Origin of the sequence: uncultured Ruthenibacterium sp., from assembly GCF_963558415.1 — a bacterium.
Classification (GTDB): Bacteria; Bacillota; Clostridia; order Oscillospirales; family Ruminococcaceae; genus Ruthenibacterium.
Window position 1 is genome coordinate 1 of the sequence record NZ_CAUWGY010000018.1, and the last position, 43,193, is coordinate 43,193.

Genomic DNA, 43,193 nt, shown 5'->3' on the forward strand with positions numbered 1-43,193 from the left:
CGCCGGTCTGGCTGCCGCGAAAGCCGCACACCAAGCAGGCCTTTCCAGCATTTTGATTTTGGAGCGGGATAAGGAATTGGGCGGCATTCTGAACCAGTGCATTCACAATGGGTTTGGTCTGCACCGGTTTAAAGAGGAATTGACTGGCCCCGAATATGCAGGCAGATATTTGGAAATGCTGGAAGGTACCGGAGTCCAGACAAAGCTGGATACAATGGTCCTGCAAGTGACACCGGACAGGCGAGTTTGCTGTATTAACCCACAGGACGGATACCGGGAATATAAAGCCAAAAGCGTTGTGCTGGCGATGGGGTGTCGGGAACGGACTCGGGGTGCCATTGCACTGCCGGGAGCACGGTGTGCGGGAATATTCACGGCAGGTGCGGCCCAGCGTTTCCTCAACATGGAAGGCTACATGGTCGGTCGGCGAGTGGTTATTTTAGGTTCTGGTGACATCGGTCTTATTATGGCGCGCCGCATGACATTGGAAGGTGCAAAAGTGTTGGCCTGTGTAGAGGTCATGCCTCATCCGGGTGGATTGACCCGCAATATTGTGCAGTGTCTGGAAGATTTCGACATTCCCTTATATTTGTCCCATACCATCACGGACATTCGTGGCAGCGAGCGTGTAGAACAGGTGACCGTGGCACAGGTGGACAAAAACCGGGTGCCGATACCGGGAACCGAACTGGTGTTTGACTGCGACACTGTGCTGCTCAGTGTGGGCCTGATCCCGGAAAACGAACTGACCCGTCAGGCTGGGGCACAGATGGATGGGCGCACTGGCGGTGCACAGGTCTGGGAGAATATGGAGACCAGCATTCCGGGCGTATTTGCCTGTGGAAATGTGGTCCATGTACACGATTTGGTGGATTTTGTATCCGCTGAAAGTGAGCGCGCTGGCCAGGCTGCTGCAGCGTTTGTCCACGGCGACATCTGTCAGGACGGTCCGGTGCTCCTGTTGCAAACAGGAGAAGGAGTACGTTATACGGTACCTCAAAAACTGCGTTTGGGCGGAGTGGAAAAAAATGCACAGGTGTATTTCCGCGTTACGCAGTCGTATGGAGCTTCGATGGTGCAGGTGAAGAGCGGTACCGAGGTGCTCGCTCAGTTCCGGCGCGAGCGTATGGCACCCGGCGAGATGGAGCGAATCGCACTGCCGCGGGTCCTGCTGGACAAAGCCGATCCGGATATGCCGCTGGTAGTGCAAGTGCAGGAGGGAAAAACATGAGAGAAGTGACTTGCATTGTGTGCCCGAAAGGGTGTCGGCTCAAAGTGGATGAGGAAAACGACTGGGCGGTCACTGGAAACGGCTGTCCCCGGGGCGCTGTCTATGGAAAGACAGAGTGTACTGCACCTACGAGAGTCGTCACATCGACGGTGTGCATTCAGGGTGGCACCCATCGGCGCATTCCGGTCAAAACTTCGGCGCCCATTCCAAAGGAAAAAGTGTTCCAGGCAATGGCGTTGTTGGACGATGTGTGTCTGCAAGCTCCGGTCAAAGCACACGAACCGGTGGTACGGAATGTGCTCGGAACCGGTGTAGATTTTATCACCACGCGGTCCATGGAAAAACAGAAACAATAACAAAATCCCCTCGGTCTGTTCAAGACCGGGGGGATTTTCGATATCCATGCCTTTTTCAAAATTAGAAAAGGGGTGCCAAAAGACGAAGCACTGCATCAAACAAAGCGCCGATGGCCGTGTGGTGAATGCGGCTAAGGCGCACTTCACGGCTTTTGGAAAGCGTATCGAGGGCATCGGCCTTTAAATCCAGTACTGCCGGATGGCGGTACAGGTACGTTCCGCACTCAAAATGCAGATACAGACTGCGGTAATCCATGTTGATTGTGCCGATCACAGCGGTTTCGTCGTCCGCCACATAACTTTTTGCGTGGATAAATCCAGGCGTGTACTCGTAAATGCGCACACCGGCTTTCAAAAGGGGCATGTAATGAGAGCGGGTCAGCCGATAGACAATTTTTTTATCCGGAATACCTGGCGTCACGATGCGCACATCCACTCCTCGTTTGGCCGCAGCACACAGAGCGTTTTTCATGATGTCATCGATGATCAAATAAGGGGTAAAAATATACACATAGCGTTTGGCCTGAGCGAGAATATCAATGTACACATTTTCAGCCAGCTCCTCACTGTCCAGTGGCGTGTCACCAAAGGGCTGTACAAATCCCTCGCCTGTAAAAGGCTGTGGATGGTACACATGCGGAAAAAACTGGCGCACATCCTCTTGGGCGTCTTCTTTGCGAAACGCATGCCACATGCTCAGGAACATCGCTGTAAAATTCCACACGGCCGGACCTTGCAGCCGAACGCCCGTGTCTTTCCAGTGGCCGTGGGGATGGGTATGATTGATGTATTCGTCTGACAAATTAATGCCGCCGTTGAAAGCGGTGTGGCCATCCACCACAAGAATTTTTCGGTGATCCCGATTGTTCATCATCAAAGACAACACGGGCACAAAGGGATTGAAGGGAAGACACCGGATCCCGCGGCGTTCCATCTCCCGCGGAAAACTCTGCGGCAGCAAAAACAAACTTCCCATGTCGTCAAAAATCAGGCGCACGTCCACGCCCGCAGCCGCTTTCCTAGTCAAAATTTCCAGGATGGAATCCCACATCTTTCCGGGCTGAATAATGAAATACTCCAAAAAAATGAAATGATGCGCGTTTTCCAATGCATCAAGCATATCTGAGTACATTTTTTCGCCCACAGAATAGTAACAAACTTCTGTGTTCCCAAAAACAGGCCATCCGCCCATCCGCTGAAGATAGCGGCTCAATCCTTCGGCGCGTCCATCGCTTTTTCCAATTTCGTCCAAAATTTTCGGATCTTGGACAAGTGTAGGCGCCAATGCTTTCTGAGAAGGAACAAGCTGTCGCTGCAGTGGCTTAGAAGGTCGTTTGTTCCCAAATAGGAGATACAAAAGTCCCCCCAGAAGAGGAAGAGCCATAATCAGGATGATCCAACCAATTTTATACGCCGGATTGTCGTCGCTGCCGATGAGATACAACACAATCAGAATGCTCAGCACTCCAAAAAAACCGCTGAGGAAAACAGAGTACCGCGTTAGCTTCATCAAGAAAAAGACAAACCAGCTTAACTGTACCAGAAGGAGAATGCCCGTAAGAAAGATTCGTCCGCACAAAAATTGCAGAATTTTTTTCATAAATACCTCTGTTTTATTTGGCCAGAATGTGTGTAAGCAAAGCGGCACATCCTTCGTTCACGTCCTGCCAGGTGGCGTCAAAATCGTCCGTATACCAAGGGTCTGCCACGTCCCGGGGATGGTCGGTAAAGTCCAGCAGAAGATGAATTTTTCCGGCACGATCCTCTCCAAACAGACGGTGCATGTCCGAAAGGTTTTCCCGGTCCATCCCAATGAGATAATCGTATTTGTCATAGTCCTGCCGACAAGCGAGCACAGCGACTTTTCCATCTGTGTAAATGCCTTGCTGGGCAAGTTTTTTACGGGTACCCTCATGAGGCGGCCACCCCAGGGCGTCCCGGTGTAAAGCGGCGCTTGCTGTCTCGATTTGATTTGACAGTCCCTTGCGCCGCACAAGATCGCGCATCACAAATTCCGCCATGGGCGACCGGCAGATGTTGCCGTGGCACAAAAATAGAATTCGAGTCATCTTTCAAAATCCCTTCCTGCGTTGTTCTTTTTCATTGTATCACAACCGCGGGATTTTTTACACTTTTGAAAAAAGAATCTGCTTTGCTCAGCCAATCGGCGGTTTGCCAGCATTTTTTCTTTGCAAAAGCCGCTGCTTGAACGCGCGAATTTGAGCGCTGTACCGACCGGTCATCATTACGCCGACCAGCAGAATGCCACAGGCGAATCCCAAACAGCAACTGCCCAGAGCCCCGTCTTCATGACCGGTAAAAATCAAAACGGTGTGCAGCACCGCGGCCAAAAAACCCGCTAAAAACAAAAAATGCATCCGGCGAGTCCATTTTCTCTTTTCTTCACTGCTGTAATCTGCCACTTTCAATACAGTCTCTTCCAGTTCTTTTTCCATTTTTTTCGCCCGCCTTTCTCCGTCCAGCAATTCTCGCAGATCCACATTGAAAAAGTCCGCCATCTCCATCAAAAGATCCAATTCCGGAAGATTGCTTCCGGTCTCCCATCGGGAAACCGTTCTGCGGGATACGCGAAATGCCTCTGCCATTTGTTCCTGCGTCCAGCCTTTGTTCTTGCGCAGTTCCTTGATAAAAGAACCTGTTTTGATCGGATCCACTTCCCACGCCCCCTTTCACGTACACAATAGCATGGATTCCTTGTTATGAACAGGACATATTTCTTCTCAAAATCCATTGTGACATGCCCTGTCGCATCAAAAAAGCGGCTTTCCCATGGGAAAGCCGCCCGATTCGTATCCAATTTGGTGTTGTCTTTTTGGTCAGCCGCAAACCGTTTGGTAAATACCCACAAATCCGGTAATGGTCACAATCAATACTAAGATGGGCGTCAAGTACCGGATACAGCCGATCCACACGCGGCGCAGGCGGAATCCCGGACATCCGTCTTCCATTTCGTCTGTGAGCTTAGTAAGATCCCATTTCCATCCCAAAAACCAGCACATGAGAATGCCACCCACCGGAAGCAGAATGTTGTCCGTTACCACACCCACAAAATCAAAGAAGGTGTATCCAAGAATCTTGAAATCCGCCAAGGGGCCGAAAGACAGGCTGCTTGGAATGCCCAACAGGAAAATCAAAAGTCCCATGATCAGCACTGCCCGGCGGCGGGGCCAGCCCCAATTTCCCACCACATAGGAGACGACCACTTCCAATAAAGCGATGGCACTGGTGATGGCCGCGAACAAAATCAAAATGAAGAAGGCCACTGCAAATACCGGTCCACCGGTCAGTGCGCCGAATACCTTGGGCAATGTGCCAAAAATCAGGCTGGGTCCCTGGCCGGGTTCCAACCCAAAGGAGAACACCGCCGGGAAAATGGCCACACCTGCCAAAACGGCCACCAGCGTGTCCATAATTGCTACATTGGCACAGCTTTTGGGAATGTTTTCACCCTTGGGCAAATAGCTGCCATACGTAATGGTGATGCCCATGCACAAACTCAAAGAGTAGAATACCTGCCCCAGTGCAGCGCTGATGGAAGACAGATTGAACGTGCCCTGCTCCGGCACAAAGATAAAGCGAAGTCCTTTGGAAGCACCCGGCAGAGTTACACTGCGAAGAATAATGATGAGAAGTAAAACAAACAGCAGCGGCATCATAATTTTGCTTACTTTTTCAATGCCGCGCACACCTTTCAGGCAAATGATCACCGTGGCACCCAAGAACAAAAAGAACCAGAATACCGCTTCCCAGCTTCCGGTAAATGCGTTAAAGTCCGCTGGTGCGGTGAAAGTGGTGGCGTAACTGACCAGATATTTGATCAGCCAGCCGCCGATCACACTGTAATAACTGAGAATGATGAATGCCGCCAAAACTCCGAATAGACCGGTGATGCCCGCCTTGGGATTCACCTGTCGGTAGCTGGACACAGGGTCCTTTCCCGTGTAACGTCCCAAGCTCATTTCCAGCATCATGACCGGAATTCCCAATATCAATACAAAAACAAGATAGGCGACCAAAAAGGAAAAGCCTCCATTGCGCCCCATCAAATAAGGAAATTTCCACAAATTTCCCAAACCCACGGCCGCTCCGGCCGTGGCCAGCACAAATCCCAGCCGGCTGGTCCACTGATTGCGATGATGTTCGTGTTTCATGATAAGCGTCCTCACAGAAAAATATCCAAAAAAGTCCGTATGGATTTCTATTGTAGCACGCTTTTGGCCGACAGGCCAGAGAAAACACGTTTTTTGTCACAAAAGAATGGGAACAGGCGCATTCAAAACCATGGACGCAGGGGTGACGCAGCAGTCGTAGGCAAATAACGAGACACCGGCATCTCGGGCCTTGCGCAGTGTTGCGGCAAAAGCAGGGTGGGTTTCCTCGTTGGGGGCAAAGGCATTCACGCCTTTCATTTGAATCACGAACAAGGCACATGCCTTATATCCCTCGGCAGTGCAGGCAATCAATTCTTCCAAATGCTTTATGCCCCGCTGGGTAGGCGCGTCCGGAAATAAAGCAAGACCGTTCTGCTCCAAAGTGACTCCTTTGACCTCCACAAAGATTTTGTCTTCTGAGGTTTCCAAATAAAAATCAAAACGGGAATTGCCCCACTTTGTTTCCGGGCGCACAAGCCGCGGCGGGCCAAACAATCCGCCTGCACGCAAAAATTCTTCGGCAGCCCGGTTAGGAGCCTGGCTGTCCATGTTGATCAAAAGATTTCCTTTTTCCACAGCTACCAAGTCGAAAAGTGTTTTTCGAACCGCGCCTGCAGGGGCTTTGTCCACGTACACGGTGGCGCCGGGCAATAGAAGTTCCTGGCAGCGGCCAGTATTTTTTACATGACACACCTGCACAACGCCATCCACTTCTACATGAGCAATGAAACGGCCCGGACGGTCCAGGAAAACACCTTTTTGAATCTGTTTGTATTGCATGTACTCACTCCTGTCCCAACCAGGCACGAATGGCATCCCGGTCCCCGTATTCTTCGAACAGGCTCAGTCCAAAGCAAAAAATTTTTTCATCTTCGCTCAGATTTTGTGGCAATGGAACGTGATCCCAAATCCATTGGGCAAGCTGTGCAGAGCGTTTTGGTTCCAAAGCGGCGGCCGCTTGTTCAAATGTCTTGGTCATTGTTCCACCGCCATGCGTAAATTTTTGAGCACTTTTTGGCTCAATAACTCAAAAGCCTGACTGGTCCGCCCGGCAGATACGCGCCGGCAACATACTTGAGAAAGTTCAAAAAAGTCCGACGGGACATTGCCGGCCGCCGCAGCCGTATCGCAAAAAAACAAATTGTTTGGCCGCCGTACCCAGCGGTTCAGGGCGGCGCTGTCAAATCCCGGTCCAATGGATGTGTTGAACAAAATCTTTCCATCGCCCAAAGCTTCAAATTCCGCCTCGCCCAACAAAAGCACGTTTTTGTTTAAGCACGTGCACACCACTTCGCTGTCCTGCAAAAGCTGTTTCAGCGGGGTAAACCGCATGTCCGCCGCCTCGGCATCGGGTTTTGGCGCGCGGCAATAGTAAGCGATATCGGCGCCCAAAAGTTGCAGAGCATCGGCAATCATACGCCCCGATACACCCAGTCCCACCATGCCTACTTTCAGGCCAGTGATCTCACGGGGGGCGTCAAATCGACAAGGCCGGTCAAATCCGTGAAACGTGTCAATCAGTTCGTGCAGCACATATTCTACTACACCTTTGTCGCCGAAATCCCGGATCCCCAGTACCTGAATGCCCCGCTCCCGCGCGCAGGGAATGTCCACATTGGCGCTCTCTTCTGAATATAAGCTGCAGCACATGCCAATGTACCGCAAGTTGGGACAGCGTTCGATGACCGCGCGGTTCAAACGGGAGGTATAATTGAGCAGCACGGCGTCCGAATCGCCAATGCGCCGCACAATTTCCTCGTCGTTGGCAGGAATATCCGAAAACAGGCAAACCGTTTTTGCATACTGGTGCAGCTCTTGCTCCGCGGCAGGTACCAACCCTACCGGTTCGATGGCGGTGAGTTTGCGAAACATAAACAACACTCCTCTCCCAAAGACATCCTGCGTTCAGTGTACCCCATCAAGACCCGATGCGCAAGATGCAAAAGGCCCCGGAAAATCCGGGGCCTTTTTATTTACAGTTTTTCAGCTACACTCCAGGCCTGCCACACCACAGTGCGCAGATTGCCCACTTTGCAAGCATCGCCGATCACATGTACATGTCTTCCGGCGGGGATGGCGGGAGCAGGCGTATAGCCCACCGACAGGATCACGCTGTCCGCAGGCACCGTGGTCAGGGTGCCGTCTTTTCCGCGTACGACCGCGTCCTTTTCCCGAATCTCAGCAACCGTGCTCTCAAGATAAACGGGAACTTTCTGATACTGGAAGAAATCCCGCAAATAGGAGGAATTGGCCAGGCACAAACCGCGCACGGCCATCAAATCATTCTTGGCCTCCACAATCACCGGCTTTTTGCCTTTGCGGAACAAATCGTAGGCAATCTCACAGCCGCTGAGTCCGCCGCCAATGATCAGCACGTGCTCACCGGTTTCTTTGCCCAGCAAATAGTCCACAGCATCCATGGCGCGCTCGCCGCCCTTGAGGGGCAGAGTCTTGGCCTTGGCGCCGGTGGCTACGATCACTTCGTCCGCGTCCAATTTCGAAGCATCGGTGATTTCCGTGTCATATACCACGGGGATCTTCAACGTTTCGATTTGACGGCGGTACCAGGCAATCAGTTCCTTGTCTTTCTCTTTGAAATCGGGTGCGGCTGCTGCAATGAACACACCGCCCAACTGATGGGTCTTTTCGTAAATCGTCACATGATGACCGCGTAAGGTGGCGATGCGGGCAGCTTCCATACCGCCGATGCCGCCGCCGATCACGGCAATTTTCTTGGGTGTGCGGGCAGGAACAATGTCAAATTTGTGCCCTTGCATCGTGGCCGGGTTCAAAGCGCAGCGGGCCATATGGCTGGCATCTTCGAACGTTTCGTCGTTGGCCACGCCCTTGTAATGTGCTAAGGGGAAGCAGGCGTTGTGGCAGCAGATACAGGGCTGGATATCCTCGGTGCGGCCTTCCCGCAGCTTGCGCACCCATTGGCCGTCCACAAGGAACTGACGGGCCACACCCATTGCGTCGATGCGGCCGTCTGCAATGGCCTCGGCTGCGACTTCGGGGGTCATGCGGCCGGCGCACACCACCGGAATGTCCACAAACTTGCGGATGTGTGCCACGTCTTCCAGGTTACAGTTCTGGGGCATGTACTGGGGCGGATGCGCCCAGTACCAGGCGTCGTAGGTGCCGTTGTCCGCGTTGAGCATGTCGTAGCCGGCATCCTGCAGATAGCGGGCGGCCTTTTCGCTTTCGGCCATGTCACGGCCCACTTCGGTGTACTCCTCCCCGGGCACTGCGCCGCTGCACAGACCTTTGGTTTTGCTGAGTACCGAATACCGCAGCGAAACGGGGAAATCCTTTCCGCAGGCGGCCTTGATGGCCTGTACGGTCTCCACAGCAAAACGGTACCGATTTTCAAAGCTGCCGCCGTATTCGTCGGTGCGGAAGTTTGTGTACGGCAGAGTGAACTGGTCCATCAGATAGCCCTCATGCACTGCGTGTACTTCCACGCCATCCACGCCCGCCTCTTGGCAAAGCTTGGCGGTTTTGGCAAAGGCCTCGACCATCTGGTGAATCTCTTCTTTGGTCACCTGGCGGCACATCACATCCTCTGCCCAGCGGGAGGGAAGAGGACTGGGGGACGCACAGATGTAGGATGCATCTACAATGGGTTTGGCCAAGGTGCCGAGAGCCTTGTTGCGCAAAAGCACAGACAAAGCTTCTGTGATAGCAAAGCTGCGGCCAAAACCGGCGGTCAATTGTACGAACAGCTTGGAACCTGTTTTGTGAAAGGTGTCCATGTAAGGTTTCAACTGCCGGAACATGCGGGGGTTCTGGTACAGCCAGCGGCCTCCGATGGTGTCCCGCAGAGGGGCGATGCCCGGAATGATCAGTCCGACATCGTTGTTGGCCCGTTCCAAAAAGAACTCAGCCGCCACTTTGTCGAAGTGATTGGGCTCCATCCAGCCGAACAGAGAGGTGCCGCCCATCGGGCACATCACAATGCGGTTTTTGATTTCTACATTGCCAATCTTCCAAGGGGTAAACAGTGCTTCATATTGTGCATCCATACCCATTACCTCCTTTTTATTCTGCCACAGGCACGTCGATTTCCAAGTCACTCAGCGGATAGCTCACGCAGGGATGGATGAAGCCGAATTTCCGGTCCGCCTCGCGCCGGCCGTCCCGGCCATCGGCAATGCGGAATTCGCCTTTCAGCCATTTGCTGTGGCAGAAGCCGCAGCCGCCGGCACGGCATTTGTTGGGTGCATCCAGCCCGGCCCGTTCCATAGCCGCCAGCAAAGTCTCATCCTCCCGGGCGTCCACGGTGTGCACCTGGTCACGCATGTGTACGGTCAGCCGGAAAGTGCGGGGCGCATCCATTTTTAATGAGCCGCAGCAGGTGGCGTCTTTGTGCACCGCTTTCAGGGGCAAATGATAAGGTTCCAGCTCTTTCAACACAAAGCTGTACATAGCCTGCGGTCCGCACAAAAAGAAGGTCACATCGGTCAAATCTACGTATTTTTTCATCAGCTCCGCGCTGATAAAGCCGTGCTCATAGCCGTCTTTCTCCTCATCGCTGAGCACCTGTACCACGCGCAGTCCCTTTACGGCCAAATCCGCCAGCTCCGCGGAATAAGCCAGGTGCTGCGTGTCCCGGGCGCCGTAGAACAGGATCATTTCATAGTCTTCGTCCCCCTCAGCCATGCTGCGTGCCATGGACAACAGCGGGGTGATGCCGCTGCCGCCGGCAATGCCCACAATGCGGTGTTTGTCCCGCAGGGTCTCGTAATGGAACTCGCCCGAGGGTTCGGTCATGCGCATCCGGTCGCCGGGTTTGGCGCGGGTGCACAGATAGTTCGAGAAGAAGCCAGCGTTTTCAATTCCCAAAACCAGTTTGCCTGCCAGCGCATCCCGGGGGCTGGAGGCAATGGAGTAGGGCCGGCTCACAAGGCTGCCGTCCACCTCTGCCTGCAAAGAAACATACTGGCCCGCCCGGAAGAAGGGAAACGCCTCCTCATCCACCCGGCGAAAGGTCAGCTCTGTCATGTTGGCACTCAAAGGACGTACAGCCGTCAATTCTACGTCCATGTAACCTGGGTGCAGACGATGGGCCAGCTCATTGGTGCGATAGCTTTGGGGCAGTGGGGTAGCGGCCCCGGCCGCCAGCGCAGCGCGCCGGTTGGGCACCAGCTTTTTAAAGCGCAGCATGTCTTGAAACCCGAACAGTTGTTTTTTGAATTTCATCTTATCGCACCTCCCGTTTCAAATCGCCCACGGTCTGCCGGCCGGACAAATCACCGGACACATAAGCGCTGGAGTAACCGCTGGAGCGCATGGCGTACCCGCCCGCAAAACGCAGGCCTGGGAACAATTGCGCATCCTCCTTCATCATCATCATGCGGGGCATCAGGCTGTCCCAATCGGCGGTTTCGTAACCGTAAATCACGCCTTCGGGATGGCCGCAGTAACGGGCGTAGGTAGTGGGAGAAGCCACGGCAATTTCTTCAATGGAATCCCGGATAGAGCAGCCAGTCTCCCGCTCAAATACCCGAATCATGTCGTCAGCCACTTGGTCTTTGGCCTTAAAATAGTCGGTTTCGCTGACGTTTCCCCAGTCGTCGGACATGAACATGGTGGTGAAGTACATCATGCAAGTGCCCTCCGGTGAACATTGGGGATAGGCATTGTTCAAACACACGGTGGCCTGTACGTGATTGGTGCTCACCTTGCGCATCATATCGTATTGCTTTACGGAATCGGCGGTGTCATAAATGAAATAGTTGTGGCTCTTGATGCCCAGCTCCTCGGCCGATTTGTTCAGTCCGAGAAACAGAGTAAACCCGCGGCCTGCGAAGGTTCGAGAATTGGTGGCGCGCACCATTTTTTCTGTGACAGATTTTTCTTCCAGCATCTTACCAAAGACAAGATGAGGAGAACAGTTGGCAATTACGTGCCGGGTGGGAATTTCAGTGCCGTCGGAAAGACGTACCGCGCGGATGTGGTTTTCGCCGTCGGTAAGGATTTTTTCGGCCCGGGCCAGATACCAGATATCGCCGCCCAATTCCCGGATGCGATCATCCAATGCCAAACTGATTTCATGCGAGCGCATTTTCGGCATCCAGGCATCTCGAGTGATGTAGCGGATCACCATGGAGCCGTAGTGCAAAAAGCTCATGCGGTCGCAGTCTACACCCAGATAGCACCAGTAAGCGTTGAGAATATCCTGGGCCTTTTTGGGCATGTGCAGCGCATCCAAAACCTCGTTGACCGAGTAACTTCCCGCCTTAATGAAATTGGGGAAATGGGATTTCATATATTCTGAATCGGTGTTGCCATTGACCGAGTTTGAGTAAGTTTGGGCGTCTCGCACCTCGTTGCAAAGCTCAAAAAACTCTGTCACGGATTTGCGGGAACCGGGCACGTACTCTTCCATCTTGTTTACAAAGGCCTCGATCCCAAAAGGCATCACGCAGTCGTACTGCTTGTCAGTGGTAATGAGATGGTAAGCTTCGGGAATACGGATCCAGTCGATTTTGTCCTCTACCCCCAGGTCTCGAAACAGCGTGCGGATGTCTCCGGGCTGCTCAGGTGACCCAAAGTCGTTCAGCTCATGCAAACTGGCCTCAAATTCAAACCGGCCCCGCTTGAAGCTGGTGGCGAAGCCACCGGGCAGATTGTGTTGCTCCAGCACAAGGCAGGAGTATCCACCCTGCAGTACGCGAATGGCAGCGGCCAGACCGCCGTTGCCGGCACCAATGACCACTACGTCATAGTCTTTTACACTGCGTTTTTCCATAAGAACCTCCTTATAAAATCAGGTTTCGAGAACGAGCCAGCCAGTATTGCAACTCCTCTTCACTGGCAGCCTGCTTGTAGTGACGCAGCATGATGGAGTAGAACTCCCGCAGCTCGTCGCCGATTTGTTCATCGCTCATAGTCCGGTATCCCGTGGCGATCATCACCCCCAGTCCGTAACAGTGATACTGCATCTGACGATGCATCTCTCTGGCTCGCTGGGGCGTCATTTCCAGATTGCGGGCCAAAAGTTCCACCGTCTGCTCCAGATTGGCATCATCCAGCAGCGTCTGGTCGGGTGCACGCCGCCTTAGGTACAGAAAACAGAACAATTCACTCTCTTGCCGGGCAAAAAAGAGAAATTTCAGCCCGAACTCCTTATAACTGGTGTACTGAAAGCGTACATACGTGTCTCGGATGTACTCCGCCAGTTCTTGCCGAAGTTGCTCCTGACTTCCAAACTGAGAATACAAAGGCTGGGTGGAACATCCCAACTCGGTGGCGATGGTTCGCACCGACAAAGCTCCCGCGCCTCGATGTTGAATCACCCGGACCGCAGCCTGCAAAATATCCTGTTTTGAAATGCGTGTGCGCCGCATAGTCATTCCTTCTTAAAATAACATGTGTTATATTTACGAGTTCATTGTACCGCCTTTCAAGGGAAAATGCAACAAAAAAAGCAGGCGAAAAGCCTGCTTTTTTGGGGAAAATCAAATTTGAGGTGCTTCGGTGAAACAGTGCATGTGCAGTGGTCCCAGCACTTTTAGTCCTTCGCCCAAAGCAAAGTCATGTCCTTGTGCACGTTGCTGTGCCTGCATGGTGAAATACACCCGATACAATCCCAGCATCTCTTCGTTTAGCTGAGTGTGGTGCAGGGCCATGGCTGCAAACTTTTTCTCGAAGGTATCACTCACGTCCACTACTGTATTGGGTTCCTGAGTAAAGTAAAAGCCGATGGCCGAAGGCTGCCAGGGTTGGGTCTGAGTGCCCCGTGGATATTGCGCCAATGCCGTAGAGATAAACGCCTGGGCAGTGGCTTTTCCGGTGACGATGTGGTCCTGATGAGCTTCGTACCGAGCCCAGGGGTCCGGGCAAAACACCACGTCCGGCCTTATGGTGCGCACCAGTTCGCCGATGCGGCCAGCCAGGACGGGGATGCTTTCCAGCGACCCGTCGGGCAAATCGAAGAAGTGGAACTGAGTGGCCCCCAGGGTTTTTCCCGCGGCCATAGCTTCTTCCCGGCGCAGCGAAGCCAATTGAGCAGGGTCCATGGGTGCACCCTGGCAGCCCAAATCGCCGTTGGTCACGGTGAGATAATGAATCTCACATCCTTTGGCGGCCAGTGCGGCAATGGTGCCACCCATACCAATTTCATTGTCGTCGGCGTGGGGCTGAATGCACAGCGCCCGTTTTGCATTCAGAATCTCCGGTGGGGTGAAAAAAGCAGAAACGTCCATAGTGATCCCTCATTTCTCCGCACTGCGGCGGTGTTCCAGTTCGGTTCGAATCTCTTCAATCTGGGCCGGTTTCAGCTTGTAGAACACAAGGGGAACCATAGCCAGAAGAAAGCACAAAGCGGGCACCACGTATACAATCAGGCTGAAGCCTGTGACCACCGTTGGATTGGGGTCCATATTGTCCACGTAGTGCATGGCGGTCAACGCCAGGCCCAGCACGCCTTTGGAGATGGTGGAGCTGAGCTTGTTCAAAAAGGTGTTCATAGAGAAGACCACGCCCTCACCACGAAATCCCAGCTTGAATTCGGAAAAGTCGATGGCGTCCATGAGCATGGACGTGCTGCTGATGGTAGTCATACCTGTGAAGGCAAAGCTGACACCCAGAAAAATCAGGCCCAGCACCGGGCCGCCGCCCACGGCAAAGGGAACAAAGCTGAACACTGCCCCTGCCGCGCAGGCAACCAGGAAAATGTACTTTTTGTCAAATCGGCGAATCAGCGCCGGAGAGATGGCCATGCCGAAAATCATGCCCAGCACCAGGCTCAGGCCAATCCAGGTCACATAGCCGGAGTCACCCCAAACGTACACGGCAAAATACATCTGCGCCACCTGGCGGATGTTGTTCACCATGTTCACCACCAGAAGAGAAACCATCAGAGCTTTCAAAGGCCCGTTGTCCAGAATGGTGTGAATGTTGCGCCGGAAAGGGATGCCTTTGGCCGGCGGTTCGATGCGCTCTTTCAGCACAAAGCCGCTGAGCAGCATCAGCGCTGCTCCCACGCCAGCGATGACGCAGGCAGCCGCTGTGTAAGCACCGGCGCTGCGCTCGCCGCCGAAAGCGTTCAACAGGGATACGCTTCCCACGGATACGATCACCGTGCCCAGAGTGCCGCCAATCTTGCCCAAAGTTACCATGCCGTTCTTTTCATCCGCGTCATGGGAGGACACCGAAGAGATGGCCCAGATGGGAATATCATACACGGTGTAGGACATTCCCCACAGCACGTAGCACACTGCCGCCAGAGCCACTGTACCCACCGCGGACCCGCCAAAATTCAAAAAGCACAGGATGGTGGTCAGGGCGATCACAAAGGGTCCGGCCAGCAAATAGGGGCGGAATTTGCCCCAGCGGGTTTTGGTGCGGTCGGCAATCATTCCCATAAGAATGTCGTTTACTGCGTCCCATAGGCTGGCGGTCACCATAATGACGGTTACGCTTTCGGGAGGAATGCGCAGAAGATCTGTGAAAAAGAACATGACGTACATGGTCACAAAGCTGTAAATCATGTTCTGGCCCAGCAGGCTTCCGGTGTAGGTCCATTTTTCTTTTTTGGTAATCTGATTCATCACGTCGGCTCCTTTCTCATATCTGCCTGTTGCTTCAGACAGATGCCGTTGGTATGCATGGAGTATGTCAATACAACGATATCACAAGACGAGACGGAGGGTCTGCTCCGGCGCTATTCATGAGGGCCCGCAGCTTCCTCGCTTTTTTTGGCGCGGTGGGAGAGATTCCCCCAATTTTGCATACAAAGGTGGAGGACCCCCTGTAAACATTGTCGTCTCACATCTTCCAAAAGCACCAGCCGAGGCCGCCGCTCCGGTGGAGCCGTTAACCCGCGGCCAATGTCAGCCAATTGCTGTGGCCCCAGCCCGTCGCATGTGACAGCCACAATGCCTGGATTCAATACGCAGCTCAGACTGTTCACCGCCAGTCCCACCAGTGTTTTCAGACGGTTGGGATCTGCTGTTTCACCTGGTCGAAGCGTTTCTCTCAGATGGAAAAACGCTTGTTCCAGTGTGGTGCCTTCTATGGGAAGACAGCCCACTTCTCCGGCAAAGTCCAGCGAACCTTTGAACCGGCGTTTGTTGAGCACCAGTCCGCAGCCAACGCCCCGGCCAAAATACAGGTAGGCCAAATGGTCAGTCTCTTTTTCAAAACGGTCTGTGTAAAGACCAAACGCCGCCAGACCGATGTCGTTTTCCACCCACACGGGACAGTTTAGTGCACGCTCCAGAACTGCGCCAAACTTTACCCCTTCCAAAGAAGGAAGAGAGGGAATGCTAGTGACAACGCCACCGCTGACTGCGCCGGGCACACCCACACCCACCGCCGCCAAGGGGATATCCTGGGCCTTCTGGCGCACTTGTTCTATGCAGTGCAAAGTTTGCTCAACAATGGGCCCGTCGCCAATGTTCCAATCTTCTTGCCAAAAAATTTCGCCGGTAGCGTCCGCCAGTGCACATGCATATCGGTTTTCGTAATAATACAGTGCCAAAAAGCAGAATTGTCGATGGTTAAATGCGTACAATTGCGCTTTGCGACCACCCGTTGAACCGCCGCTCCCGGCAACAAGAACCCGGCCTTGGGCGATGAGTTCGTTCACGGCTTTGCCTACGGTCACCAACGAGAGCCCCGTCCGTCGGCTCAAATCAGGTTTGGTCAGCGGGCCACAGGTGCGAAGAAGCGACTCCACCGCTTCCATATTCATTTTTCGAAGTGTTCGAGGTTTTCCCACTGAGTTCATGTGAAAGTCCTCTCTAAACTTACTAAACTTTCTTTATTAAGTATACCGTCGTCCGGCGGAAACTGTCAATATAAGTCCACGCGGCATCGCCTATTCGAAAGGAATACCGCAGGCAGCGTTTTATAAGCATTGCCCACCACCTGATTGACTCACGCGCGGGAACCAATATACCGCTGAATGTACCCTTTGTTGCAAGAGATATGCCAGTAAACAAAATATTCCCGCTCTGGCGTATTTCGGTCCAAAGCGGGAGAGGTAAAATCGAAAATAGGGGCTTCTTAATAAATCCGTTTTTTCGCCTTTGCGATGGTGCTACAAGCACTCTTTTTTTCGCTCAGGGAATGTTAATAGTGAAAAGCAATTTCGCGATCGAAATTGTTGCAAATGATATTTGACCTGGTTTTGGAAATAGAAACTTCGCAGCATCCAGTCGTTTTCTGCCTTTCCGGGGCAACACAAAGGCTTTGTCCAGAAGCATCAAGAATGGTGCTCTTTCCTAAAAATTTTGCATCCATATCGGGAAGGGACTCTTCTCCGATTCGGTTACACAGTACCAGAGGAGTTAAATTTTCGATAGCTCTTATTTTTGAAATATGATAGGTTGTTTCGCCGCCGAAATTTGCCAATACGCAGAAAATATCCGCACCCATGCGAAGTTGTTCTCTGGAGACCTCTGGGAACCATAAATCAAAACATATTTGAACACCTATTTTTATTCCATCCAATTCAAAAACCAGATTTTCCGTTCCGCGTTCAAATAACTTTTTTTCAAAATCCGATAAATGTATTTTCCTGTATTTCCCGATGTATTTTCCTTTGCTGACAACTACAGCAGTGTTATAAAACTTCCCGTTTTCTTTTTCGGCAAGTCCAAAAACAATCGTGCAGGCATATTCTTTCGACAAGATCATCATGCGCTGTGTAGAAATTCCCGCCGGAACAGTCTCTGCGCACTCAGCAAGTGCCTTTCGATTGCTGAACAAATATCCACACAGAGAGAGTTCGGGAAGGACCAGCAATTCACAGCGCTGCTGGCGCAAAACGGAAACGATGTGATCGAAATTTTTCTCTTTATTATGTACAACATCGTACTGTAAAAATGCCACTTTCACTGTATTACCTCCAAGGAATGTCCGAAGAGAGAGTTTGTAAAAAATCGTGACGAAATTTAGGAAAAAAGAAAAACACCATTGATGTCTTCCCCTTAACGGGTCACAAGTCAATGGTGTTTTCACATGGCGGAGAGTTAGGGATTCGAACCCTAGGTTCCTTTTGGGAACACAGCATTTCGAGTCTTATGGGTTAATGGCAGTTTAGCGATTTTTGAAGGTAGTTTTGGGCGACTTTGTATTTGCCGAAAAGCTTGATATTTAAGGCTTTTTTGCCGTCTGCGCCGCTGAAATCCCGATAAATACAGGAAAGTTCGAATAACGGCATTTTCGCTGTTTTTGGAAAGAACAGGCACTATTTTGGAAAGAACTGCGGAAAGAACAGAATAAACACATCAACAACGGCAATACACAGGAAAGCCCACACCGATTAAAATATTTACGAGGTGTATTGCTATGAATGAAACCGCAATCAACTGGGATTCGATTCCCGATATTATTACCAAAGACCAACTCTATCAAATCTGTCATATCAGCAAGTCAACGGCATTGTATCTGCTTCGCAGCGGCAAGATACCGTGCGAATACACGGGCAAGAAAACTCGCTGTTACAAAATCAAAAAGGCTGATGTTATTACATATCTTGAAAAGAGAAAAGTATTTCCCGAATCCTATTCCGCACCGGCAGGTTGGTACAAGGGGAACTATACCGTCAAAATGAGCGCCGAAGTACCCGAACAGACTCTTGAAAATATGAAGCTGTATTACACGGAACTTTTTGCACAATATCCTGATGTGCTGACTGCGACCGAAATATCAAAAGTAATCGGTTACGGCACGACATCTATCAATGATTGGTGCAAGAAGGGACATCTTAAAGCATTCAAAAGAAACAATATGAATCACATTCCGAAAGTATATTTAATAGAATTCTTTTGCTCAAAGTATTTTCGCACAATCACTCGCAAATCCGATTGGCATATCTGGGTGCTTCAAGAATTCCCTCGTTGGCAAGTGATTTATAGTATGAAAGTATCAGAAAACGATCGTTGATATTTATGATGCTATATTGCAGAAATAAGCTTATTTTGAAAGTTTGTAAAAATAGAATAGCATTAAAAACACTATATATTGTGATGTGAGCATTGATTTAGTACCATATATATGGTATAATATATACATCTTTAAGGAAAGGAGGTCACCAAATGCCAAAGCCTATTAAACCTGGCACTGACAATCAGCGGCCTGGGACTTATATCGAGGTTGGTCCTCGTGGTGGACAAGTGAATGATCCGAGAATTGTTCATATTGATTCAGGAGATAGGTTACCACCTACGCAGAAACCCGGAAATGGTTGGCAGAAAAAGTAAATAGCTCTACCAGACTGAGCGAGATTTGAAGTCTCGCTCTTTCTTTTTTATAAATCGCACATTCGAAAAAGAGAACCTCTTTTGATACAATTTAAGTATCAAAGGAGGTTTTTACTATGACTGACACATTATTTGAACAACTCGGCGGTACTTATACACAGGTTGGCGACTATGCTTTGCCAGAATTGTCATTACCAGCGGAAAAAGATGACCGTCCCATTGGTATATGGGGACAGCGTAGATTGCGATACTTAAAGCAGTACCATAAAGTGATTTACTACAATCTGCTCACTTCCGGCAAACTTGATTCCCACCTTGCCGACATCGAAGAACAGGCACAACAACTTTTTCTCCGGCTGGTAAAAGAACTCGCCGAAAAAGAAGGCGTGACCGAAAAACTCAAAGCTGAAAATGCAATGTTGTGGGTGCGGCAAATGAACAATATTCGTAATCGAGCAACGGAGATAGTAAATAACGAAGTCATATATAGGCAATTATAACGAATAAGCCATATTATCTGCTTATATAGTTAAAATCAGTGCTTACTTTGAACTTGATTCATCGTTGGCACTGATTTTTTATTTTTCATAGCTATCCCAAAGTATCAAATTGATACTTTGGAACTTTGAGATGATACTTTAGAATAACATAATTAATAAAGCAAGAGCATTTTCACTAAGTTCGCTGTAAAAACCGGACTTATTGCTCAAATAATCGTTGCATTTTTTGGCATATAGTGATATACTAATACTGATTTATAATATGGAGGTGCAGTATGTACCGAATTGCGATTGAAAAATTATATAAATGGAAAAACAGTAAGCGCCGCAAGCCGTTGATTATTGAAGGTGCAAGACAGGTCGGCAAGACTTGGCTGATGAGGGAGTTTGGTAAACAGGCTTATGCGGATACTGTATATATTAACTTCGATTCCAATTCAAGAATGGCGGATTTGTTTTCAGCAGACTTGGATACAGACCGCCTGATTATGGGACTGGAATTGTATGCCGGACGCAAAATCAATCCGGACAACACTCTGCTGATTTTTGACGAGGTTCAAGAAGTTCCGAGAGCACTTGCTTCTCTTAAATATTTTTATGAGAACGCCCCGCAGTATCACATTGTATGCGCTGGTTCTCTTTTGGGAATTGCTTTACATCAGGGTACCTCATTCCCTGTCGGCAAGGTCGATTTCTTAAAGCTCTATCCTCTCTCTTTCAGTGAGTTTTTAATGGCAACCGGCAACGAACGCTTTGCAGAGCTTTTGAAAAAGCAGGATTATGAAATGATCACAAGCTTTAAGCAAACATATATTGACGCATTGAAACACTACTATTTTGTCGGCGGTATGCCGGAAGCAGTTCAAAGTTTTGCCGAAAGTAAAGACTTCAATGAGGTTCGTGCGATTCAGAAAAGAATACTTGCGGCATACGAACAAGACTTTTCAAAACACGCACCGAACGAGATTGTCCCGAAAATCCGTATGCTTTGGAACAGTATCCCGTCGCAGCTCGCAAGAGAAAATAAGAAGTTTATTTATGGTCTTGTCCGTGAAGGCGGCAGAGCAAGAGAATATGAAACTGCGATTATGTGGCTTTCCGATTGCGGACTTGTGCACAAGGTCAGTCGTGTGAATGCGGCAGGCATTCCGTTGAAAGCTTATGAGGATTTGAAAGCATTCAAACTTTTCATAGTCGATGTGGGACTCCTCGGATGTATGACAGGTCTTCGTCAGCGTACACTGCTTGACGGTGATAACCTTTTCGTTGAATTCAAAGGAGCTTTGACCGAACAATATGTTTGCCAGCAATTAAAAACGATTGAAGATTTAGGTGTTTACTATTACACCAACGACAGAGGCTCTTGCGAAATTGATTTTGTCGTTGATACCGGTGAACAGATTGTTCCTATTGAAGTAAAAGCCGAAACAAACCTGAGAGCAAAGAGTCTCAAAACCTATCGAGAGAGGTTTGAACCTGAATTGTCTGTTCGTACTTCAATGGCTGATTATAGGAAGGAAGATTGGCTTTTGAATCTGCCGCTGTACGCAATAGAAAATATTGCAGCTGAATAGTTTGGAAAGCGAAAAGGCATAAAAAACAACGTAAAAGTTAAACCTAATAAATTTAAACAGATATGGTTGAGTAACAGCAGTAGCAAATATTAGCTGATCTTTACCAAATTTAAGCGAGATGATTTTATGGTAGATGGACGTTTGGTGAAATGTAATTATTGTGGCACAAAGATTTTATTGCGTTTTCAAATGGGATATTTTGATATTCCATTTGATATTTGCTGTCCCAAATGCAAAGGTAGAATAAATGGTATTCGTAAAATTGTAGACGAACATAATTTTGAAATAAATGGCGCTAAAGATCAGGAATGCAGGACCGAGGATATTGATTTTTTTGCAGACTTTTCAGTTGAATTGCCGCATCGAAAAATTACGAAGTATGAATCAATAAACTCATTGATTAGTAGCGGGTTCAGTCCATTTATGATGGCTATGCAGATAATGGGACATGATGATTATGAAAAGTACACGCAGCAAATAGGACGATTTATTGGATTCAAAAGCAAATTATTCCCCAGAATATCTGCGTTTTATTCAATGTATTTCAATGGGAACATTGAATATCTCCAATCACCATTATTGAAGATTTCTGAAGCGTATGTTATTAAAAATCCTCTTGATGCATCAATGTCTTTGCATCAACTGTTAGTGATCCATCTAAATACTATTTTGCCAGATGTATCATTTAAAGAGCTTACTGATTGTAGTCAGGCAATCTTGAGAATGGTGCGAAGTGGTTCTTTTTCATCAGTCGATAATTTGATCATGTTATTAGGCGGGAAAGAATACTTTAACAGGGAGACTAAAAAAATCTTAAATATCACTTCAGACCTCTGTGATATGTTTGAGGCTTTTATTCCGGTCGTAATGTTGTGTTTGAGTGATAAACGAGATAGTATCGATAAGAATGCTTATGGAATATCTACGGTAAGCTTTTCGAAATTAAAAACATTCTATGCAAATACTTATGAATTGATTTTAGAGCTGATTGATATTCCTGTTGCTCTAAACAATTTACAGCACCGTGGAAACATAGACGAATTTTCTGATAATTCCGAATTTAAAGACCTTAAAAGTTTTAGGAATCTGCCAAAAGGTAAAAAAACGAAAGCTTTGTGTGACGGAGAGGTATTTACAAAGCCGATTCACATTGATCGTAATGTGCGAAATGCTATTGATCATTTCGATTATGAATATGATGTAACATCACAAAAAATTACGTTTAGAGATAAATACAATGGAAAAGAAAATAATGTTGAAATGTATCTGTTGGATCTTGCATATTTGTGCTATGACAACATTATTATTCTTTCCTATCTTAATGAACTTTTGTATAATCTTCTAAAAATTGATTATATAAAGGATGGATTAATGCCGCATATCGGTCCAATAAAAAGTTTGAATTTGGAGGAAACATAATGGCTGCAATTAATGATTTAATCAGTCAAATACAAGATAAAGAACTACGTGAACGTATACAGCACGAAGTAGATAAAATGGCAAAGCAGAAGAAATTCGGGCTCGTATTTGAAGAACATCTGCCAGAATGTACACCACTTTATGATGTTCCTGTAAAGGTCGGAGCAACAGTAGCAAAACGCACTGGAAAAGTCAATGATATCTATAAAGTTTTGTCTATCACAGATGGTGTAGCTTCCTGCCTACACAGAGAAGATGTAGAAGTTATTAGTGTTCCCGTGGACGAGTTAGTGTGCATAGCCGAATTCGGCGAACCAATTTACCCCTATTTAAAGCCATTGGATAGTGTATGCAATGCTCCAGATAGTGATCTATGGCACACGCTGATTGAAGCTGATAATTATCACGCTCTTCAACTTTTAGAATACCTATATGCCGGTAAGGTTGATTGTATCTATATTGACCCCCCCTACAACACCGGAGCAAAAGACTGGAAATATAATAATGACTATGTTGACAGCTCAGATACTTATCGTCACAGCAAGTGGCTTTCTATGATGCAGAAGCGCTTGAAACTTGCCAAGAAGCTGCTTAACCCGAAAGATTCCGTATTGATTGTCACCATTGATGAAAAAGAATATTTGCACCTTGGATGCTTGCTTGAAGAAATGTTTCCAGAAGCAAGAATACAGATGGTAAGTAGTGTCATTAATCATGCCGGAGTAACTATAGGTGATTCTTTTTCTAGATCTAACGAGTTTCTGTTTTTTGTAAAATTGGGTTCTTCTGCTCCTGTTGCATTATCTCTATCACCTGAATGGAGAGGTAATACTAAATCTGTGAAAAAAGAAAAATTAGTCTGGAATCAGCTTATGCGTTCTGGCACTGGTGTAAAACGTACAGACCGTCCAAATATGTTTTATCCTATATTTGTTAATGAAAATGGAACAAAAATTGTGTCTATTGGAGAAGCTATTTCAATTGATACTCCGAGAGAAACTGTTAAGTCTAGTGAGGGTATAAAAGTCATTTGGCCTATCCGCTCGAACGGAGAAGAAGGTAGATGGCGTATTGGTAGAGAAAATTTGATTGATATATATAAAAAAGGATATGTTCGTTTAGGCTCTTTTACTAAAACAGGTATGGCTATTACATATTTAGCTAGTGGTGAACAGTCAAAAGTTGAAAACGGAATTTTCCCAATAATAGGGCATAGAGATGATGGTTCAATTATCGAGGGAGAAATGACGCAAGAAAGGAAGTTTATCCCAGGCTCTCAATGGGATCTGCCATCACATAATGCAACATATCAAGGTTCTCAATTATTAAATAAAATTATAGGTGAAAATAGATTCTCTTTTCCAAAATCATTATATGCAGTTCATGATGCAATCAGATTTTTTGTTGCCAACAAACCTAACGCTTTAATTGTCGACTTTTTTGCTGGTTCCGGTACTACACTTCACGCAGTAAATCTTCTAAATGCAGAGGATGGTGGTCACCGACGTTGCATTATGGTTACTAATAACGAGGTTTCTGCTGATGAAGCAAAAGCACTTACCGAACAAGGTTATCATCCTGGTGATGAAGAATGGGATAATCTCGGCATTGCTCGATATGTTACTTGGCCTCGTACTGTTTGCTCCATTGAAGGACACGATGTAAACGGCGAGCCACTCAAAGGCAATTATATCGGCAGCGATATTCCGATGTCAGATGGCTTCAAAGCAAATGCCGCATTCTTCAAACTTGGTTTTCTCGATAAAAATGCTGTTGCTCTTGGTCGACAGTTTAAAGAAATGCTTCCAACACTTTGGATGAAAGCCGGTGCTATAGGAAAATGTCCGGTTATTGAAAGCGAAATTCCGAGTATTTTATTCTTGCCGGATAACCATTTTGCTGTACTGACCGAAGAAAGTGCATTCGGCGAGTTAGAGACTATGCTTTCCGAACATCCGGAAGTGCAGACCGTATTTATTGTTACAGACTATGAGGCTGGTTATTGCGCAATGGCAAAATCGCTTAAAGTTGAACGTACATATCAGTTATACAGGGATTACTTAGATAATTTTAGAATCAATACAGGGAGGGACAAGAAATGAAAGTTGAATTATTTCCCTTTCAAAAAAGAGCTACAGCAGAACTTCGTATGAAAACAGCAGAGGCGTTGGGAAGTTATCGTAGAACGCATACTCCGCAGGTAATTTCTTTGCAAGCACCTACCGGTGCAGGAAAGACAATTATTATGGCCTCTTTTATTGAAGATGTGTATTACGGTACTGATCAGTATGCCGAACAGCCTGAAGCCATCTTTGTATGGCTCTCAGATTCCCCAGCTTTGAACGAGCAATCCAAGCAGAAAATTGACCTCAAAGCCGATAAAATCCGCTTTGGACAGTGTGTGACAATTGATGATTCTTCTTTTGATCAAGAAATGTTAGATGATGGACATATTTACTTTTTGAACACGCAAAAACTTGGTAAGGCGGCTAATCTTGTTCATCATTCTGATACACGCCAGTATACGATTTGGGAAACACTCGCAAATACTGTACGGGAAAAGTCTGACCGCTTGTATTTTATTATTGATGAGGCGCATCGTGGCATGCAAGGTCGTGAAGCTGGTAGAGCTACTTCTATTATGCAACGATTTTTGAAAGGCAGCACCGACATAAAACTACCTCCAATGCCATTAGTTATCGGTATTAGCGCGACTGCAGCAAGATTTAATGCTTTGGTCGGTGATACAAACTCAACACTTCAGAAATGTATTATTTCAGCCAATGAAGTACGTGCGTCAGGTTTGTTAAAAGATAGAATTGTTATCACATATCCCGATGATCCCGAAAAGCATAATGATATGGCTGTTTTGCAAGCGGCAACAGATGAATGGAAAAACAAGTGCGAGCATTGGTATCAATATACTTATGAACAGCATTATGCAAATGTAAATCCCGTTTTTGTCATTCAAGTACTGGCAGGTACCGGCAAGGCTGTTTCGGATACAAATTTAGAAGATGTGATTGCGAAAATTGAGGAACGCCTTAATACAAAATTCAGTGAGAACGAAGTGGTGCATACATTTGGATCTACAGGAACACTGACAATTAATGGATTGAATGTTCCACATATTGACCCTGCCGACATTACGGACGACAGGCGTATCAAGGTTGTTCTATTTAAAGAAAATCTTTCTACTGGTTGGGATTGTCCAAGAGCAGAAACTATGATGTCTTTCCGTCACGCAGAGGATGCTACCTATATTGCACAACTGCTCGGTCGAATGGTGCGTACACCGCTTCAGTGCCACATTATGGTAGATGATTCACTCAATGATGTTCGTTTGTATTTGCCTTATTTCAATGTTGATACCGTTAAACAAGTAATTGATGAACTACAAAGCACAGAAGGAGGAGAAATACCTACTGTCATAGACGATGAGTCATTAGAAAACCAGGTCTATGTACCTTGGACCGTACATACGGCTTCAAGATCAAAAAGAAATACTGAAGAAAATCCTGATCAACTTAATATTTTTACACTACCTACGGCTGAACAGCCTACAATATCTAAAGATTCTTCGGCAGGATATACAACGAATTCTGATCCGAAAGAAGCACAGGAAAGCTGTCCTCAACAACCTGCTGATACAGTTCCTGCTATACATCAAACTTCAACATCAGTGAATTTAGATGAACAGATTGATGATGTCAAACAAACGGAAACATCAATAGAGATTGACCGCGAGGGTATTACTAAGTTTATTAACGAACAAGGTTATTTAACCTATATTGTACGAAATGTAAGAATTAACAATTATCTTAAATCGTTGCTAAATCTCACAACTTTGCTAACACAATACAATATTTGTCCGAATGCTAAGGAGGAAATGGATTCTGAAGTTATCGCAATGATGCATAGTTACATCGAAGATCTTCACAAAAGAGGCGAATATGATCAACTTGCAAAAAACGTATTGTCATTCAAGCTGTCTGTTCGCATTTTCGATGTTTTTGGTGAATCTCTTGACAATGGACTTGTACATAGTTTATTTACTGCATCTGACAGTGATTTGGATCGTCAACTTCGTGCTGCAGACGCCAGACTTGGTGCATATGGTTTTCCGTATAAATACGGTCGAAAATATGCCGATTTGGAAAATCCATCACAATATAAGGTCGATTGTATTCTATTTGCCGCAGATGATGATTGCGTTTCAAAACTTAATCGCTATGCAGAAAAGAAATTTCATGAACTAAACGATCGCTATCGTAAATATGTTGTTTCCAAAGATGATCGCTGCAAAAAGCAATATGATAGTATTGTTTCGGATTCCGACACTGTAAGTAAGCACAATTTCTCATTACCTGAAACTATTAGTGTACGATTGGAAGATGGCGGCGAGGAATATGATAATCATCTGTTCGCTGACGAAAATGGTCTTGCAAAAATCAAGCTTAATGGATGGGAACAGGGAGTGTTAAAGGAAGAAATGAAATCTGACGATTTTGTATGTTGGATCAGAAATCCTTCAAGAAGTTCTTGGTCACTATGCATTCCATATGAAATAGAAAATGAAATTAAACCAGCATATCCTGATTTTATTATTGTTCGCAAAGATGCTATACTTGGATATGTAATTGACATTTTAGAACCACACAATCCTGACTTTAAGGACAACCTCGCAAAGGCAAAGGGATTTGCCAAGTATGCGGCAGAAGAAATCCGCATCGGTCGTATACAAATAATCCGTCAGGGCAAGAATTCGGCAGGTAAAACTCGTTTTAAGAGACTGGATCTTGCCAAAGGTGCTATCAGAGATAAAGTGCTAAAAGCACAGAACAGCGATGAGTTCGACCATATTTTTGATACGGATGGAACATTCGATTAAGAAATAACTGGAGGTGAGCTATGTGTCAAAACAGATGGATACAGAGATTATTACAGAAGCTAAACCACACACTATAAAAAAGTTTGAGCTTATTGAAAGATATGTCGATGAATGGGCTCGAAAAATTCTCGGTTATAATGGGAAAGACGGTCGTAATGGCTCAAAGGGAGTTATCTATATTGACTGTATGTGCAATAGTGGCGTTTATCTGGATGAAAAAGGGAATTTGATTAACGGAACGGCATTACGAGTTGCCCAAAAATTAAATGATATTATTACGAATTATCCGGGGAAAAACGCTATTTTGATATTTAATGATATTTCCGAACAACGTATAGAGCATCTAAAATCGGAAATTGAAAAGGCAAATCTTACGAATATTCAAGTGGTTTATAGAAGCGAAGACTGCGATTCTTTTCTTAAAGGGCTTGATTTGGATGAATACAAAAGCAAATTCAACACATTGCTATTATATGATCCGTACAAGGCAGCGATTGACTGGGATGCCGTCACTCCATTTTTAAACATTTGGGGAGAAGTTATAATAAATCATATGGTGTCTGATACTTCTCGAGGCGCATCACAGGCAAAGAAGAAAGATGTGATTGTGAGATATACCGAAACGTATCAAGAAGATATTGCAACGATCATTAAAATGGGAAAAGATAAGCATCAATTAAATGACGCAATTATTGCTATTATTAACAAGAGAAAAACAGGAAGCTCTCAGAATAAGTATATTGCATCCTTCCCATTTTTCACTCGCACGAATGGCCTTGTTTACAATCTTATACACTGTTGCTCAAATGTTGAAGGGATTAAACTGTTTAAGCGAGTTGCTTGGAAAACTTTTGGCGATAAATCCTCTTTAAAAAATACCCACGGCAATGAGCTTCAACTCCAACTTGATTTAAACGGTGACGGGGTTCTTGATTCCCCAACAGATGAAGATTGTTATTTTATAAAAGATATTGCCAAATACATCTACAACAAGTATAAACACGACAATCCGCTTTATCTCAAAACAATATATGCAGACTTAGATGAACATCCTGTTTTCCCAAGTGATGGCTATAAAAATGATATTAAGGATGCGTTGAGAAGTACATATGGAGCCGAATTTCATAGAGATGGCACTGTAAAATTTTCGACTGTAAAAGGAGTTTAATATGCCAACTAAAATAGAATGGACGGAAGAAACTTGGAATCCTACCACTGGCTGCACAAAGTATTCTGAAGGATGTGAACATTGCTATGCGGCTTCGTTTGCGAAAAGACTAAAGGCTATGGGTAATGCAAGATATGTAAATGGATTTAAGGTGACAGTTCATAGGGATTTATTTCAAAAGCCTTTAAAATGGGTAAAGCCACGTAGAATTTTTGTGGATTCAATGTCCGATTTATTTCATGACGATATTTCTGATGAAGATATACTTGCAATATTTAAGACTATGAATGAGGCGAGCTGGCATACCTTTCAGGTCCTTACAAAACGTTCAGGACGTCTTTTAGAGCTTTCATCTCAAATTAACTGGACGGATAATATTTGGATGGGAGTATCAGTTGAAAACCAAAAAGCAATATATCGTTGTGAAGACTTAAAACAAACAGGAGCAAAAGTTAAATTTATATCGGCAGAGCCTTTGCTGGAATCTATATCTGATATTAACCTTTTAGGTATTGATTGGTTAATTGTCGGCGGGGAATCCGGAGTGAAAAGTAGGCCAATGGACGAGAGTTGGGTCATTGAACTCAGAGATCTTGCAATAAAGAATAACGTTCCGTTTTTCTTTAAGCAATGGGGCGGATTCAATAAAAAATCAAACGGCAGCGAATTGCAAGGTAAATATTATAAAGAATACCCAAATAAATAAACATTAGAAAATGAGGAGCAACGAAAATGCTCCTCATTTGTTATATATCGACTTTCTTTCTTCTATTCGGGAAACTGGCTTCCAACCACTCTTCAAACTCCGCAAGGGTGATTTTGCCGTCGGAGCATTCGTCGCGCTTTGTCATCGCCTGATATTTCCACTTTTTGAAATCAGGCTCTTTAATCTGCCTTACACGCACACGGGCGGCATAGCGCTTATAATACTTTTGATATAACGGAATGGCGGCATTGTTTGCCATTTTCTTTTTATAGTTTTCTTGTGCGGCTAAGTCCTGGCAGTTGCGGGTTTCACCCTCGGCAATGCGGTCGCAGTAATTGGTGTCATAGTTGCCTTTCATAATAAAATACTTACCGCAGCGTTTGCACTTTCTGAATCGGACATTGTGTTCGAGCATTTTAGTAAATTCCATTTCAAGAATTTCAGCGACCGAGCCGAACACATATTGGCGGCTGATAAAATGCGGCAAATTTATCAAAGCTACAACTTTTTCGGGAGTTGTTCCGAATTTTTCGGCAAGCTCCTTGTGTGCATCATTCGGTACCGAACTTTGAGAAAATCTTTCTTTCAGCCCTTCAATATCCATACCGTAAGGCATTTCTTTTCCGCTCATTGTATTTGAGAAAGCCACTTCTTCCGTCCTCTCCAAGAACGGTGACAAACCTTTTAGAGAACGGTAAATATAAAACCTTTCCGATGGCAATCTGTCCGCCAAAGCTTCGGGATAATAATCTTCGTCAAAGCAAAATTCAATCATCTCAAGATATTCCTGTTGGAGTCTCAAAAGATAATTGCCGTACCATAATGTTTGCTTCTTTTTATCGCCTCCTTTTTTGAAAACAGGGGGACAGATAGCGGAATATAAAGAGGCGTAGATTATGTCTTTGATACTGATTATGGTTTCGGAATATTCGTAGTATTCTTCCACTCGCTCCTGCAATTGACTGTAAATTTTCTCCGGTTCGTCTTTATGAATCGGAGATTTTTCTTTTTTCACGCCTTCTTGCTGTGCGAACTTGTAAATCAGGTTTTCAATCTCAACCAATTTAAGTTGTTCCTGAATTGTCGATTTGAAATCCGCATATATGAAATCCAATATGCCCTCGCCGTACTGCAAGTTAATTCTTGCACCGCTCAGAACATTATTAAAAGGCAATTCCGGAAAACCTTTATCTTTATCCCAAAGATATTGCTGTTCTCTGTATTCGGCGCCTTCAAAATCTATTTGAAATCTGCTTGCAAACACATCTCGTTGCTTTTTATTGCGCTCTATGTATTCAGGCAATTCTGTATCGTTAGCAAAGTTTTTGGCGGTGATTTCTTCTCCTGTATATTCTTCAATGAGATGGTTCATAGAAAAATATTCATTGCCTTCATCGACCGTTATATGAATTCGCTTGTCATCTTTGCTGAAACCGGCGTAGTTATAGAAATATTTTAACCTGACATTTTCCCTGTCGGAACGGTTCAGGTTGTAAATCTCGTTTTTGGTGGGCTTGTATTCAGAGTAATCTTTCTTCATTTTCTCGCCTTCATTTTAGAAAATCAGTTTTTGAACAGTTTTAGACAATTAACATAACTCCAAACAACATTATACAAAAGCATTGCCTCGGTGTCAATACACAGCTATAATAAATTCGAAAATCTAAATTGTGATAAATTTAATTTTCTAAAACTGAATGACCGTCCGAATGGGATATGACTTTGCGAAAACCGGGGTCCCCGAAAAGTCAAAAGACTTTTTGGGGAAGAGGAGGAACAGCGAAATGAGCGAGCTTTCGTGGCTACACGGAAGCAAACGATATGTAGCTTGTGACGACTCAAGCGAAGCGACGCCGCTTGACAGGGGCAGGGATAACAAAAACGACATTCGGGTAAAGCGGCGAAAAGGCAACAGAAAGAACCCTCCATTCTATCTGTTGTCTCGTACATAGCTGTACAGACTGTGCAGCTTTTTTCTCACAAAGGAGGTTAAGAAGATGAGAAAAACAGAATTGAAAGAGCTTTACAAGATGATGTTCCCGGACTATCCGGACATTGTTACAATAGCTCAGCTTCAACAAATGCTCGGTGTAAGCCGACACTTGGCATACGACCTGATTAACAACGGATATATCTCCGGCGTTAAAATCGGAAACGCTTTTAAGATTCCGAAGGTCAATGTCATCAATTATGTTATGGAAGAAGGAGTGAAGAATGCAAGTTGAGAAGCTGAAAACGATTGATGCGGACACGCTGCTGTCAACGCCGATGAGAAAAACCCTATTTGTGGTTGACGGCTTGATACCGCAAGGACTCAGTGTGCTTTCGGGTTCAAGTAAAATCGGCAAGAGCTGGCTTATGCTTTGGCTCGGTATTCAAGTGGCGAGAGGACAACCCGTGTGGGAATTTGAAACCCACAAGAGCGATGTGCTTTATCTTTGCTTGGAAGATACTTACGCAAGAATACAAAGCCGCCTGTATCAAATCACAGACGAAGCACCGCCCGAACTTCGAATTGCCACAACGAGTTTTCAAATCGGCAACGGTTTGGAACAGCAAATCGAACAGTATCTTTCCGACTTTCCAAAAACAAAACTTGTCATTATCGACACCTTTCAAAAGGTGCGAGATTCAAAAAGCACTGGTGGGAAAAGCGGAATGTATGCAGGCGACTATGACGATGTAACGGCACTGAAAAATATTTCGGACAAGTACAGCATCGCTGTTATGGTTGTTCACCACGTCAGGAAGCTGAAAGATGTCAGCGACCCGTTCAACGAGGTATCAGGCTCCACCGGTATCACAGGTGCGGCAGATACAAATTTTGTTTTGAAGCGCAGCCGTGCCAACGAAACCGGAACGCTGCTTGCCACCGGTCGAGATATTGCATATCAGGAGCTGACCTTGAAGTTTGACAACCGCAGTCACTTGTGGGAATTAGTCGAGCGAAAGGATATGGAGGATATTCATCGTGAAGAAATTCCAAAGTTTGTTTTCCGGCTGGTTGATTATATTTCGGAAGTAAAAGAATGGCGAGGCACGGCAACGGAACTTTTAACGCAGATGAACGAAACCGAGGTTACACCGAATGTAGTGACCAAAATGCTTGCCCGATTTTCTTCGGAAGTTTTTCAGCCGCAAGGCATCGAATACAAAACAAAACGCACCGGTACGAACCGACTGATTTACTTAAAAAAGAATGACGGCAATGACGGCGATGACAATAAATCCGCTATATAGGAAAAACCGTCACAGCCGTCACTATCGTCACTATTTGAGAAAGTGGATATAAGGCTATACAGGTAATGCCAATCCGCAAGGATAGCGAGCATAGGTTTTGTGTTGCCTTTGAAACCCACAAAACCGGCGGCAAATTGCCGAAAGGGACTTGCCGCCCCTGTAACCCCGATTATACAGAGAAAGGAATGAAAATATATGAGACAAAGAACAACTGCAATCAATATCCGAGTGACTGAGGGAGAGAAAAGAAAGATGGAAACTGCCGCTAAAAAATGCGGACTTTCGCTCTCTGCTTACCTTCGAAAGCTTGGCTTGGGCAAGGAAGTTCAGGCAACCTTGTCGCAGGATTTTTACGAAGCTTACCGAGGTTTGACCTCACTTCGTGACAATTGGAAGTCGCTTTCAGAAGCCAATGTAAATGCAAACTTCAACGTTGTTGTGAGCAAATTTTTGAAGGCTTATCACACAATCGGTGAGCCGGAAAGCGCAAGTGATTCGCCGTGGCAGTAACAAAAATATGGGCTGTAACAGACAGTGTCAGCCGTGTTTTGAGCTATGCGGCGAACCCTGATAAGACGATTTACAGCGATATTTGCAAGGCACTTCACTACGCAAGTGACGAAAGAAAAACCGTAATCGGTGAAGAAAAAGCCATGTATGTGACAGGCGTAAACTGCACCGCAGAAACCGCTTTTGCCGAGATGAAAGCGGTACAAGAACGCTTCGATAAGACGGTCGGCAATGTGGCTTATCACGCATATCAGAGTTTTAAGACAGGCGAAGTCACACCGCAGATTGCACACAAACTCGGCGTAGAACTTGCCAAAAGAATGTGGGGCGATCAGTACCAAGTGCTGGTCGCTACGCACTTTAACACCGGCACATATCACAATCATTTGGTCATCAATTCGGTGAATATGTGGAACGGTAAGAAGTTTAACTGCAACGAGGGAGCATACTGGAAACTGCGCAGTATTTCCGATGAGCTTTGCAAAGAAAATGGTTTGACGGTCATTAAAAATCCTAAAGGAAAGACTCCACGCAAGCTGTACTTTGCGGAAAAGAACGGCGAGCCGACTCGATACAATTTAATGCGTGAGGCGATAGATAAAGCACTTTCGATGAGTACAAATCCCAAAGCTTTCGCTTATGTTATGAAACAGCTCGGATATGTAGTCGATATGAATCCTTATCATAAGTACGCCACCATTCGCTCTGTCAACAGCAAAAAAGCGACTCGTTTGTACCGCTTGGGAGAAGGCTATGACCGTGACGCAATCTATGACCTAATGAGAGATACACTGAAAAACAACCCACAGGAAGCTTACCGCTTATACTATGAGTTTACCGAAAAAAAGAGCTTCGGTGTAACAATTCAAAAGGCACATTTTGTTAAAGGCAACTTAAAAACCGCCAAAAAGATTACGGGTCTTAAAGCGTTGTATTTCAGATATTTATATCTGCTCGGCGTGCTTCCTAAGAATAAAAAACACAAGCCGTTATCGCCCGAAATGCGTGAGGCTTGCCGTTGGCTTGACCGCCACACCGCACAGGTACAGTTCATTTGCGACAATCACTTAACCGATATTTCTTCTGTGGAAGTATTTATAAAAAACACAGACTCAGAAATAAAGCTCATATCGGATTACCGCAAAATGCTCTACCGAGATATTGATTCTTACCACGATCCCGACGAAAAAGCAAAGCTTGTTGCCAAGCGAGATGGCTGCACAAAGGCTCTTGCTCAGCTCCGAAAGGACAGGAAAACAGCGGCAAGAATTATAGAGGATAACCCCAAAATCAAAGAAAATATTCTCATTGAGGAGAATATTCGAAGCCGATATTTCGGACTTAATAAATCAAGAAAGAGAGGATATGAACGATGACAAAACGAAAATCAGATTTTACTTTACCGACTCTGGACGACCTGTTTACAACGCAGGCGGAGCGTGACGACGCAAAGCTGGAGCGTGTGCAGAACATTCCGCTTTCCAAACTGCGCCCGTTCAAGAATCATCCATTTAAGGTGCAGAACAATGAGGAAATGGAACGAATGATTGAAAGCATCCGCAAAGTCGGCACAATAACTCCGGCGCTTGCACGACCTCTGCCCGACGGCGGCTATGAGCTTATCTCAGGGCACAGAAGGCTTGCGGCGTGTCAGGTACTCGGAATTGAAACTATGCCGGTTATCGTCCGTGAGATGTCCGACGACGAAGCGGTGATTGCAATGGTGGACGCAAATTTGCAAAGGGAAACGATTTTACCCAGCGAAAAAGCGTTCGCCTATAAGATGAAGCTGGAAGCGATAAAACATCAGGGTGTTACTTCTCGCCAAGTTGGCGAGAAGTTGTTGAGTGTAACACAAGTGAGCAAAGACAGCGATGATAGTGAGCGACAAATCCAACGCTATATCCGCTTAACTTACTTAATTCCCGAACTGCTTTCAATGGTAGATGATAATAAAATCGCTTTCAACCCTGCGGTAGAAATCTCCTACCTTGACCGTGACGAACAACTCACTTTGCTTGACGCAATCAATATGAATGACTGCACACCGTCACACGCACAGAGTATCAGGCTGAAGAAAATGTCACAGGACGGCTTGCTTACCGCCGACGCTATTTACGCTATTTTGTCGGAAGAAAAACCAAATCAAAAAGAACAAATCAAACTGCCGCGTGATGAGCTTCGCAAATACTTTCCGCAAAATTACAGCGATGAGCAAATCAAACGAGATATTCTGAAAGGATTGGAGCTTTTGAAACGCCAACGAGAACGCAACAGAGACGCCCGTTAATTCGAACTAAAGTGTACAGCGAGTGACTTTTGCAGAATGGAAAGAACTATGCCGGCAAACTATAATAGGCTTGTCGGTGTAGGTCTTTCCTGTGATGTATAATGAAAGGAGTTAAAAACAATGGTATCAGGACACCTACAAGTTAAAAAAGGTTTTTATTATGTAGTGCTAAGCTACTATAACAACAACGGAAAACGCCGTGTGAAATACTTTTCCACGGGACTGCCCGAAAAGGGCAACAAGCGCAAAGCCGAAGCCGAGCTTGTGCGAATCAGAAGTGAATTTGTACCGCCGCAGGAAGTCGGCGAGCTTGCTTCCGATATGCCGTTTGCAGACTATCTGCTTGAATGGTTGGACATTGTCAAGGTGCGTGTTAAGGCAACCACATTCAGCTCTTACGAGCAAATGGTGAAATCGGTGATTGAGCCGTATTTCCGAAAGAAAGCAGTAACCCTTCAGGGATTAGAGGCAAGACACATTCAGCAATTCTATTCCGAAAAGCTGAAAACGGTCAAGCCAAACTCGGTTATTCACTATCACGCTGTTATTCATCAGGCGCTGAAATACGCAATGAAAACCGACCTTGTTACGCAGAATGTGGCAATGAAGGTGGATCGTCCGAAAAAGAATGATTATCAGCCTGTATTCCTTGATGCAGAAGAACTGCAACACTTATTTGAAGTAGTCAAAGGGACAAAGCTGGAACTTCCTGTTTTGGTCGCCGCTTTCTACGGCTTGCGTCGTGGCGAGGTCTGCGGACTGAAATGGGACGCCATTGACTTTGAGCGTGGCACAATCACTATTAGGCACACGGTCACATCGCTGCAAGTGGACGGAAAAACAAAAATGTACGCACAGGACTCTGCAAAAACAAAATCCAGTATGCGTACACTTCCGCTTGTCGGCAGCTTTGCTGAGTATTTCAAAGAAGTAAAAGCGGCACAAGAAGTCAACAAAAGGGTCTGCGGAAACTGCTACAACTACGAATATGACGGTTATGTCTTTGTAGACGAGCTGGGAGATTTAATGCGACCGGAATACTTGACAAGCTATTTCCCACAGTATATCCAAAAGCACGGCTGTAAAAGAATGCGTTTTCACGATTTAAGACACAGTTGCGCAAGTCTGCTTCTTGCGAACGGCGTACCGCTGAAACAAATTCAGGAGTGGCTTGGACACAGCGATTTTTCTACCACCGCTAACATATATGCTCACCTTGACTACACTTCAAAGCTGTCCTCGGCAAAGGCAATGGTCAGCGGAATGGCACTTCCCGAATCGGTGAATTTTAGTAGCAAATGGACCGAAATTTCAAACGATGGCGGAAAGAACTGATTTTTAAGGTTCGAATACGCCAAAATGCCCGAAATCGCCTTGTTCTTTCCAAAAAACAGGCTGTTCTTTCCATAGTTTTGAGCCGATTTTGAGCAAAAGGGCAAAAAGAAAAGCCCGAAAAACCTTGATTTTTCGGACTTTTTTGGCGGAGAGTTAGGGATTCGAACCCTAGGTACATTTCTGTACACAGCATTTCGAGTGCTGCACCTTCGACCGCTCGGACAACTCTCCGTGTATGTGATTCCGCATTTCTTCCTAAAACTTTTGGAAAGAACTGACGGAAAGAACAACAAAATATTCAATTTTCGAACCGGAGAAAACCCCTGATTTTACGGGCTTTTTTAGCGGAGGAAACAGCCAACTCTACAAAAAATTTCGAGTCGTTCTCGTTACGACCACTTCGATACGTCTCCATATTTAATTTTCAAGCACCGCCTTGCAAGATATTTGGACAAATGCAAGATTTCGATGCAAGATAAGCGGGAAAAATTTTGATGCACACCCCGGATTCATCCCCGTGTGAAGCCAAACCCTGCGGACAAATCAGCCAGAGAGGCCCAAACTTTCGAGTGCTGCACCTTCGACCACTCGGACAACTCTCCATATTCCAAGCCTGACATTCTGAAAAAGCACCATGAAACACTCACTTTTTCATCTGCTTTCAAGCTAGCTTTGTTATTATAACAAATCCCCACGGCTCCGTCAATGGCAGACACCGCAGGGGTTTTGTCGCTTATTAAAATTCGCACACTGGCGGAAGAACATATAGAAAAATGCAAAGATAGTGCAGTACGCTTCCCGCAAGGACAAATAGATGCCAGATTCCGTGCATATAGCGAATTTTGTGCCAGGCGTAAAATACGATTCCACCTGTGTAGCACAGTCCGCCGCCCAAAAGAAGCCAGAATCCTGCCGGCGCGAGGTTATGCAGAATGTCCGGCAGCACCCAAATCGCCGCCCATCCCATGGCAACATACAGCACCATGGAGACCTTTTCAAACTTTTTTAAATCGATGGCATTCAGCGTCACACCCAGTAATGCAGCCGCCCAGATTACAGCGCACACCCAGGTCCCTCGGGGGGTATCACGCAGCAAAATCAATGTGAAAGGTGTATAGCTGCCCGCAATCAACAGGTAAATGGTAGAGTGATCCAGAATTCGGAAAAAGCACTTTATTCCCCGCTGAGGAAACGAATGATACAAGGTGCTCATAGTATATAGAATCACAAGTGATAATCCGTATACAAGGCAAATAACCGCATTGCGCGGCGTGGAAAACAAAGCTGCTACGGTTACCAAAACGCTGGTTCCCACTATGGACAAAAGGCTGCCCATCCCATGACTTACGGCATTAAAAATTTCTTCTCCTTTTGTGTAAAACTTGGTTGGGTCTGTTTCGCGCACCATGCAACTCCCTCCTTCTTTTTTATTATATCCAATTTGGATAACAAAATAAATACGTCTTGATAAATATATTATATGGTTTTTAAAACTAGATTGTGAAAAAAGAAAGAAAGTTTTGTGTTTTTAAACGAAAAAGAGGAAAGCCTGTGCAAAGGAAAGGAAAAATATGGTATACTAAAGCAGAAAATCAAACGGACCGACGCTTCTATTGTGCCGTGGCCGGGAATATACATGAACTTAGCAGGGGCGCGGCCCAAAGTGCCGCGCGGGGGAAAAGCGAGGTGCCGCAATGGAGAAATATATGGCAGTTCCGGCTTCAGACGGGTTGGCTTTCGGCCCGGTGTGCCGTGTGCGCCGTTCCATGTCGGGAATGGGAAGAGCAGTGCTCAATCCCCGTCAGGAAGAAGCGGCGTACCGTTCTGCGCTTGCCCGTGCCCAGCAGAATCTAGACCAGTTGATTGCGAAGGCAAGCGCCGACGAAAAGGCGATTTTTCAGGCCCAGCAAGTCATGATGGCAGATGAGGGCTTACAAAATGAAGTGCTTGCTTATATTCATGCAGGCGCAGGTGCCGCCGCCGCGGTAGAGCGGGCGGCTGGGATTTTTGCAGGCCGCATCCGGGCCTTGGACGACGATTATCTTCGGGAACGTGCCTGTGATGTATTGGATGCATGCTATCGGATTGTGGACGTACTGGACGGGCCACAGGCGCAGCTTCCTCCTTTGACATCACCGAGCATTCTGGCGGCGGAGGAATTGTATCCCACCGATATTTTGTCCATTGACCGTCGGATGATTCTAGGTCTGGTCATGGGAGCAGGTTCGGCCAATGCCCATGCGTCCATCATTGCCAGGACCATGGGCATACCGGCAGTGGTGTTGGCCGGACAGGAATTTTTAGACGTATGTGATGGAAAGATCGCAGCGCTCAATGGAAGCACGGGCGACTTATGTTTGGAGCCGGATGAAGCCACCAAGGCGCGTTTTGCGCATAGCATTCGGCTTGCGCGGCGTCGGACTTTGAGTGAGGAACGTCTGCGGTATGCAGCCTGCGTGACGCGGGACGGAACGGAGTTTGAACTGTATGCAAACTGTTCCACTGCCGAGGATGTTCGTGCGGCTATTGAAGCAGATGCGCATGGAATCGGACTGTTGCTCAGTGAATATCTGGTGCGGCCTGGAGAAAATGACAGCGAGGAGGCACAATACCAGTTTTACACCGCGTGCCTCGCGGCTGCAAAAGGCAAGCCTGTGACCATTAGCACATATGGCGGAAATGGTCCGGAAGGGGCTTTGGAGACGAATCCTGCATTGGGGCTGCGAGGCGTTCGGTACAGTTTGGCACATCCCCAGTGGTTCCAGACACAGTTGGCCGCGCTTTTGCGGGCAGGCGTGCAAGGAAATCTGCGAATCGTACTGCCTATGGTGAGTACATCCGACGACATAGAAAGAGCGTTGGAGATGCTGCATGCGGCAAAAGCTTCTTTGAGAAAAAGGCGTGTTCCGTTTTCTGAAAATGTTCCAGTGGGTGTGATGATCGAGACCCCGGCGGCTGCACTGGGTGCCCGCGAATTGGCTCGCAAGTCTGCTTTTTTTCATATCAGTACCACGAATTTGGCGCAATATGCGCATGCGGCAGACCGGTCCAGTGCCACGGCGCAGGAATACTACCCGCATTTTTCTCCGGCCGTTCACCGCATGGTCAGCATGACGGTGGAGGCGGCTGCCGAAGCGCGCATTCCGGTATGTGTGTGTTGCGAAAGTGCAGCACGGCCGGAATTGGCAGAAGTGTACTTGCGTTTGGGTGTGCGGCAATTGAGCATGGCTTATGGAAGTCTTTTGGGAATCAAGGAATATCTGATGGGGATTTCTCTTTGAATATAAAAAACATCCTGACAGAAAAACTTTCTGTCAGGATGTTTTTTATGTTGCACAGATAAGAAAACGGGTGCTTACCCTCTGTTTTCAGCCAAGAAAAACAGCGCTACGGTGCCAGGACCGGAATGCGTTCCAATAACCGGTCCGATATAGTTGGTGTGAATATCGGTGGTTCCAAAGCGGCTGCGAATTTGATCCGCCACATAGTCCACATCCGCCTGACAATCCCCGTGGCTGATGAACACAGTCTGGTGCGCATTGTCCAAACCCGTCTTGGCCATGTGATCTACCAGCGCGTCCAAGCTTTGCCGGCGGCCACGTACTTTTTCCATAGGAATCAAATGTCCTTCGTCATCCACATGCAATACCGGTTTGATATTGAGCATCGTGCCGAAGAATGCTGCTGCGCCGGATACACGTCCGCCCCTTTTCAGGTGGTTCAAATCATCCACGGTGAACCAGTGCGCCAATTTCAAGCGGTTGTCCTCTACCCATTTGGCCACTTCTTCCAGAGATTTTCCCTGTTTTTTCTGCTGTGCGGCCAGATACACCATCAGGCCCTCACCCATAGAAGCCGCCAAAGTGTCCACAGTAACCACTTTGCGCTCGGGATACTGCTCGGCCAACTCTTCAAACATCAGCCGACTTGCATTGTACGTGCCGGACAGGCCAGAGGAAAAAGCCAGATACAGTACGTCCGTGCCTTGCTTCAAAAAAGGCTCCACAATTTCGCGGAAACGTTCGGGAGTGATTTGCGTAGTGCTGGATTGTGACCCTGCACGCAGTTTGTCATAAAACGCGGAGAAGGACAGTTCCTTGCCCGCGGGGTCGTTTTCATAGGTTTTGCCATCTACGGTAAAATAAAGAGGAATAACATCCACATCCATCTCGCGAATGAGCTCGGGCGAGAGGTCGGTGGTGGAGTCGGTCAAAATGCGATAATCGCTCATGTTTGCTTCTCCTTTGCCATGACTGTATTGAAAATATTGTATCATATTTGTCAACGTTCGTACAAGGCGGTGTGCGTCGTACGAAAACGAATGGTGTAATCTCGTGGCAACAAATTTATAAAACACGGTGTTGTATCAAAACAACTTCGTTTTATATGAAAAAATCCCGCCGAAAAAATCGGCGGGATTTTTTAAGCGTTTTGCTGTGTATATTCTTCCAGTGTGATGCCCTCAGCCATGATTTGTGCGGCAGCATCCTTGCCCACATAGCGGTAGTGCCAGGGTTCATAAGTGATGCCGGTCACGGATTCTTTCCCTTTGGGATAGCGCAGGATGAATCCATATTCAGCACAGTGAGCTTGCAGCCATTCAAATTCAGGAGTATTCTCAAAATCCGCGGTCAAATCGTCATGATTTGAGTACCAGTTTGCGCTGACAATGTCCGCGGCCAGCCCCAAGTTGTGCTCGCTGGTACCGGGACGGGCTACCCATTGAGCAGCCTGTTTTTCGGCTTCCTCTTGCGGAAAGCCCTCGTTCACAAAACTTTGCGTTTTGCGGGCAAACAGGTTTCGCTGCCGTTCTACGCTTCGATAGGCGGACACTAAGTAGAGCTTGCATCCGGCGGTCTCGGCGTCCGCCAGCATTTCTTCAAGTGCATCGGCAGCCCGGGCGTCAAAGGGGCGATTTTCATAACCTTCAATCATCACGGTTTTAATGGAAAAATCTTCGGGCAGAGGATTGGCCTCATTTACAAGGCGTGTGGCCCAGGCGGAATCCTCCAAAGCCGCGGCTGCGGCCGCGGCTTTGGAGGTGCTCATCTCAGAGGAGGAAGAATGACTGGTGGAAGAAGAACCATCCATCATATCCGACATGCCGGATTGGATGTCCGATTCCACTTTGGACATACCGCTCTCTACATCATCCATCATGGTAGAAGAAGACTGCATGGAAGAGGACGAAGAGGATGAGGACGAAGAATCACTCATACAACCGGCCAAAAGGCCTGTGCACAAAGCAAGGCTTAGGGTTACGGCAAATAGTTTTTTGCGCAAAATCAAAACTCCCTTTCGCGCCGCGGGCGAAAGGGAGTGGATTGAATATGAGTGTCCCTCTGACCCGCGGCTATTGTAAATTGCCGGTCAGAGCCATTGCCACCGCCAGTGCTGCCAGCGGGGCCGTTTCGCAGCACGGCTGCCTGTGCCTCCTCGGGGGAAAAGCCGCCCTCGCTGCCGGTGATGATGGCAAGAGAGGCCACTGGGCCCTCCAACCGGCTAAGTAAAGGCTCTCCGCCCGCCTCGTAGCATAGCAGTGCCAAATCCTTGGACGATGCTTCGCTCAGCATCTGGGTATAACTCAGGGGCATAGATACGCGGGGAATGACACCCCGGCCCGCTTGTTTGGCCGCCTCGAAGGCGATGCGGTTGTATCGCTCGTTTTTCGCTTCCTCTTTTTTGGGGGCGGCCACGCAGAACCGGCTGAAGAAAGGTACAATGTTCACTGCGCCCAGTTCTACCCCTTTCTGAATGATCCATTCCAGTTTGTCCTGCTTGGGATAGCCTACGTATAGCGTAACCGGAACCGACGGCTCCGATGCACTGGGACATCTGGAAATGATTTCCATTTCAACTCGATCCGGGTCAGCGTTGCGCACACAACAGGCATAGTCGGTACCTTGCCCGTCGCACAACGTTACGTTCATGCCGGGCTTTGCCCGCAGCACCACCGCCAGATGCCGTGCATCTGCACCGGACAAAAAGGCCCGGTCGGTTTCGATTTCCGTTGTAAAATAACGATGGGGCATGATTTATTCCTCCGCTGCACCGTGTCCGCACACAAGGCAGACCCAGCCGTTCTTTTCTTTCACTTCACGCACAGACAGACCGGTGGCCTTGATTGCGTCAATCACCTCATCCCGACGGGTGTCAATGATTCCGCTGGCCATAAAGATGCCGTCCTTTTTCAACAAATTGGGTACCTCGGGCACCAGTGCTTTAATGGCATTGGCCACGATGTTGGCACAAATGATGTCATAGGTGCCGCTGGCCTTATCGGACAGATCACCAATTAAAACCTGGAACCGGTCGCTGACGCCGTTGCGCTCAGCATTTTCTCCGGCGGTGCGCACGCACATGGGGTCGATGTCCACGCCTTCGGCCTTGCCTGCGCCCAGTTTTAGGGCCGCAATGGCAAGAATGCCCGAACCGGTGCCGATGTCCAGCACCCGCTCACCACCGTGCACGATCTCGTCCAGTACGGTCAGACACAAAGCGGTGGTCTCGTGGGTACCGGTGCCAAAGGCCATGCCCGGGTCCAAAGTGATCACTGCCCGGTCTGTATCGTAATGCTCCCAACT

The 43,193-nt window shown here is 47.0% G+C and carries 39 protein-coding genes and 1 tRNA gene; 18 read left to right on the top strand and 22 right to left on the bottom strand.

Annotation, left to right across the window (positions count from 1 at the left end; translation table 11 throughout):
• Nucleotides 1-1,231 (top strand): NAD(P)/FAD-dependent oxidoreductase (locus AB5H98_RS04835; RefSeq protein ID WP_367924794.1); only part of this gene is annotated, 1,231 nt, incomplete at its 5' end.
• On the top strand, nucleotides 1,228-1,587 hold the full coding sequence (locus AB5H98_RS04840; protein ID WP_367924795.1) for a DUF1667 domain-containing protein: 360 nt from the start codon (nucleotides 1,228-1,230) through the stop codon (nucleotides 1,585-1,587). The genes AB5H98_RS04835 and AB5H98_RS04840, both read left to right, overlap by 4 nt.
• Nucleotides 1,588-1,648: 61 nt before the next feature.
• On the opposite strand, the gene cls is transcribed toward AB5H98_RS04840, so the two are convergent.
• The 15 genes from cls to AB5H98_RS04915 form a co-directional block, all read right to left on the bottom strand.
• Nucleotides 1,649-3,187 carry a cardiolipin synthase gene (gene cls / locus AB5H98_RS04845; protein WP_367924796.1) on the bottom strand — a complete coding sequence of 513 codons (1,539 nt, stop codon included), beginning with the start codon at nucleotides 3,185-3,187 and terminating at the stop codon, nucleotides 1,649-1,651.
• A 13-nt stretch (nucleotides 3,188-3,200) separates the two neighbouring features.
• Nucleotides 3,201-3,656 carry a low molecular weight protein-tyrosine-phosphatase gene (locus AB5H98_RS04850; RefSeq protein WP_367924797.1) on the bottom strand — a complete coding sequence of 152 codons (456 nt, stop codon included), beginning with the start codon at nucleotides 3,654-3,656 and terminating at the stop codon, nucleotides 3,201-3,203.
• Nucleotides 3,657-3,743: 87 nt separating this feature from the next.
• A complete protein-coding gene (locus AB5H98_RS04855) occupies nucleotides 3,744-4,262 on the bottom strand; it encodes a helix-turn-helix domain-containing protein (RefSeq protein ID WP_367924798.1) in 519 nt (172 codons plus the stop codon).
• A 162-nt stretch (nucleotides 4,263-4,424) separates the two neighbouring features.
• Nucleotides 4,425-5,759: a sodium-dependent transporter gene (locus AB5H98_RS04860; protein ID WP_367924799.1), complete on the bottom strand. Its 1,335-nt coding sequence runs from the start codon at nucleotides 5,757-5,759 to the stop codon at nucleotides 4,425-4,427.
• Between the two features lie 96 nt (nucleotides 5,760-5,855).
• Nucleotides 5,856-6,539 (bottom strand): DNA/RNA nuclease SfsA, encoded by a 684-nt coding sequence (sfsA, locus tag AB5H98_RS04865; RefSeq protein WP_367924800.1) that lies wholly within the window; start codon nucleotides 6,537-6,539, stop codon nucleotides 5,856-5,858.
• Between the two features lie 4 nt (nucleotides 6,540-6,543).
• The gene (locus tag AB5H98_RS04870; RefSeq protein WP_367924801.1) at nucleotides 6,544-6,738 is read right to left on the bottom strand and encodes a hypothetical protein; all 195 of its coding nucleotides are present in this window, start codon (nucleotides 6,736-6,738) and stop codon (nucleotides 6,544-6,546) included.
• Nucleotides 6,735-7,631 (bottom strand): NAD(P)-dependent oxidoreductase, encoded by an 897-nt coding sequence (locus AB5H98_RS04875; protein WP_367924802.1) that lies wholly within the window; start codon nucleotides 7,629-7,631, stop codon nucleotides 6,735-6,737. The genes AB5H98_RS04870 and AB5H98_RS04875 overlap by 4 nt, the downstream gene beginning before the upstream one ends.
• A 101-nt stretch (nucleotides 7,632-7,732) precedes the next feature.
• Nucleotides 7,733-9,784: an FAD-dependent oxidoreductase gene (locus AB5H98_RS04880; protein ID WP_367924803.1), complete on the bottom strand. Its 2,052-nt coding sequence runs from the start codon at nucleotides 9,782-9,784 to the stop codon at nucleotides 7,733-7,735.
• 16 nt (nucleotides 9,785-9,800) lie between these two features.
• Nucleotides 9,801-10,961, bottom strand: a complete 1,161-nt coding sequence (locus AB5H98_RS04885; RefSeq protein ID WP_367924804.1) for an FAD-binding oxidoreductase — start codon at nucleotides 10,959-10,961, stop codon at nucleotides 9,801-9,803.
• Nucleotide 10,962: 1 nt separating this feature from the next.
• A complete protein-coding gene (locus AB5H98_RS04890; protein WP_367924805.1) occupies nucleotides 10,963-12,513 on the bottom strand; it encodes a phytoene desaturase family protein in 1,551 nt (516 codons plus the stop codon).
• Nucleotides 12,514-12,523: 10 nt separating this feature from the next.
• A complete protein-coding gene (locus AB5H98_RS04895; protein ID WP_367924806.1) occupies nucleotides 12,524-13,111 on the bottom strand; it encodes a TetR/AcrR family transcriptional regulator in 588 nt (195 codons plus the stop codon).
• A gap of 111 nt (nucleotides 13,112-13,222) precedes the next feature.
• On the bottom strand, nucleotides 13,223-13,969 hold the full coding sequence (locus AB5H98_RS04900) for a PIG-L deacetylase family protein (protein WP_367924807.1): 747 nt from the start codon (nucleotides 13,967-13,969) through the stop codon (nucleotides 13,223-13,225).
• A 9-nt stretch (nucleotides 13,970-13,978) separates the two neighbouring features.
• On the bottom strand, nucleotides 13,979-15,316 hold the full coding sequence (locus tag AB5H98_RS04905) for an MFS transporter (protein WP_367924808.1): 1,338 nt from the start codon (nucleotides 15,314-15,316) through the stop codon (nucleotides 13,979-13,981).
• A 113-nt stretch (nucleotides 15,317-15,429) separates the two neighbouring features.
• The gene (locus AB5H98_RS04910) at nucleotides 15,430-16,497 is read right to left on the bottom strand and encodes an ROK family protein (RefSeq protein WP_367924809.1); all 1,068 of its coding nucleotides are present in this window, start codon (nucleotides 16,495-16,497) and stop codon (nucleotides 15,430-15,432) included.
• A gap of 344 nt (nucleotides 16,498-16,841) precedes the next feature.
• The gene (locus AB5H98_RS04915) at nucleotides 16,842-17,609 is read right to left on the bottom strand and encodes a carbon-nitrogen hydrolase family protein (RefSeq protein ID WP_367924810.1); all 768 of its coding nucleotides are present in this window, start codon (nucleotides 17,607-17,609) and stop codon (nucleotides 16,842-16,844) included.
• 453 nt (nucleotides 17,610-18,062) lie between these two features.
• Between AB5H98_RS04915 and AB5H98_RS04920 the strand changes: the two genes are divergently transcribed.
• The 9 genes from AB5H98_RS04920 (at nucleotide 18,063) to AB5H98_RS04960 (ending at nucleotide 29,234) form a co-directional block, all read left to right on the top strand.
• Complete coding sequence (locus tag AB5H98_RS04920) at nucleotides 18,063-18,659, top strand: helix-turn-helix domain-containing protein (protein ID WP_367924811.1); 597 nt, start codon at nucleotides 18,063-18,065, stop codon at nucleotides 18,657-18,659.
• Between the two features lie 152 nt (nucleotides 18,660-18,811).
• Complete coding sequence (locus tag AB5H98_RS04925; RefSeq protein ID WP_294799681.1) at nucleotides 18,812-18,976, top strand: YjzC family protein; 165 nt, start codon at nucleotides 18,812-18,814, stop codon at nucleotides 18,974-18,976.
• A gap of 116 nt (nucleotides 18,977-19,092) precedes the next feature.
• A complete protein-coding gene (locus AB5H98_RS04930) occupies nucleotides 19,093-19,476 on the top strand; it encodes a TnpV protein (protein WP_367924812.1) in 384 nt (127 codons plus the stop codon).
• A gap of 275 nt (nucleotides 19,477-19,751) precedes the next feature.
• The gene (locus AB5H98_RS04935; RefSeq protein ID WP_367924813.1) at nucleotides 19,752-21,050 is read left to right on the top strand and encodes an ATP-binding protein; all 1,299 of its coding nucleotides are present in this window, start codon (nucleotides 19,752-19,754) and stop codon (nucleotides 21,048-21,050) included.
• A 126-nt stretch (nucleotides 21,051-21,176) separates the two neighbouring features.
• A complete protein-coding gene (locus AB5H98_RS04940) occupies nucleotides 21,177-22,469 on the top strand; it encodes a hypothetical protein (protein ID WP_367924814.1) in 1,293 nt (430 codons plus the stop codon).
• Nucleotides 22,469-24,571, top strand: a complete 2,103-nt coding sequence (locus AB5H98_RS04945; RefSeq protein WP_367924815.1) for a site-specific DNA-methyltransferase — start codon at nucleotides 22,469-22,471, stop codon at nucleotides 24,569-24,571. Before AB5H98_RS04940 ends, AB5H98_RS04945 begins: the two co-directional genes overlap by 1 nt.
• On the top strand, nucleotides 24,568-27,360 hold the full coding sequence (locus AB5H98_RS04950) for a DEAD/DEAH box helicase (RefSeq protein WP_367924816.1): 2,793 nt from the start codon (nucleotides 24,568-24,570) through the stop codon (nucleotides 27,358-27,360). The genes AB5H98_RS04945 and AB5H98_RS04950 overlap by 4 nt, the downstream gene beginning before the upstream one ends.
• 22 nt (nucleotides 27,361-27,382) lie before the next feature.
• Nucleotides 27,383-28,528, top strand: coding sequence for a three-Cys-motif partner protein TcmP (gene tcmP / locus AB5H98_RS04955; RefSeq protein ID WP_367924817.1), 1,146 nt, complete (start codon nucleotides 27,383-27,385; stop codon nucleotides 28,526-28,528).
• Between the two features lies 1 nt (nucleotide 28,529).
• Nucleotides 28,530-29,234, top strand: coding sequence for a DUF5131 family protein (locus tag AB5H98_RS04960; RefSeq protein ID WP_367924818.1), 705 nt, complete (start codon nucleotides 28,530-28,532; stop codon nucleotides 29,232-29,234).
• Between the two features lie 40 nt (nucleotides 29,235-29,274).
• On the opposite strand, the gene AB5H98_RS04965 is transcribed toward AB5H98_RS04960, so the two are convergent.
• Nucleotides 29,275-30,774 carry a DUF6076 domain-containing protein gene (locus AB5H98_RS04965; RefSeq protein ID WP_367924819.1) on the bottom strand — a complete coding sequence of 500 codons (1,500 nt, stop codon included), beginning with the start codon at nucleotides 30,772-30,774 and terminating at the stop codon, nucleotides 29,275-29,277.
• 457 nt (nucleotides 30,775-31,231) lie between these two features.
• On the opposite strand from AB5H98_RS04965, the gene AB5H98_RS04970 reads away from it, so the two are divergent.
• The 6 genes from AB5H98_RS04970 to xerC all read left to right on the top strand — a co-directional run bounded on the left by AB5H98_RS04970 (nucleotide 31,232) and on the right by xerC (nucleotide 36,609).
• Nucleotides 31,232-31,459: a helix-turn-helix domain-containing protein gene (locus tag AB5H98_RS04970; RefSeq protein WP_367924820.1), complete on the top strand. Its 228-nt coding sequence runs from the start codon at nucleotides 31,232-31,234 to the stop codon at nucleotides 31,457-31,459.
• Nucleotides 31,449-32,474 carry an AAA family ATPase gene (locus tag AB5H98_RS04975; RefSeq protein WP_367924821.1) on the top strand — a complete coding sequence of 342 codons (1,026 nt, stop codon included), beginning with the start codon at nucleotides 31,449-31,451 and terminating at the stop codon, nucleotides 32,472-32,474. Before AB5H98_RS04970 ends, AB5H98_RS04975 begins: the two co-directional genes overlap by 11 nt.
• 195 nt (nucleotides 32,475-32,669) lie before the next feature.
• Nucleotides 32,670-32,984, top strand: a complete 315-nt coding sequence (locus AB5H98_RS04980) for a hypothetical protein (RefSeq protein ID WP_367924822.1) — start codon at nucleotides 32,670-32,672, stop codon at nucleotides 32,982-32,984.
• Nucleotides 32,975-34,360: a relaxase/mobilization nuclease domain-containing protein gene (locus tag AB5H98_RS04985; protein WP_367924823.1), complete on the top strand. Its 1,386-nt coding sequence runs from the start codon at nucleotides 32,975-32,977 to the stop codon at nucleotides 34,358-34,360. The genes AB5H98_RS04980 and AB5H98_RS04985 overlap by 10 nt, the downstream gene beginning before the upstream one ends.
• A complete protein-coding gene (locus AB5H98_RS04990) occupies nucleotides 34,357-35,274 on the top strand; it encodes a ParB/RepB/Spo0J family partition protein (RefSeq protein ID WP_367924824.1) in 918 nt (305 codons plus the stop codon). The genes AB5H98_RS04985 and AB5H98_RS04990 overlap by 4 nt, the downstream gene beginning before the upstream one ends.
• Before the next feature lie 120 nt (nucleotides 35,275-35,394).
• Complete coding sequence (xerC, locus tag AB5H98_RS04995; RefSeq protein WP_367924825.1) at nucleotides 35,395-36,609, top strand: tyrosine recombinase XerC; 1,215 nt, start codon at nucleotides 35,395-35,397, stop codon at nucleotides 36,607-36,609.
• A 143-nt stretch (nucleotides 36,610-36,752) separates the two neighbouring features.
• Here xerC and AB5H98_RS05000 read toward each other — a convergent pair.
• Together AB5H98_RS05000 and AB5H98_RS05005 are read right to left on the bottom strand one after the other, a co-directional pair.
• Nucleotides 36,753-36,840 (bottom strand) — tRNA-Ser (locus AB5H98_RS05000).
• Between the two features lie 505 nt (nucleotides 36,841-37,345).
• Entirely contained in the window at nucleotides 37,346-38,017 is a 672-nt protein-coding gene (locus AB5H98_RS05005; protein WP_367924826.1) for a hemolysin III family protein, read from the bottom strand.
• Between the two features lie 286 nt (nucleotides 38,018-38,303).
• Here AB5H98_RS05005 and AB5H98_RS05010 point away from each other — a divergent pair, with 286 nt between their 5' ends.
• Nucleotides 38,304-39,890 carry a phosphoenolpyruvate--protein phosphotransferase gene (locus AB5H98_RS05010; RefSeq protein ID WP_367924827.1) on the top strand — a complete coding sequence of 529 codons (1,587 nt, stop codon included), beginning with the start codon at nucleotides 38,304-38,306 and terminating at the stop codon, nucleotides 39,888-39,890.
• Between the two features lie 74 nt (nucleotides 39,891-39,964).
• Here AB5H98_RS05010 and AB5H98_RS05015 read toward each other — a convergent pair whose 3' ends face one another.
• The 4 genes from AB5H98_RS05015 to prmA all read right to left on the bottom strand — a co-directional run.
• On the bottom strand, nucleotides 39,965-40,840 hold the full coding sequence (locus AB5H98_RS05015) for a DegV family protein (RefSeq protein WP_367924828.1): 876 nt from the start codon (nucleotides 40,838-40,840) through the stop codon (nucleotides 39,965-39,967).
• 191 nt (nucleotides 40,841-41,031) lie between these two features.
• The gene (locus AB5H98_RS05020) at nucleotides 41,032-41,892 is read right to left on the bottom strand and encodes a D-alanyl-D-alanine carboxypeptidase family protein (protein ID WP_367924829.1); all 861 of its coding nucleotides are present in this window, start codon (nucleotides 41,890-41,892) and stop codon (nucleotides 41,032-41,034) included.
• Between the two features lie 2 nt (nucleotides 41,893-41,894).
• Complete coding sequence (locus AB5H98_RS05025) at nucleotides 41,895-42,641, bottom strand: 16S rRNA (uracil(1498)-N(3))-methyltransferase (protein ID WP_367924830.1); 747 nt, start codon at nucleotides 42,639-42,641, stop codon at nucleotides 41,895-41,897.
• Between the two features lie 3 nt (nucleotides 42,642-42,644).
• Nucleotides 42,645-43,193: 50S ribosomal protein L11 methyltransferase (prmA, locus tag AB5H98_RS05030; protein WP_367924831.1), on the bottom strand; the 549-nt coding region annotated here is incomplete at its 5' end.

Excerpts from the sequence above, each read along its gene's own strand:
- AB5H98_RS04840 (WP_367924795.1), top strand. The coding sequence starts at position 1,228 with ATGAGAGAAGTGACTTGCATTGTGTGCCCGAAAGGGTGTCGGCTCAAA.
- cls (WP_367924796.1), bottom strand. The coding sequence starts at position 3,187 with ATGAAAAAAATTCTGCAATTTTTGTGCGGACGAATCTTTCTTACGGGC.
- AB5H98_RS04850 (WP_367924797.1), bottom strand. The coding sequence starts at position 3,656 with ATGACTCGAATTCTATTTTTGTGCCACGGCAACATCTGCCGGTCGCCC.
- AB5H98_RS04860 (WP_367924799.1), bottom strand. The coding sequence starts at position 5,759 with ATGAAACACGAACATCATCGCAATCAGTGGACCAGCCGGCTGGGATTT.
- sfsA (WP_367924800.1), bottom strand. The coding sequence starts at position 6,539 with ATGCAATACAAACAGATTCAAAAAGGTGTTTTCCTGGACCGTCCGGGC.
- AB5H98_RS04870 (WP_367924801.1), bottom strand. The coding sequence starts at position 6,738 with ATGACCAAGACATTTGAACAAGCGGCCGCCGCTTTGGAACCAAAACGC.
- AB5H98_RS04875 (WP_367924802.1), bottom strand. The coding sequence starts at position 7,631 with ATGTTTCGCAAACTCACCGCCATCGAACCGGTAGGGTTGGTACCTGCC.
- AB5H98_RS04880 (WP_367924803.1), bottom strand. The coding sequence starts at position 9,784 with ATGGATGCACAATATGAAGCACTGTTTACCCCTTGGAAGATTGGCAAT.
- AB5H98_RS04885 (WP_367924804.1), bottom strand. The coding sequence starts at position 10,961 with ATGAAATTCAAAAAACAACTGTTCGGGTTTCAAGACATGCTGCGCTTT.
- AB5H98_RS04890 (WP_367924805.1), bottom strand. The coding sequence starts at position 12,513 with ATGGAAAAACGCAGTGTAAAAGACTATGACGTAGTGGTCATTGGTGCC.
- AB5H98_RS04895 (WP_367924806.1), bottom strand. The coding sequence starts at position 13,111 with ATGCGGCGCACACGCATTTCAAAACAGGATATTTTGCAGGCTGCGGTC.
- AB5H98_RS04900 (WP_367924807.1), bottom strand. The coding sequence starts at position 13,969 with ATGGACGTTTCTGCTTTTTTCACCCCACCGGAGATTCTGAATGCAAAA.
- AB5H98_RS04905 (WP_367924808.1), bottom strand. The coding sequence starts at position 15,316 with ATGAATCAGATTACCAAAAAAGAAAAATGGACCTACACCGGAAGCCTG.
- AB5H98_RS04910 (WP_367924809.1), bottom strand. The coding sequence starts at position 16,497 with ATGAACTCAGTGGGAAAACCTCGAACACTTCGAAAAATGAATATGGAA.
- AB5H98_RS04920 (WP_367924811.1), top strand. The coding sequence starts at position 18,063 with ATGAATGAAACCGCAATCAACTGGGATTCGATTCCCGATATTATTACC.
- AB5H98_RS04925 (WP_294799681.1), top strand. The coding sequence starts at position 18,812 with ATGCCAAAGCCTATTAAACCTGGCACTGACAATCAGCGGCCTGGGACT.
- AB5H98_RS04930 (WP_367924812.1), top strand. The coding sequence starts at position 19,093 with ATGACTGACACATTATTTGAACAACTCGGCGGTACTTATACACAGGTT.
- AB5H98_RS04935 (WP_367924813.1), top strand. The coding sequence starts at position 19,752 with ATGTACCGAATTGCGATTGAAAAATTATATAAATGGAAAAACAGTAAG.
- AB5H98_RS04940 (WP_367924814.1), top strand. The coding sequence starts at position 21,177 with ATGGTAGATGGACGTTTGGTGAAATGTAATTATTGTGGCACAAAGATT.
- AB5H98_RS04945 (WP_367924815.1), top strand. The coding sequence starts at position 22,469 with ATGGCTGCAATTAATGATTTAATCAGTCAAATACAAGATAAAGAACTA.
- AB5H98_RS04950 (WP_367924816.1), top strand. The coding sequence starts at position 24,568 with ATGAAAGTTGAATTATTTCCCTTTCAAAAAAGAGCTACAGCAGAACTT.
- AB5H98_RS04960 (WP_367924818.1), top strand. The coding sequence starts at position 28,530 with ATGCCAACTAAAATAGAATGGACGGAAGAAACTTGGAATCCTACCACT.
- AB5H98_RS04965 (WP_367924819.1), bottom strand. The coding sequence starts at position 30,774 with ATGAAGAAAGATTACTCTGAATACAAGCCCACCAAAAACGAGATTTAC.
- AB5H98_RS04970 (WP_367924820.1), top strand. The coding sequence starts at position 31,232 with ATGAGAAAAACAGAATTGAAAGAGCTTTACAAGATGATGTTCCCGGAC.
- AB5H98_RS04975 (WP_367924821.1), top strand. The coding sequence starts at position 31,449 with ATGCAAGTTGAGAAGCTGAAAACGATTGATGCGGACACGCTGCTGTCA.
- AB5H98_RS04980 (WP_367924822.1), top strand. The coding sequence starts at position 32,670 with ATGAGACAAAGAACAACTGCAATCAATATCCGAGTGACTGAGGGAGAG.
- AB5H98_RS04990 (WP_367924824.1), top strand. The coding sequence starts at position 34,357 with ATGACAAAACGAAAATCAGATTTTACTTTACCGACTCTGGACGACCTG.
- xerC (WP_367924825.1), top strand. The coding sequence starts at position 35,395 with ATGGTATCAGGACACCTACAAGTTAAAAAAGGTTTTTATTATGTAGTG.
- AB5H98_RS05005 (WP_367924826.1), bottom strand. The coding sequence starts at position 38,017 with ATGGTGCGCGAAACAGACCCAACCAAGTTTTACACAAAAGGAGAAGAA.
- AB5H98_RS05010 (WP_367924827.1), top strand. The coding sequence starts at position 38,304 with ATGGAGAAATATATGGCAGTTCCGGCTTCAGACGGGTTGGCTTTCGGC.
- AB5H98_RS05015 (WP_367924828.1), bottom strand. The coding sequence starts at position 40,840 with ATGAGCGATTATCGCATTTTGACCGACTCCACCACCGACCTCTCGCCC.
- AB5H98_RS05025 (WP_367924830.1), bottom strand. The coding sequence starts at position 42,641 with ATGCCCCATCGTTATTTTACAACGGAAATCGAAACCGACCGGGCCTTT.